This is a genomic window from Priestia sp. TRM10, assembly GCF_057808375.1.
The window spans coordinates 1-57,671 of record NZ_JBJZOT010000018.1; the positions used below are offsets into that span (position 1 = coordinate 1).

Consider the following 57,671-nt stretch of genomic DNA (forward strand, 5'->3'; position numbering starts at 1 on the left):
AGCTACGTGCGGACGGGATAAGTGCTGAAAGCATCTAAGCATGAAGCCCCCCTCAAGATGAGACTTCCCATTCTTCGGAAGTAAGATCCCTGAGAGACGATCAGGTAGATAGGTTAGAGGTGGAAGCGTGGCGACATGTGGAGCTGACTAATACTAATCGATCGAGGACTTAACCTAAGAATTGATCATAATCGGATATGTTTTTCCTTGCCTTGTTATTTAGTTTTGAGTGAGCAATTTCTTTTAAAAAAACACTTGATTTGTTCTAAAGAATCATTTATAATACAAGATGTTGCGTTACTTAATGATACTTGTCTGGTAACCATAGCCAAGAGGTCACACCTGTTCCCATGCCGAACACAGAAGTTAAGCTCTTGAGCGCCGATGGTAGTTGGGACTTTGTTCCTGTGAGAGTAGGACGTTGCCAGGCTAACCATATTCCACAGTAGCTCAGTGGTAGAGCTATCGGCTGTTAACCGATCGGTCGTAGGTTCGAATCCTACCTGTGGAGCCATTTGCTTCCATAGCTCAGTCGGTAGAGCGCTTCCATGGTAAGGAAGAGGTCATCGGTTCAATCCCGGTTGGAAGCTTGCCGAGCACACATTCAGCAGTTATGGCCCGTTGGTCAAGCGGTTAAGACACCGCCCTTTCACGGCGGTAACACGGGTTCGAATCCCGTACGGGTCACTTTTATTACATAGCAACACTTTGAGCGGAGGATTAGCTCAGCTGGGAGAGCATCTGCCTTACAAGCAGAGGGTCGGCGGTTCGAGCCCGTCATCCTCCACCATTTAAAATAATATATTAACCTATGCCGGTGTAGCTCAATTGGTAGAGCAACTGACTTGTAATCAGTAGGTTGGGGGTTCAAGTCCTCTTGCCGGCATCCTTATTTCTTGGAGGGGTAGCGAAGTGGCTAAACGCGGCAGACTGTAAATCTGCTCCCTCTGGGTTCGGCGGTTCGAATCCGTCCCCCTCCACCATTTTTGTTTAAAACAAAAGAAATTGGGTACACTACATATAGAATAATATTGGGCTATAGCCAAGCGGTAAGGCAACGGACTTTGACTCCGTCATGCGTTGGTTCGAATCCAGCTAGCCCAGCCAATGAGCCATTAGCTCAGTTGGTAGAGCATCTGACTTTTAATCAGAGGGTCGAAGGTTCGAGTCCTTCATGGCTCATCTTGATTCATTGGAACTTAAAACCGTGAAGATTTTCATATTTTGTGAAAATCTTCACGGTTTTTTACATATTAAAAACAAAAGCTTTCTATATTAACTAATCATATCTTCTTGATTCTATTTTCCCTCTTATTTAAAGGTGAATTTTATACAGATAAAAGTAGAAATGGAAAAAATTAAATTTTGTCTCTTTTGTAATATAAAAAATGTTAAAATGTATCATTGGAATGAAAAATATTTGCGGAGAAATGAAACCTTTTAGAAAAAGAATCGTACTACAATTATCCCGCAATGGGCGGAGGTACTCAGGAGATGGATTTGTTTATAAAAAGCAAGATAAAGAAAGTAAAAAAAGGGGATCAGAACGCTTTTGCTGAGGTTGTAGAGTATTATAAAGATAAAATCTATCAGCTTTGCTATAGGATGTTAGGAAATGCTCATGAAGCAGAAGATATGGCACAGGAAGCCTTCTTACGCGCATATGTTAATATTGATAGCTATGATATTAAGCGTAAGTTCTCAACATGGCTTTATCGAATTGCTACAAACCTTTGCATTGACCGCATTCGAAAAAAGAAACCTGATTACTTTCTTGATGCTGAGGTTGCTGGGACTGAAGGATTGAACATGTACTCTCAAATTGCTGCAGATGGAGAGCTCCCAGAAGAAAGTGTAGAAAAACTTGAGCTTCATGAATATGTGCAGCAACAAATTGCCCAGTTGCCTGAAAAATATCGAACAGTTATTATTTTAAAGTATGTAGATGAACTTCCTTTAAAAGAGATTAGCGATATTATGGAATTACCAATTGGGACAGTGAAAACAAGGATTCATCGTGGACGAGAGGCTTTAAGAAAGAAGCTCCGTCATATGTAAGGGGTGATTGCTATGGAATGTAAAAATGTTTCACTATTTATGCATGAATATCTTGATGGAGATATAGAGGCAGCTGATGAACAGAAGCTAAGAAAACATCTCCAAGAGTGTGAGGAGTGTAGTGAGCATTTTCGTGAGCTGAAACGAACAATTGCTTTTATTCAAAGTACTTCACATGTTAGTGCTCCAGCAAACTTCACAGAAGGAGTCATGAAACGTTTACCTGTAGAACGTAAACGAGCAAAAGCAAGAAGATGGTTACAAGGCCATCCACTTCTAACCGCAGCAGCTGTTTTTTTTGTTCTAATGCTTGGAGGAGCACTTTCTAGCTGGTCGAATAACAGTGAGTTCTCTGTGTCAAAACAGGACAACGTTGAAGTGAAAGGACATACGGCAATTGTCCCAGAAGGAAAGACTGTCCAAGGAGATCTTGTTGTGAGAAACGGTAATACTCGTATAGAAGGTAAAGTAAATGGAAGTGTGACCGTCATTAACGGCTCTAATTATCTTGCATCAGCAGGGGAAGTAACCGGCGAGATTAGAGAGTTAGATCAAATGTTTGAATGGTTATGGTACAAAATGAAGTCGACAACAGATAATATTGTGCATGCTTTTTAGAAATTAGGGAAGATGATATAAAAAGGCAGTTATTTTACTACTTTGCCTTTTTTATATCATCTTTTTTTCAACTTGTTAACAACGCTCATATTAATACGTTTTATGATATAATAAAAAAGTTATGAAGCTTTTGAAATCACTATGATAAAGCATATTAAAGTATTCACAAAACTAAATAAACGAATAATAATTAGACGGTATAAAAAATAGGGTGATGATTATATAAAGAGGAAGTGAGATCATGCTCTTTGGAGAGCTACCGGTTTTGAATTATGTAGGAAATGTTATCGATGTTCTCCTAGTCTGGTTCGTTATTTATAAAATCATTATGGTAATTCGAGGTACAAAAGCCGTTCAACTTTTGAAAGGGATTACGGTAATTATTGTCGTCCAGTTCTTAAGTAAATTTTTAGGATTGAGAACGCTCGAATGGATTATGGACCAGGCACTTACATGGGGATTTTTAGCAATTATTATCATCTTCCAACCAGAGCTAAGACGTGCTTTAGAACAATTAGGACGCGGAAAGCTCTTTTCTCGAGGATCCGTTCCTGAAGAAGATGAACAAACAAAAGTAATTGAAGCAGTTGTAAAAGCAACAAGTTATATGGCAAAAAGACGTATTGGTGCTCTTATTTCTATTGAACGTGAAACAGGAATGGGAGATTATATTGAAACAGGAATAGATCTAAAAGCGAAGGTATCATCTGAATTATTAATTAACTTATTCATTCCGAATACCCCGCTTCACGATGGTGCGGTTATTTTACAGCGCAATGAAGTAGCAGCAGCAGCTTGTTATCTTCCACTTTCAGAAAGTCCTTTTATTTCTAAAGAACTAGGAACACGACATCGTGCAGCTGTTGGAATAAGTGAAGTGACAGATAGTATTACGGTAATTGTTTCTGAGGAAACAGGTGGTATTTCTGTGACTAAAAACGGTGAGCTTCATCGTGAATTAACTCTAGATTCTCTTGGCGAAATTCTGACAAGCACACTTATTGGCCAAACGAGATCATCCTCTGGAGCTCGCTGGCAGTGGAGGGGGAAAAGAGATGGATAAACTTATGAATAATCATTGGTTTATGAAAATCATCGCTTTACTATTAGCTTTTATGCTGTATCTATCCGTCACATTAGAAGAAACAGGAAGCAGCAGCTCTCCTTTTAACTCTTCAAGTAGCAGTGGAAGTACAAGCAATGAAGAAACCCAAACCATTCAAGATGTTCCTGTTACAGCTTATTTTGATGATGAGAAATATATTGTATCAGGACTGCCTGAAACAGTAGATATTACCTTGAAAGGATCAAAGAGTGAGATTAAACTTCAGCGAGATGTAAAAGTATATGCTAACTTAGAAAACTTAAAACCAGGTAATCATCAAGTTAAACTTCATGATAATATTGATGATGGTTTAAGTGTTGAAATTGATCCGAAAACTGTGCAAGTTACAATAGAGCAAAAAGTGTCAAAAAAGTTTCCACTTGAGGTTAGCTTAGCCTCAGACCAGATTAAATCTGGATATGTTGCAGGCACTCCTTCTGTTTCACCTAAAAGCGTTGTTGTAACAGGTGGAAAGTCACAGATTGAATCTATTTCTTCTGTGAAAGCATTAGTTGAAGAAGATGATGCAGATAGTACAATAAAGCAACAAGCAAAAGTTGTAGCTTTTGATCGTAACTTAAATAAACTTAACGTTGATACAAATCCAGAGTTTGTACAAGTTAATATACCAATCAAAAGGGAAAGCAAAAGTGTCCCATTGAAGTTTGAAGCATCTGGAACTCCCAGTGAGGGAGTGAAGGTAACAAGCATCGAACCACAGACAAAAGAAGCTGTTATTTATGGAGATGAAGATGCTTTAAAGAGTGTGAATGAAATTTCAGAAATCCCTGTTGATGTTAGCGATATTAGAGGTACGGAGACTGTAGAGGTGAACGTCCCTTTACCAGAAGGCATCAAGCGAGTAAGTCCTGAAAATGTAAAAGTCAAAGTCAACACTTCTGAAGATAGTACAAAGGAAGAAGAAGTTAAAGAAGACGAAAAAGAAACAGTAGAAAAAGAAACAACGGAACCAGAAGAGACGACTACAGAAGAGGAAGAGAAAGAACAGGAGAAGGAAGATGAAGAAGAGACGAATTCAACGAGAACTATTAGTGGTGTCAGTCTCTCAATTGGAGGTCAATCGGACTCTTTCCTTTATCAAATGTTAACTCCATCAAATGGGACAATTAGCATAAGTGCAACAGGACCTAAAAATACTGTTCAATCTCTAAGTGCAGGAGATATTAGTGCAAGTGTGAGTGCAAGCGGGTACGAAGCAGGTACATATACATTGCCTATTAGCGTAAGTGGGCCAAGTGGAGTGCAAATCACCCCGAACACGAGCACTGCCAAAGTAGAGATAACAGCTAAAGAACAAGAAGAAGAACCACCACCAGAAGAGGAAGAAGAAGAGCAGCAAGGTGAACAAACAACAAATTACGAACAGCAACAAGAACAAAATCCAGCAAACAGTGAATAAAGGAGAGAATATGAAATGGGTAAATATTTTGGTACAGATGGAGTTCGTGGGGTAGCGAACAGTGAATTAACACCTGAATTAGCCTTTCGGGTAGGACGCTTTGGGGGATATGTCCTAACAAAAGATATGGAGCGACCGAAAGTCCTAATTGGCCGTGATACACGTGTTTCTGGCCATATGTTAGAAGGGGCCCTTGTAGCAGGTCTTCTTTCAATTGGAGCTGAGGTTATGCGTTTAGGCGTTATCTCAACACCAGGAGTAGCATATTTAACAAAAGCAACAGGTGCACAAGCAGGAGTGATGATTTCTGCTTCACATAACCCTGTTCAGGATAATGGAATCAAGTTCTTTGGTTCTGATGGTTTTAAACTTTCAGATGAACAGGAAGAGGAAATTGAAGCTCTTTTAAATAGTACTGAAGACACATTACCACGTCCAACAGGAGCGGATCTTGGTCAAGTAAATGATTACTTTGAAGGTGGTCAAAAATATCTTCAATACTTGAAGCAGAGTGTTGATGAGGACTTCTCTGATATTCATGTTGCACTTGACTGTGCACATGGAGCAACGTCTTCTCTAGCTGCTCATCTTTTCGCAGACCTAGAAGCAGAAATTTCAACAATGGGAGCTTCTCCGAACGGTACAAATATTAATGACGGAGTTGGATCTACACATCCTGAAGTGCTTGCTGAATTCGTAAAAGAAAAAGGTGCTGACGTTGGACTTGCTTTTGATGGAGACGGAGATCGTTTGATTGCTGTTGACGAAAAAGGGCAGATTGTTGATGGAGACCAAATCATGTATATCTGCGCAAAATATTTAAATGAGCAAGGCATGCTGAACGAAGGTACTGTTGTGTCAACAGTAATGAGTAACCTTGGCTTCTATAAAGCACTTGAAGAGCACGGCGTAAAAAGTGTAAAAACTGCGGTAGGAGATCGCTATGTTGTCGAAGAGATGAAGAAGAACGGATACAACTTAGGAGGAGAGCAGTCAGGACATATTATTTTCCTTGACTACATTTCAACAGGGGATGGAATGCTTTCTGCTATCCAACTTGTGAATATTATGAAGGTAACGAAAAAGTCGCTTTCAGAGCTTGCTAGCGAAATGAAGAAATTCCCGCAAATTCTACAAAATGTTCGTGTAACAGATAAGCATAATGTAACATCTAATGAGAAAGTAAAAAATATTATTGAAGAAGTAGAGAAAGAAATGGGAGACAATGGCCGTGTACTTGTAAGACCATCTGGTACAGAACCATTAGTGCGCGTGATGGTAGAAGCTCCTACAGATAAAGAATGTAAAGAATACGTAGATCGCATTGTAAAAGTCGTTGTAGACGAAATGGGTCTAGACGCTTAATCCTTTATGCATAGGAAGTGGAACATTTTCACTTCTTATGCATATTTTTATTAATGTCTGATACTTTATGGTAGATGACAAGCCTGTTATACAGTTGTAAATATCGTCATAAAATGCTTAACAGGAGGGATGGATAAAGGATTTTAAGCTGTAAAAAAACAATTTTGTAAAAGAGTTCACAAAATTTTAATTGACGGTTTTTTTGGACTATTGTAATATAAAGCTGTTCGTCTCTTAAATATGGAAAAAGAGGCAACGCTACATTTAACGTATTTATAAAAGCGCCTGAACTAAGCAAAGAGACGGAACTGTTGCTTAGTTGACGAGGAGGAGGTTTATCGATATTTCGGCGGATGCCTCCCGGCTGAATGTGACCACAGCCGTAATTTTCTTGTCTAAATCAGCGAGGTGACTCGTTGGACAACGACAGAAAAGTGGTTTCTTTTGTATTTAAACTTGTTCGGTTTAACTTAAGGAGGAAAAAGTTTATGTGTGGAATTGTCGGCTATATTGGAACTCAAGATTCAAAAGAAATTTTATTACGTGGATTAGAAAAACTTGAATATCGTGGCTATGATTCAGCAGGTATTGCTGTAATCGGAGACAACGGTGTTCAACTTTTTAAAGAAAAAGGACGTATTGCGAAATTACGTGACGCAGTTGATTATGACGTAGTAGCACCAGCTGGAATTGGTCATACACGTTGGGCAACACACGGAGAGCCAAGTAAATTAAATGCTCATCCTCATAAAAGTACTTCAGGTCGTTTTACATTAGTGCATAACGGCGTTATCGAGAACTATTCACTATTAAAAAATGAATACTTACAAGATGTAACATTTGTAAGTGATACAGATACAGAAGTTATTGTGCAACTTGTTGAAAAATTTGCAAACGAAGGATTGGATGTTGATGCAGCTTTCCGTAAGACAGTAGGTCTTTTACATGGTTCATACGGTTTAGCTCTTATCGATGAAAAAGATCCTGATACTATTTTTGTAGCAAAAAACAAAAGCCCACTTCTTGTTGGTCTTGGTGATGGATTTAATGTTGTAGCAAGTGATGCAATGGCAATGCTACAAGTAACAGATCAATATCTAGAGCTTATGGATAAGGAAGTTGTTATTGTTCGTCGTGATAATGTAACAATTGAAACGTTAGAAGGCGAAATCATGGCACGTGAGCCTTACACAGCTCTAATTGACGCAAGTGACATTGAAAAAGGAACATATCCTCACTATATGCTAAAAGAAGTTGATGAGCAGCCTGGTGTTATTCGTAAAATTATTAGCGAATACCAAGATGCTAACAACGAGCTTAAAATTGATGAAGATATCTTAAAAGCAATGAACGATGCTGATCGTCTTTACATCGTTGCATGCGGAACAAGCTACCATGCAGGTCTTGTTGGTAAGCAGTTCATTGAGCAATGGGCAAAAGTTCCTGTAGAAGTTCACGTGGCAAGTGAATTCTCATACAACATGCCGCTTCTTTCTGAAAAGCCGCTATTTGTCTTTATCTCTCAAAGCGGAGAAACAGCAGATAGCCGTTCAGTACTTGTTCAAGTAAAAGAAATGGGTCATAAAGCTCTTACAATTACAAACGTACAAGGTTCAACACTTTCTCGTGAGGCAGATTACACACTTCTTCTACATGCAGGTCCTGAGATTGCTGTAGCTTCTACAAAAGCATACACAGCACAACTAGCTGTTCTATCTATTCTTTCAGCTGTTACAGCTAAATCAAAAGGAATTGAGCTTGGTTTTGATTTCTTACAAGAACTTGCTATTGCAGCAAACGCAATCGAAACACTTTGCGATGATAAAGAAGAAATGGAAAAAATCGCACGTGAATTCCTATCAACAACTCGTAATGCTTTCTTTATCGGCCGTGCAGTTGACTACTATGTAGGTCTTGAAGGATCACTAAAACTTAAGGAAATTTCTTATATTCAAGCAGAAGGTTTTGCTGGTGGAGAACTTAAACATGGTACAATCGCTCTTATTGAGAACGGTACACCTGTTATTGCTCTAGCAACGCAAGCACATGTAAATTTAAGTATCCGTGGTAACGTGCAAGAAGTAGCAGCTCGTGGTGCTAATCCTTGTATCATTTCTATGGAAGGCTTGCAAACAGAAGAAGACCGTTATGTTCTTCCTGCTGTACATGAAACACTTGCACCTCTTGTAGCAGTTATTCCTCTTCAGCTTATTGCGTACTATGCAGCATTACACCGCGATTGTGATGTTGATAAGCCACGTAACTTAGCAAAATCTGTTACAGTTGAGTAAGACAGTTTTATAAATAAAAACATAAAAGCCGAGGCTGAATTCAGTCTCGGCTTTTTTTTATGGTCGAAGATATTTAAAATTATACTATTATCAACTAAGCTCACTATATCTGCGGTCTCTGACCTCATAATTCAGTTTTTTACGAATTGAGATAAAGGAGATAGAACAAAATAAAAACTACCATAGACAAAACACTTGCCAAAAAAAAAAGTAAGGTGTATATTATTGACGTATCAATAATTGATGCATCAATTAATTCATTTGGAAGAAAGAAGGGATAATTTTTGACAACAAGGTGTTCACAAGAAGGGGAAATTTTATATCAACTACACTACTTGAGCAAAGTGATTGGCTTGAAATTTGAAGAATGTACTGGTGTTAGCCAATCTCGATTAGAATTGCTCACATTGCTTTATCAAGTGGATGAAATCAGTCAAAGTGACCTTCAAAAAAAGGTGAATATTGATGGGGCTGCTATTACAAGACACGTCAAACAGCTTGAGATCAAAGGGATGGTATCAAGAAGAAGGAAACCTGAGGATAACCGAATAACGCTTGTTAAGTTATCTAACCAAGGACGAGAACGAATCGAGTCTTACAAAAAAGAGAAAGAGCGTTTCATGGAGGAAATGCTTGTTAATATTAGCACAGAAGAACGTAATGTGCTTCTTCATTTACTATCACAAATGAAAAAAAATATAGAAAATATTAAAGCATAGAGGAGTTTTACAGATGGCAACTACAGTAAAAACAAATGATTTTATGAAAATCATGAAAGAACGTAGATCTATACGTAACTATGATCCCACAGTTAAAATCAGCAAAGAAGAAATGACTGAAATATTAGAAGAAGCAACTACAGCACCATCCTCAGTCAATGCGCAGCCATGGCGTTTTCTTGTTATTGAAAGTGAAGAAGGAAAAGAAAAGCTTGCGAAGTTAGCCAAATTTAATCAATCACAAGTTACTACTTCTTCTGCAGTTATCGCAGTATTTGCAGACATGCAAAATGACGACTATATCGAAGAGATTTACTCAAAAGCCGTTGAGCTTGGATATATGCCACAAGAAGTTAAAGAAAGACAAGTACAAGCTTTAACTGCGCATTTTGCGAAGCTGCCAGCACAAGACAACCGTGAAACGATTCTAATTGATGCAGGACTTGTTTCAATGCAGTTAATGCTAACAGCTCGTGCTCATGGGTATGATACAAATCCAATTGGAGGATATGAAAAAGAAAATATGGCCGAAGTTTTTGGAATAGAAAAAGAGCGTTATGTACCTGTTATGCTTTTATCAATTGGAAAGTCAGTTGATGAAGGATATGCTTCATATCGTTTTCCTATTGATAAAATTACACAGTGGAAATAATACAATTTTACATTAGAAAATAGTAATGAGAAAAAGCAAGTCACTCATCGTTCAGACAAAATCGGGTGATATTACTGTTGATTATAAGAGGTCTCCCTCTTCATTAGCACTTAAAACTACGAGTCTTTCTTCAGATATAACAATTGCATTGAATGGATTTCGGGAAAAAAAGCACACTCAAACAGTAAGAACAGGGATCATTGGTGAAGTTGCTCATAAGGCCGATATCAAGAGTAAAGAAGGTACTATTCATATCCATCATTAAAAAACCTTGCTTCTTATAAAGCAAGGTTTTTCTATATTAAAATTCCTCATATACAGCAGGATCTTGATCGTTAATTCTTCCATCTGGACGAGAAAGGGAAGCAATTTCTTTCATATCTTTCTCATCAAGAGAAAAGTCAAAGATAGAAATATTCTCAAGCTGGCGTTCGGGGGAGGCTGACTTCGGAATAGGAATTGCTCCTAGCTGATAGTGCCAGCGCAAAATGACTTGAGAGATCGTTTTGTTGTGTTTTTCGGCAATGTGAGCAAGTTGATCGTTATGAAGTACATCGCTAGCACGAGATAAAGGACTCCATGATTCTGTTTTTATATTCTGTTCTACATGCCATTTATGTTGGTATTCCTGATTAAAAGCAGGATGAAGTTCAATTTGATTTATACTTGGCTTCACACCTGTTTCACGTTCAAGTCGTTCAATATGTTCAGGTAAGAAATTGCAAACACCGATTGAGCGGATAAGGCCCCATTTTTTAGCTTCAATTAGTGCTTGCCATGCTTCTACATAGTGATCTTGTTTTGGGTTTGGCCAGTGAATAAGATATAAATCATAGTAATCCAAGTTAGCTCTGTATAGAGACTCTTGAATTGTTGTAACAGCTTTATCATATTCATGATAACGACCAGGAAGTTTGGATGTAATTCTTAACTGTTCTCTTGGAATGGAGCTACGGCGAATTGCTTCCCCAACAGTTCCTTCATTCTCATAGTTATAAGCAGTATCAATTAGGCGGTATCCAATGTCAATAGCACTCTTAATCGCATTAGATCCCACATTTCCATTAAGAGCGTATGTACCAAAACCGATAGCGGGGATTGTTGTACCATCATTAAGCGTAACTTCTGGAATTGATCTACTCATTATGAATCACTCCTTTTACATTTACTTTACCACTTTTTGGACAATTGAAACAATTTTAAAGGCTTATTATGGTAATGTTATGAACTTAATAGGAATTTGTCATCTTCATAATAGATAAAAATTGGTAAGATAAGTGTGGAATTAATTTTAGTGAGGTGGAGTGGAGATGAAGAAACTAATTAGTTATGTCACTGTTTTCTTGCTTGTTTGTAGTACTGTGACCGTTTTTCTTGGACAACCTTCTCAAAGGGTGTATGCGGCGAAAAATTCAAATGTAAAAGAGCTTAATGTAGAGGAGTTTTTTAATGATAAAAATGGTACATTTGTACTCCGAGATATGAAGACTGGAAAAACACTCTTTTATAACAAGGAGAGAGCTCAAACAAGATTTGCCCCGCAATCTACATTCAAAATTCCAAATTCACTTATCGGCCTGCAAGTTGGAGCTGTAAGGGATGAATATGATATTAAATATTGGGATGGAGAAAAGCGTGAGATTGAAGAGTGGAATCGAGACCATACGCTTGGATCTGCTTTGCGTTATTCAGTTGTTTGGTACTATCAAGAGATGGCTCGTGATATTGGAAACGACCGAATGAAAGAGTGGATAGAGAAAATATCTTATGGGAATAAGGATATTAGCGGTGGAATTGATCAGTTTTGGTTAAGTAGCTCTCTTAAAATCTCACCACTAGAGCAAGTGAATTTTATAGAAAAACTATACAAAGAAGAGCTTCCATTTGATTTAGACGTAATGAGAACTGTAAAACGAATGATGGTTCAAAAAGAAGGAAGAACTTACACCATCCATGCGAAAACGGGTCAAGGAAACGAACAAGGGTGGTATGTTGGATACGTTGAAAGAGAAGGACATGATTATGCATTTGCCGTTAACCTTGATGGTACATCTGCAGAAGCTAAGCAGATTACAGAAGAAGTATTGAAGAAATATAATATAATCAAAAAATAAGAAAAAGGGTAAGAAGCTAGATGCTTCTTACCCTTTTATATGAATTAAAGCCCTGTTGAAATATATTTCACTTCAAGATAGTCTTCAATGCCGTAATGACTTCCTTCACGTCCAAGTCCACTTTCTTTAAAGCCTCCAAATGGAGCTTGTGCAGTAGATGGTGAACCATCATTTACACCAACAATTCCATATTCAAGTTCTTCAGATATATATGTTGCTTCTTTTAAATCTTGAGTAAACACATAGCCTGCTAATCCATATGGACTGTTATTTGCACGTTCAACAGCTTCTTCTGCTGTTTTAAACGTTACGATTGGTGCAAGTGGCCCAAATGTTTCTTCAAACATACATTTCATATCTTCTGTTACGTTTGTGATCACAGTTGGTTCCATAAAGGAGCCGCCTTTGTCTGTAATAGCATTTCCACCTACAAGCACCTTAGCTCCTTTTTCAGTTGCGTCTTTAATTTGAGCAACTACTTTATCAACAGCTTTTTGATTAATAAGTGGCCCAACATTTGTATCTTCTTCAAGGCCGTTTCCAACTTTAATTTCTTTCACTTTTGCAACAAATTTCTTTGTGAATTCTTCGGCAATATTTTCGTGAACAAAAATACGGTTTGGACAAATACAAATTTGCCCGGCATTAGAGAATTTAGCAGCAGCTAATCCTTGTACAGCGGCATCAATATCAGCATTCTCCGTTACGATAAATGGAGCATGTCCACCAAGTTCAAGAGAAAGTTTTTTCACTGTATCAGCAGCACCACGCATTAAATGCTTACCAACAGCTGTTGAACCTGTAAATGTTAACTTACGAATACGGCTATCTTTTTGCCACGTATCACCGATTGCAGCTGCATCACCTGTTACAACGTTAATAACGCCGTTTGGAACACCAGCTTCTTCTGCAAGCTCTGCAAGACGGAACGCTGTGAATGGTGTTTCTTCAGACGGTTTTACAACAATTGTGCATCCTGCTGCAAGAGCTGGAGCAATTTTGCGTGTGATCATAGCAGCTGGGAAGTTCCAAGGAGTAATTGCTGCAACAACACCAACAGGTTGTCTTTTTACCGTAATACGTTTGTTAGGGTGACTTGCTGGAATTGTTTCACCGTAAAGACGCTGACCTTCAGCAGCAAACCAAGCGATATAATCATTTCCATAGGCAATTTCACCTTTTGCTTGAGCTAGTGGTTTCCCTTGTTCTGTTGTCATAATTTTAGCAAGGTTGTCCGTATCTTTCTCAATTAATTCATGCCATTTCATTAAAATTGCACTACGTTCTTTTGCTGTTTTCTTAGACCATGTTTTAAAAGCTTTATGAGCGGCATCAGCAGCAGCTTTTGCCTCTTGTGCTCCTGCATTTGGAATATTTCCAATAACTTCATTTGTGGCAGGGTTAATAACATCTAATGTTTTTTCTACTGTTGACCATTTTCCATCAATATATAATTTATTTGGATACATTGTACATCCTCCTAAGTGTGAATAAGTCTTGTTGTTATTTACATTATCTACACTAGCACCATTTTTGCTTTGGGGGAACTTCCCTTATATACTAAGGGTATAACCAAATGTTATAGGTGATAAAAATGAGAACAGAATGGCTTCAATCTTTTATAGAAACAGCTAAAAAAAGAAGCTTAAGCAAAGCAAGCGAGGCTCTGCATATGACACAGCCTGCACTTAGTAAGCAAATGAAAAAACTAGAAAATGATTTAGGTGCAACCTTATTTATTCGCTCAGCTTCAGGAGTTGAGCTCACGAAAGCAGGAGAAATATTGTTTCGAGAAAGTGAGGACATCTTGTCTAAAGTACATGCTGTTGAAAGAAGCATTAGAGCTTCTGAAGAGCAAGGGAACATTACTATTGGAACATGGCAAAGCATGGCGGCCTTTTATCTACCATACAAGCTAGCACTAGCCAACGATGAAAAGTCTCACATTGATATTAAGATTGGGCATCACTATAAAGATTTGCTAACGCAGCTAGACAATAATGAAATTGATGCTGCTCTTTTTGATGACCGAGCAATTCAACATTCGCATTGGAGTAAAGGATTACTAAAGGAGCCCTTTTATCTTTTTGTAAATGAACAACATCCGCTTGCTGGGAAAAAGAGCGTGTCTTTTTCAGAGTTTCAGCAAGAGAAGATTGTTGTTCTCCCTTCAGGATGTGATGTAAGAACGCTTGTGGAGAAAGAATATGAGCATCATGGTATCAATCTTAGAGTTAGCAGTGAAATCGAGTTTGCTCAGAGCATTATCGGTTTTATTTCTGCAAACTTAGGCATTTCTATCCTCCCGGAAATTTTCACGAAAGATATTGGACGTTCAAATATTAAGGCTCTTCCAATTGAGGATTTTCATCTTCAAAGAGAAACGTCTTTGATAACAAAAAACCCAGACATAGGGAAAAAACTTTATAAGTTATTCTTTAGTCCAGACATTTGACCCTGTTATTCCTCCTAGAAATAAGGAAGATTTCTTTAGTGTGAAATGCTATCAAAACAGTAATATTCATGTATAATGATAGGGCTATGATTTTCTATTAGATGGAAGAGGAGAAATGGAAATAATGTTGGACGAAGATATCATAAAAGAGCCTGTGTCATTTGAAGAGCAGCATCAAGTTGTTCGTAGAAACACAGGATTCTACGACTTGAAATGGGCCAAGAAGTTTGACCCAGCAAGCGGTTTTTCATGGAACTGGGCGGCTTTTTTTCTAAATACATTATGGTTTGCATATCGAAAAATGTACAAACAATTCTACATCTTTTGTGGCCTTGAACTTATTTGGTTTTCTTTATCGTTTTTAGTTGAAATCCCACTGTGGTCAGATGTTGTGTTTTATCTGATTTGCTCACTTGTTATTGGCATGTGTGCTAATGGTTGGTATTACAAACAAGTGATGAACATTTTATCAAAAGCAGAAGATCTTCCTGAAATAAGAAGAGAAGCTTATTTTCAAACAAAAGGTGGTACACATATTGGCGTTGCACTTGGACTAACAGCTCTTGCTCTGGCTGCGTTTCTAGGGGCAGGTACTTGTCTGTCTTATATACCAACAAAGGCTAATGTAAAATCAATTGTCAGCTCTAGTGACGAAGGGATAACGCTTGAAGCTTACAATGATGATGCAAAATGGACATATGTAGAAAAAAGAGGGCGTCATTATGTTGTTGAATTCTCAGGCTATGATTATGCTGAAAAAGAAAATGTCCTTATTACATTCAACATTTACTTAGATAAACAGCTCTATGAATGGAAGGATATTTATATTGATGGGAAGAAATTAAATCAAGATGATGCATATGATTATGAAACATGGATTGAAGAAGATTCATCTTGGTAAACATTAAATATAAAAAAAGTCAGTGCTTGTTGCGCTGGCTTTTTTTATATTTAATTTTCTAATAATTCAAACTATAATCTAGATATTTGGGGATGAAAGCGCTATAATTATATTATGAAACGACGTATCACAATGCGGAACAAAATAAGTTTTTTGATGTTATTCCTTGAAATCGCTTTATAAAATTTATTTTGCAATTCACTTCTATATTCAAGAAACCATTAGAAACAAGGAGAGGAGAAAAATGATAGAGCCTTAATAGATGTTTGGCTAGTAGAAAAGAGTGATGTCCCGACATTTGTTGCGAGCAATCATAATCCTATGTTGTTGTAACAAGGAAATTAAAGATTCGTTCATCTGAAGTTGTAGAAACTGTCATTTATCTAAAAGAAATCTTATACGAACATGCCCCCTAGAAAAGCATCATGTCTAAAATCTTAATTTCCTAATGTTTACCCCTATTAAAAAGAAGAGTGAGGTAAATGATGATGAAAATTATGAAGACGATTGAAAAGATTCCTGGTGGTCTTATGCTTGTGCCGCTTTTTCTTGGAGCTGTTATCCACACATTTGCCCCGAAATCTGGTGAATATTTTGGATCCTTTACAAATGGATTAATGACAGGTACTGTTCCAATCTTAGCTGTTTGGTTCTTCTGCATGGGAGCCGGAATCAATATAAAGGCTACAGGAATAGTTCTTAGAAAATCTGGTACACTCGTTGTTACAAAAATTGCTGTTGCTTGGGTTGTAGCAGTGATTGCTGCTTTACTTATTCCAGATGGAGGAGTTCAATCAGGCTTCTTTGCAGGGCTTTCTGTGCTTGCTTTAGTTTCAATGATGGATATGACAAACGGGGGACTTTATGCATCAATTATGCAACAATACGGGACGAAAGAAGAGGCAGGTGCATTTGTGCTAATGTCGCTTGAGTCTGGTCCTCTTGTTACAATGCTGATCCTTGGTACAACAGGACTGGCTGCATTTGAACCACAGACGTTTGTTGGAGCTGTTTTACCTTTCTTAATTGGTTTTGTGCTTGGAAATATAGATAATGATTTCCGAACCTTTTTTAGTAAAGCAACACATACAATGATTCCATTCTTCGGTTTTGCTCTAGGAAATACAATAGATCTTGGCGTAATTGTAGAAACAGGACTTCTTGGGGTTGTGATGGGACTGCTTGTTATTGTTGTGACAGGGGTTCCACTCATGCTAGCAGATAAGTTTATCGGAGGAGGAAACGGTACAGCAGGAATTGCGGCATCAAGTACGGCAGGAGCAGCTGTTGCAAATCCGATGATTATCGCAAGTATTAAGCCAGAATTTATGCCCGTAGCTCAATCTGCTACAGCTCTTGTTGCTGCTTCTGTTATTGTTACATCCATTCTGGTTCCTATTCTCACCGCATATTGGGCGAAATATATGAATAAGAAAAAGGGAGCATTTGTTGGAGAGCAAACAAACAATACAAGCGCACTATAAGCAATTTAGCTAAAGGGAGGGTTTAAGGAGGATGAGTAGAATCTTAACAGTAGGAGAGCCAATGGCTTTATTTGTTGCAGAGCAAGAAGGACCACTAGAAGATGTTGAGTATTTCAGTCGCCACGTAGCAGGTGCTGAAGTAAACTTCTCAATTGGGATGGCTCGTTTAGATCATAGTGTGACATATATTACGAAGCTAGGGAAAGATCCATTTGGAACATATATCGAGAAGTTTCTTAAACATAATGGAATTAATACATCACTTATTCAATATGAACAACAATATTCAACAGGCATGCAGTGGAAACAGAAAGTAAAAAGTGGCGATCCTGATGTTTTCTCAGCTCGAAAAAATTCTGCTGCTTCTCATATGGATACTGATACTCTTAAAAATTTAGATTTAGCAAGTTTTGACCACCTTCATTTAACAGGGATTCCTCCTGCTTTATCTTTAGGATGCCGAGAGATGGTTTTGGAGCTTATTAAATCAGCTAAAGCAAAAGGAGTTCAAATTTCGTATGACACAAATTTGCGTTATGGTCTTTGGGACAGTAAGGATGAAATGATTAAAATCATTAACGAGCTTGCTTTTCAGGCTGATATCATCTTTCCGGGAATTGAGGAAGGAAGATTTTTAACAGGAAAAGAAAATGAACAAGATATTGCTAACTTCTATCATCAGGAAGGAGTACAAACCGTTATTATTAAGCTTGGACCGAAGGGAGCTTTTACAAGTTTTCAAGGTAAATCTTTTTATACAGATGGTTTTCCTGTTAAAGAAGTTGTGGATACAGTAGGAGCAGGAGATGCTTTTGCTGTAGGAGTTGTAAGTGCTTTGTTAGAAGGGCAACCTTTAGATGAAGCTGTAAAGCGAGGAACCGTAACAGGAGCGCTTGCTGTTATGTCACCGGGAGATAATGAAGGGCTTCCCCATAGGCAAGAGCTTGATAAAATTATGAAAAATTCGCTAGCTCAGTCATAGATTCCTAGATAAAAAGGCATTCTCGCCTTTTGAGAATGCCTTTTTATTTATAAGTGCCTTGATAACCTAAACTTTTTGAGATTTCCTTTGTATATTGTTTCACTTTATAAATAAGGTTGGTTTGGATAGCTTCCTTCGTCACTCTATTGCTTGGACCTGAGATGCTGAAGCTTGCAACAACATGTCCTGTATGATCATAAATAGGAGCTGCAATACACCTTATAACAGCTTCATTTTCAGCATTATCTAACGCATAACCTTGCTTGTTCACTTGTTTAATTTCAGCTAGCAAAGCTTCTTTTGAAGTGATAGTTGTAGGCGTTTTGGGGATGAATTCAGTATGAGCAAGAATCTCATTTACCCGCTCTTCATTCATGTCAGATAGAAGTACTTTTCCAACACCTGTGCAGTAAACAGGCGCTCTACTACCAATACGGGAATACATTTGTACAGCTTGGTTGCTTTCAATTTTATCAATATAAAGAACTTCTCCATTATCTTCAATACATAAATGAATAGTCTCATTTACTTCTTGACCTAGTTTTCTTAGATAAGGTCTTGCAACGCTCACAATGCTTGAATCATTGAGTAAATTTCGGGAAAGAAAGACCACTTGAAGCCCAAGCTTATATTTGTCTGTTTCTTCATCTTTCACAACGTAGTTCAAGTTAGATAAGGTTGCTAGAAGGCGATGAAGCGTACTTTTAGTTAATCCAACTTGCTCAGCTAGGCGCGTGATTTGAATTCCTTCTGGATACTCTGAAAGTTTATTTAAAATAGTCAGAGCTCGTTCAACGGATTGAACATTTGGCATTGTATTCTACCTCTTTTATAGTTGGTATAGTACTTGCTAGTTATAGTCTTATGATGTTTCAAATTATTCTTTCCTTTATGATAAAGTATGGAAATAACTTTGTAAATTTTATTATAGGAGGTGAGGAGACTCAGAAGTGTTGAATATGTTAACTTGTAATAATTTGGGGTAAAGAAAAATATCAAAATCTAGGAGGAATAAGAGATGCCAAATAGCTTAAAAGACACAACAACGCTACATAACGGTGTGAAAATGCCGTGGATGGGACTTGGAGTTTTTAAAGTAGAAGAAGGAGAAGAAGTTGTAGAATCTGTAAAAGCAGCACTACGGAATGGATATATTAGCATTGATACAGCAGCTATCTATGGAAACGAAGAAGGAGTTGGAAAAGCCATTAAGGAATCTGGAATTCCTCGTGAAGATCTTTTTATAACAACAAAGCTCTGGAACAGTGAGCAAGGGTATGAGAAGACATTAAAAGCTTTTGAGACAAGTATGGAAAAACTCGGTCTTGATTATCTTGATCTTTATTTGATTCACTGGCCTGGAAAAGATAAATATAAAGACACATGGAAAGCTTTTGAGAAACTTTATAAAGATGGAAAAATTCGCGCTATTGGTGTAAGTAACTTTCAAGTTCACCATTTAGAAGATTTAATGAGTGAGGCAGAAGTGAAACCAATGGTTAACCAAGTTGAATTCCATCCACATTTGACTCAAAAAGAGCTTCTAGCTTTTTGTAAAGAGCAAGGAATTGCCCTTGAAGCATGGTCACCTTTAAAACAGGGACAGCTTCTTGATGAGCCTTTATTAAAAGAAATTGCAGAGAAATACAACAAGTCTGTTGCACAAGTTATTTTGCGCTGGGATCTTCAACATGGAGTGATTACTATTCCTAAATCCACAAAAGAGCACCGAATTATTGAAAACGCTGATGTCTTCGATTTTGAGCTTTCCCAAGAGGAAGTCGAGAAGATTGATAGCTTAAACCAAGATAGCCGTGCTGGATCACATCCAGACACATTAACAAAGGGGTTTGAATAAGGGAAAAAAACAGACTAGACAAAAGCGTCTAGTCTGTTTTTTGCAAGTTTTTTCTCAAAATAATCCACATTAAAATCCAGTCTCAATGTTAAATACACCTATTCCGGCTTATTTGCCTAACTATAATTAAACCCTCCTTTTTCTAAAGGGAGGGTTATTATAGTTTTCAAAACTTTCATCTTCTGTTCTAATAAAAGAGTGCACAATAAACAAACTGGAGATGGGAACATGAAGGCATATAAAACACTTTTATTTGATGTAGATGAAACATTATTAGACTTTAAAGCAGCTGAGAAACAGGCATTATCTCTTCTGTTCAACGAACATGGCTTTCCTTTAACAGAAGCCGTAAAAGTTCGCTATAAGGAGATTAATGACCGTCTTTGGCAAGCGTATGAAAACGGAGAATTAGCGCGTGATGAAGTTGTTAATACAAGGTTCTCACTTTTGTTAAAGGAGTACGGAAAAGAAGCAGATGGAGCACATCTACAAGAGAGTTACAAAAGTTATTTAGAACAGGGACATGACCTGATTGATGGAGCCTTTTCTTTAATTGAAAAACTCTCCAAATACTACGACTTATACGTTGTTACGAATGGTATTTCTTCAACTCAATACAAACGCCTCAAGGACTCGAAGCTTTATCCATTTTTTAAAGGTATTTTTGTTTCTGAAGATACAGGATTTCAGAAGCCAATGAAAGAATACTTTAACTATGTATTTAAAAGAATACAAGGACATAATTTAGCACAGACGTTAATTATTGGTGATTCACTGAGTGCAGATATTAAGGGCGGGCTTGCTGCCGGGATTGATACATGTTGGTTTAATCAGGAAGGAAAAAGCAATAAAGGAATTGTTCCAACATACGAAATCGCAAAACTTGATGAGTTATATGATCTACTTTTAACGAGTACTTCTGTGCGGTAAGGAGTGAGGAATTGGATATCAAGAAAGATGATTTAGAAGATGTTAGGGTCAAAGAGCTTATTTCAGAACATCTGAATAATATGACAGAGCATTCTCCACCAGAAAGTATCCATGCTTTAGATGTCGCGAAGTTAAAAACAAACGATATTACATTCTGGAGCATTTGGGAAAATGGAGAGTTGCTTGGGTGTGGAGCATTAAAAGAGCTTGATGAAAATCACGGAGAGATTAAATCAATGAGAACAGGATCTGTTCATCGAAGAAAAGGTGCAGGAAAGAGAATGCTTCAACATATTCTAGAGGAAGCAAGCAAAAGAGGCTATAGTAGAGTCAGTTTGGAAACAGGAGCAATGGAGGCATTTATCCCAGCAAGAAAGCTTTATGAAAACTTTGGATTTCGTTACTGTGCCCCTTTTGCACAGTATACAGAAGATCCCTATAGTATGTTTATGACGAAAGAAATAATGAACAAGGCTAGAGTTGGGCAGTATGAGGAAAAACTAAGAGTAGCTATGGTTGAAGGGGATGTAGAAAGTCTTGAGTCTCTTCTTGCTGACGAATTAGTATTTGTAAATCATTTTGGACAATTTTTAACAAAACAAGATGACCTTGCTGCTTACCGTTCTGAAATCCTAAAATTCTCAAAGATTGAGATTGGAGAGCAAGTGATAAAGCTTTTAGGAGATGTTGCTGTTACCTCTACCAAAGCATTCCTTCAAGGAACAGTCGGAGAGCAAGAAATAAATCACGAGATGAGTTATTCAAGAGTATGGAAAGAACAAAATGGAACACTTCAAGTTGTTGCAGGTCATTGTAGTGCTGTCATAAGTTAAGCTGTCTTTTTGTAAAAAGACAGCTTTTTTTCTATCTTCTTTTAAAAATTCAACTTATTTACAGTTGTTTGGATAAAAAGGATATTTATTGAAACAACTTTACCTTTCATTCGTAAGTAATAGTAAGAAGAAAAATAAGTCGATATTTAAAATTAATAATAGAAAAGGAGTAGCTTTTAATGATCGAAAAGTCCTCAAAAAATGGAGTTATTATTACAACAATCCTTTCTGCCGTTTTGTATTGTCTCCTCATCGTCTTTACTTCACTCTCACCTTTATCTGATACTGGAGAGCATGCTAATGAATTTGGAACAGCAGGAATGTGGTCAGCTATTGGCATGATTCTTGCTTTCTATCTTGTGCCCCTTTTGTTATATATTATAAATGTTAAAGGAATGACCATTGTTATGGCTATTCTCTGTAGCATGGGAATCCTTACTCATATTGTCTTTATTGCATCTGTACTCTTGATGAGTTTAGGGACTTCTCCTTTTCCATATTTAATTGAAATTATTGCAACATGTATCTTATCTTTTATGGTTAACTTTATGTGGTTTTTCATTGCTTTTCGTACTCCAAAAGAAGCAGCGGAAGTGTCTTTTGATTCACAAATAGAACGTTAACTTAGAAGGGAAAGATTTGTTGATGTTTGTAAAATTAATTATGTGCCTTTTACTGCTTGCTTTAAGTTACCCAGCTTTTTCAGATGCTCTTTCAAAACAATTTGATGATAAGTTTTTCAATACTCTATTATGGGAAGGTGGCACATTAACTCTTGTAACTTTACCATCCGTTGCTCTCCTCTGGTGTTGTAAAAAAATCGTTAAACCAAGAAGCTACCAAATGGTGTTTAGGTCGGTGGCCTTTCTATTTGGTCTGCTCCTTGTATCAGGAGCAGGGGGAGTATGGTTTATTGGGTAAAATAAAAAGGCAGCTTGATAGCTGCCTTTTTATGAGGAAATTACATAAATATATTTAGCAGGAGCACACACCCTAATCCAACGAGTGAAATGATCGTAACCATAACAGACCATGTTTTAATCGTTTGTCCAATGGATAAATTAAAGTACTCTTTATAAATCCAAAATCCTGCATCATTTACATGTGAAAATGTAATACTACCAGCCCCAGCAGCTAATGCCATAAGCTCAGGGCTAACTCCTGAAACATTTACAAGCGGGGCCGCAATTCCTGCTGCAGTTAGGCCTGCTACTGTCGCAGAACCAAGAGAAACACGAAGAATGGCTGCAATTAACCATGTGAGCAGGAGGGGAGAAAGATTCGTTCCTTCCATAAGATGAGCAATGTATTGATCAACTTTACTATCAATTAAAATTTGTTTAAATGCTCCGCCTCCACCGATAATAAGCAGAATCATCGCAATGGATGTGATAGATTCTGTTACCGTTTTCATGACAGAGTCCATTGTTTTCCCTTTATGAAGTCCAAAGGTAAATATTCCAAGAAGAACGGCAATTAATAAAGCAATTGCTGGGTCGCCGATAAAACCGACATAGTGTAATAAAGGAGATTTTGGGAAAAAGATCTCAACAAATGCATGGATAAACATTAAAATAACAGGAATTAGAGAAGTGAAAACGCTAACTCCAAATCCAGGCATTTCTTTATCAGTAAGCTTTTTTGGATTGAAAAGCTCTTTTGGAATATTACAGTGTAGATTTTCCTTTTTGAACATTTTTGTATATAAAACGCCACCGATTAACACAGCAGGAATAGCTGTCAGGATGCCAACGAGCAACATTTTGCCAATGTTTGCATGGAAAATGACTGCAATAGCTGTCGGTCCTGGGTGCGGAGGAACGAATCCGTGCACCGTAATGAGAGCGGCTACAACGGGCATTCCGATATATAAAACAGGTAATCCAGCGCTAATAGCAACTGTAAAAACAAGTGGAATGAGTACGATGAATCCGGTTTCATAAAACAAAGCAATCCCAACAACAAAAGCAGTAATAACGGTCGCAAGCTGAACTCTATTTTCTCCAAACTTAGCGATTAACGTATCTGCAATACGCTGAGCTCCACCAGAATCAGCCATTAACTTCCCAAGCATTGTTCCAAAGCCAAGAACAAGAGCTAAATCCCCAAGCGTTGCCCCTAATCCATTTTTTACAGATTCTAGTGCTTCAAGAGGAGCCATTCCCTCCATAATTCCAACTAGAATGGAAACAATGATAAGAGAGATAAACGCATTTAATCTGAAAACTGTGATAAGAAGTAGAAGTAAGGCTACTCCAATACAGATGATAACAATAGGCATGTTGTACCTCCTAAGTTGTAAGATATAGCATCTATTAAACTAGCAGCCTAATAGATGCCTTTTATCATTATGAAAGCATTTCGACAACTTCTCTTAATGTAGAAACTTCTCCAACATTTCCAGGGAAGATAATATAAGCCATGTGCGGGAATTTACTTTCTTCACCTGTTAACCAAACGGGGATACCTGGTTTAATTTGACCTGCAACAGTAGCACACTGTACAGAAAGACCATTAACTCCAATGTCACTAGATGTTATTCCACCTTTAGCAATGATAAATCGAGGCTTCACTTTTAAGAGTTTGACAATGCTTGTAACAGCTTCTGAAATCTTAACAGAAAGCTCAAGCTCCTCTTCTTTTTTGTTTTCTCCAAGATCAAGTCGTTCTCTTCGTGTATAAACAGCTACTGTCTTTCCATCAGCAATGAGCTGTTCACATTGATGTAAAACACGGTCTCGTTCTTTTTCAAATTCTTCAGCATGTAAGACAAGATGTGTATCAAATTGGATGAAGTTGATGAACTCACATTGTTTTAACTGCTCAAGTTGCTGAGTTGTTTTTTGTACATGAGAACCGATTAAAATAAGGCCACCATGTTCAGATGATTCAACAAGTTCACTTTTCGTTAGTAAACCACGGTCAGCTACTCCACCAATAATTTTTGTAATGGCAGCAGCAGTGCGGAACATATAATTTTTGCCGTTTTTCATAGCTCTAATAAGGGCAATTGTTACGACCATTACATCAACATACTCTACAGCATTTACAATAACTTTATTGAAGTCTTTTACTTTGAGGAGCTGTTCTGTAAGATAGTCAATGTCCCATGCTCGAATATGTTCTAATGTTAAATATGTTGCGTTTTCTGCTGTAAACCTGCCCTCCGTTTTTTCTTCAATCCACTCTCCTAGATGAGAGCTTTTATAACCGAATGTGCGGTCTTTAGCAAATTCAGTTTCACCAGCAGGTACAAGAGTTTCTCCATCTTGAACATAGTGAATATTATCGATAGTGTAGCGGCCGCCTTCTTTAAAGAAAGGGAAAATAACTTCACCATCAAACGTCAGGTTTGTTTTGTTTTCCACTGTTTCTTTTAATACTTCAGTTTCAAGTGGATAATGACCTCGAAGGGTTGAATCACCACGGCTTATAATGATGAACTCCTTATTTAACTCCTTCGCAACTATTGCGATATGTTCAGCAATCTTTTGGTGTTCTTCTTCTGTTTTAGAAGCGGAAAAAGCTCGTGAATTTGTAAGGATAAAAAACATGCTGTTTTTTTCTAAAAACCCTTTTTTAATGCTTTCTACTGACCAATCTGTGTAAACAGAAATATTGTTTACTGTTTGAACACCTGTTGGATCATCATCAAGGACAATGATTTTCTTGTTTAATGTTGAAAGCTCGCCTTGAAGCTGTTTTTGCACTTTGGATGTTTCAAGAGATGGGATATTGTTTAAAGTAGATTTTACTTCTCTTAATTGTTTAGAGTTTTGTACTTTCAACGTTCTTCCCTCCAACTTCTACATTTGCTAGCTTTTCATAATATTGAACAATGCCTCCATGATCATCCCTTGATTTTCCATCTACTGTTAAGGCGTGGAAAATCTCAAGAAGCTGACTTGTAAGCGGGAGGGGGACACCAATACTATGAGCAGTATCCATTACATTTGTAATGTCTTTCATGTTAATATCAATTCGTCCACCTGGTACGAAATTTCGTTCTAAAATGAGCGGAACTTTAGCGTCCAGAACAGCGCTTCCTGCAAGCCCTCCACGGATGGCTTCATACATTTTTTTTACGTCAATTCCTGCTTTTGTAGCTAGCACAAGTGCTTCAGACATAGCAGCAATGTTCAAGTTTACGATAACCTGATTTGCAAGCTTTGCTGTAGCACCGCTTCCATTGTCTCCAACCAGGATCGTATTTTCACCTAGCGTATCAAAAATAGGTTTAACGCTTTCAAAATGCTCTGGCTTTCCACCGACCATAATAGAAAGTGTTCCATCAATTGCTTTTGGTTCTCCACCACTAACAGGGGCATCAAGCATAGCCATCTCTTTTTGCTCAAGAGCTGTCGCAATTTTAAGACTGTCTACGGGAGATAGAGAGCTCATATCAATTATAATTGTTCCTGCTTTTGCGTAATGAATAAGTCCAGCTTCCCCAAGCACGACTTCTTTAACATGTTTGGCACTTGGAAGCATTGTAATAATGACATCACTTTGCTTTGCTACTTCCTCAAGAGATGTAGCGTCTACTCCGCCTAAGCTAACAACCTCTTGTACTGCTTCTTTATTTATATCGTAGGCAATAACTGTTTGCCCTGCTTTTAATAAGTTAAGTGCCATCGGTTTTCCCATAATCCCTAAACCGATAAATCCAATTTGCTTTTTCATTTTAACAACCTCCGAACTTAGTTCATTTTGTTGTATCCGTTTTCAATAATTATTTAAACATAAATATTCATTTTTGTATACAATTTTATTAAAAATGTATACATTTATTTTTAATTTGTATTCTTTTTTGGCGCTAAAGAGAGGGATATGATTGTCTTTTACTTTATTTTTGGTATGATTAAGGAAACTAGCCATTCCATGAGTGAAGGGAATTTTTTATAAACAAAAGGTGGATTAACATTGATGAATGAAAAGAAGAAAGCAAATCATCAATCATATGAACTTATTCGAGATAAGATATTGAGTGGTGAATTAGCGAGTGGTACAAAGATCACCGAAGAAAAATTGGCTAATGATTTAGGATTTAGCCGTACCCCCATTCGAGAATCCATTAGAAGATTAGAATATGAAGGGCTTATTGTGAAGAAGAAAGTTCTAAAACCAACGGAAAAGAACTTACGCGATATTTTTCAGGTACGCATGCTCCTAGAGGGTCATGCAGCTAAAAGTGCAGCAACATATGCTTCACAAGAAGATCTAGATGCTTTGCTTCAATGCGTAGAAACAGGAAAAAACGGTTCATATGAAGAAATTATGGAAGCAAATGAACGTTTTCATCAAATTATCGTTCAAAAAAGTGGAAATGAGGTACTAATTGATACAATTGATCGGATGCAGTCTATCATCTATCTTTTCCGCCGAACGGTTGTTTCTTATAACAGACCGTTCCTTATTGAGGAACATGAAGAGATTTATCAAGCAATTAGGAGTCGAGAAATGGATAAAGCAGCAGAACTGATGAGAAGTCACTTGCAAAAAGACTTAGATTTTTGTCTGCATTTGCTTCATAACTAGAGAGAAAAGACGTCTACTTTTAAAGTGGATGTCTTTTCTTTTATTTGAATTTATACCAATAAAAGGTTAAAAATAGCTTGACTGTCGATATATTGTTTACTATATTATGAGTAACGATATATCGACAGTCATTATATGGTGGTGAACAATGAATCCTTTATCAGAATCTACTTACTTAGTGCTCCTTGCTCTTTATCAAGGACCATTGCACGGATACGGTATTATTAAAAAAATAGAAGAAGTAAGTGAAGGGGCATTTATTATTGCTCCAGGTACTCTTTATGGGGTAGTAAATAACTTACAAAAACAAAAGCTTATTGAAACAGTAAAAGAAGAAAAAGAAAGCCGCAAAAAGAAAACATATGCAATAACCGAAAAAGGCAGGGAAGCTTTTGAGCTAGAGTTTAGAAGATTTCAAAACATGCTTAGTTTTACCAATAAAATTGTAAATGAGGAGAACGAAGATGTTTAAGAAGAGAACAGATATTAAGAAAATCAGTAAAAGGTTTACGAACTTTGAAAAAGAAGAGAAATGGCTAGGGGAAATGCTTGCTGAAGGATGGATATTAAAAGAGTACGGCTCAGAAGATGTAGAAGAGTGCCAATACATATTTCGTTTAGCGAGTGAGGAAGAGAAGAAAAACGTTGTCTATAAAATTGATTATCGTTTGTTTATAAAAAAAAGAGATTTCGAAGATTATCAAAGTCTTTTTGAAGAGGCTGAGTGGCAGCCATTAGCCAAGGACACCTCCTACATGAAGCATATCTTTTATACAAACTCTAGTGAAGCAGATCGGGATATTTTTTCAGATAAGGAGTCTTATCAAGGAAGAGAAAAAAGAAGAATGAAGGCAAGTTTATTATATAGTGGATTGTGTATATTAGGAATGGGGATTTTATTCACCTTGTGGAGGGCTTTTGAGACATCCTCCTTTGGTGGAGCAGGTATGTTTGTACTGTTTGCAGCCGTTAAAAACATTGCTGATTACTTTAAACATCGAAAAGTCTATAAATCATTAATATAACTATAAGTTATATTTCTTACCAAAGAGCCAAGTCCTAAATAAGGAGTTGGTTTTTTATATTAAAATTGACTTCATTAAAGTTAACCAGTAAACTAAAAATATTAACCAGTTAATAATTTTAGGGGGAGAGCAATGAATTCTACACAAAAACAGGAAGCATTAAAAGCCATTGAACAGTTTATTACCCAGAAAGAGAAAGTAGCGAAGTCTTCAACTGGAATAGATGAATTAAAAGGGAAATGGACGCTCACTCAGTTGCATATTTTAGCGCTTATTTCAGATTATCCCACAGAAGCAAACAACACCTTTCTCTCTAGAAATCTACATATTACAAAGCCTGCAGTTACAAAAGCGGTAAAACTTTTATTAGAGAAAGAGATGATTGTTCGAAAGTATAAAGAAGACGACCGGAAATCTATTTATTATTGTTTAACAGATGAAGGAAAAAAGCTAGCTCTTTTACATAAAGAGCTACATATGAAAGCAGAACAAAGATATTATGATTTGTTTGAGGAATTCAATAAAGAAGAGCTTACTGTGATTACAAAGTTCTTAAAAAGATGGACAGAAACAATTAGTGAGGAGAATAGAAAATGAATAAAAATGAAGTATATACGTTTTTGTCGAACATGTATAAAGATGTCTTATTAGATTTAAATGTTAATAAAGTTTCTCAGTATTTCTCACCAGATTATATCCAAGTAACAGACGGAGTACAATCCAACTTAAACGAGTTTTTAAACCACTTACTTACGTTAAAAAGAATCGTAAAATCTCTTTCACAATCACCTTTTTATCACTTTTTATATGATGAGGAAGAAGGCGCTGTCACATTAAGATACGATGTTAACATAGAGAAGAAAACAGGTGAAAAGGGAAAAGTAGAAGTTATTGCTATCTTTATACTAATTAATGGAAAGATTGTAAAGTGTCATGAATTAACATGTCCATTAAAAAATAAAGAAGAATTTGGTGACATTGGAAGGGTAAACGAGTTGTAAATAGGTAAACCAGTATTATTAAATATGCTGGTTTTTTTAATTTATTAAAAGATCGCCAGATGACTTGACAAAATATTCATAATATTATTATATATAATATAACAGATTATATATAATATGGTTAATTATATATAAACATTTATACTACTCTATTTAAGGAGTGCTCAAATGGAAATGATAAATAAGAGAACAATATTAGCTCCTTCTTTAAAAGATAAAGTGAGACAAGAGTTAAGAAATGAAATTATTTTAAATAGATTAAAGCCTGGAGAGAGAATTATTGAGACAGAGATTGCTAAAAAGTTCGGGACTAGTCAAGTACCTGTACGAGAGGCCCTTAGAGGACTTGAAGAGGAAGGGCTTGTAGAATCGATTAAATATAAAGGAGCATTTGTAACAGAGATTGATATGTCAGAGATCCACCATATTTACACACTTCGAGCTCAGATTGAAACAACCGTTATTAAACTTATTCTTCCTACACTTTCGCGTAGGCACTTTGGTGAGCTTTATGACATTATTGAGGAAATGAAAAATCAACAATCGGATTATGGAGCTCTTTCTGCACTAGATGCTAAATTTCACTGGAAACTTATCGAGTGGGGAGGGAGCGAAATCTATATAAGAATATGGAATATGTTAAGTGGGCATATTCGTCGTTTTATTGCCGTAGTACATCCTACAATTGAAGATAAACATATTGAAACATATGAGAATCATAAAAAATTGATTGAAATTCTAGAATCTAAAGATATAGAAAAGGCTCAAACGGCATTTAGAGATCACATTATGAAATTCTTCGATGAAAACAGAATGTGAAAAATTCATTTTGAAGGGGGTGAACTAAAACAGTTTTTTTGAAAGCGTTAACATACATGTTCATTATTAGGGAGGGATTTAAGTTGATGAAAGTTTCTATTACGACAAACCGTACGGATTTATCAGATAGGGATTTGAAGCAACTCAGTCAAATCGGTGTAGATTGCCTTGACTTTGGAAAAGGATCTTCTTTTGTTGGTGTTAGTGAACAAGGTTACCCTGATCTAGATGAGTTATTAAAGTTGAAAAAGAGAGTACGTTCCTTTGGGCTTGAAATTAATCGTGTCACTTTACCAAATCTAACAGAAAAATTTATGAATAATCGCCCCGGAAGTGAACGAGAGTTAGAAAATGCATGTACTGCGTTAAAGGTATTTGGGGAAGCAGGGATTTCTATTACTAGACAAAGGTTAGAAGGCGATACTTTTCCGTATTTAACAACGCCATATACAGCGGTTCATAGGGGAGGTGCTATTACTAGAGGGGAGAGCCTTGGTTTTACAAAAGAAGAACATCCTACGCCTACACTAGAAGAACACGAAAAATGGTGGAGTCAGTTCTGCGCTGCATATGGGGAATTAGTTCCTGCTGCAGAGGAGTCAAATGTTCTTTTGGGAATGCATCCTTCAGATTCTCCACACCCTGATACACCCTTTGGTGGCCTTGGTTACCATCGGGTTATAGATGCTTTTCCAAGTAAGAATGTAGGGTATGTCTATTGTGTTGGAACACGAGCTGAGGAAGGAGGGAGTTCGCTCGTTCTAGATGAAATCAATCATTACGGACGAAAGGGGAAAATATTTTTAGTTCATTTCAGAAATGTAAGAGGAAGTCTTCCTACAGCTGGAGCCTTTGAAGAAGCTTTACTAGATGATGGGGATTTAAATATGTTCAAAATTCTACTAGAGTTACGCAAGGTAGGGTTTAATGGTTGTCTAAATCCAGATCACGTTCCAATTTTAGAGGGAGTAGAACCAGATATTGATGGACATTGGCCAAATACTTGTATTGAATGGAACTATTCTAATCTTGGATATGTTTATTCAGTTGGCTACATTAAAGCATTGCTTGCAGCCCTTGTTGAGTTTGAAGGATAAAATAAATAAAAGTGGGGGCTTTTAACAATGAATAACTCATACGCCCGTAAGACGAATGTAAGATATATGATTTTATCTATGTTGTTTGCAGCAACGGCTATCAACTATATTGATCGTGCAGCGCTTGGAGTTGCAGCCCCGGTTATGAAGGATGATCTTTATTTAGATGCTGTGTCGCTAGGTCTTGTCTTATCCGCATTTAGCTGGGCTTACACTTTTATGCAAATCCCTGGTGGATGGTTACTCGATCGATTTGGAGCTCGCAAAGTTTACGGAATTGGCATCCTACTATGGTCAGTGTTTACTGTTTTGCATGGTTTCGTTGGAAGTTTTATTCTGCTGTTTTTGTTACGTCTTGCTGTGGGATTTACTGAATCACCGGCATTTCCTGCTAATAGTCGAATGGCTACTATGTGGTTCCCACAAAAAGAGCGCGGGTCCGCAACAGCTATTTATAATTCTGCTCAATATTTTGGTTTAGCTTTATTTACTCCAGTGCTTACATGGATTTTACATTCATTTGGTTGGCATCACGTTTTTATATGGGCTGGATTAGCTGGGGTAATTCTTGCAGTATTTTGGTTTGGGGTTGTACGTAATCCAAAAGACCATCCTCGTGTGAACAAGGCAGAGTTGGAATATATCCAAGACGGCGGCGGATTAGCTAATATAGAAGATAAACAAAAAATAAAGTGGGCGCATGTAAAGGTTTTGCTAACAAACAGACAGCTTATTGGAATATATATTGGACAGTTTGCGCTAAACACAATTGTTTGGTTCTTTCTAACATGGTTTCCAACTTACCTTGTTGAAGCGAAAGGTTTGTCCATTATTAAAGCAGGGTTCTTTGCTTCAATTCCATATTTGTCAGCATTCGTTGGTGGATTAGTTGGAGGATACTTATCAGATTTTCTATTACGTAAAGGTAAATCATTATCTGTTGCTAGAAAAACTCCTATTATTATTGGTTTTATTCTCGCAAGCAGTATTGTATTAGCGAACTATACAGATTCAATTACTCTAATCATTGGGATTATGTCTATTTCTTTCTTTGCAAAAGGAATGGCAGGATTGACATGGTCACTTGTAGGAGAGATTGCACCAAAACAGATGCTTGGCTTAAGCGGAGGGATCTTTAATTGTATTGGAAATATGGCAGGCATTATCACTCCTATTGCGATAGGATACATTTTACAAAAGACTCAATCGTTTAATGGAGCGCTCATTTTCATCTGTATCATTGTTTTGATTGGTGCCTTATCTTACATCTTTATCGTTGGAAATATTCGTAGAATCGAAATAGATCTTGAAGAAGAACTACCATTAAGCATAAAAGATGAAAAAGATACAAAAAGAGAGATGTGAATGAACATCTTCATTGGCCGTGAAATCTTCATTACACATCCCTCATACAAAACTTATCAATAAAAATATATCATTACAATTCCTTGTTTAGCAATTTATTCATATGCTAAATAAAAAACTTTTTTAGATATATGAGAAATATAAGAAAAGAAGGCAGAAGGCTTTGTCCTACTGTCTTTTTTGTTTATTTGACTATTATACTTATAATTTTGACTATTATAGTTGTCAAAAGGAAAAATAAGTTATATATTGGGTTTGAGGAGGAAGATACAAGTGAAAAGTCGTTTAAAGGAACTTCGGGCACGAGAAGGATGGAATCAAACGGAGCTTGCAAAGAGAGCTAAAATTTCACGCCAAACTGTAAGTCTTATTGAACGTGAAGAATATATGCCGTCCTTGCTTATTGCCGTTCGATTATCTCGTCTTTTTAGAGAGCCGATTGAAAATATTTTTATATTTGAGGAGGATGAGTTGTGAAAGGAATCAGTATGATTGTATCTAGTATTTTTCCTGTTGGGCTTGTTGCTTTTTTCGTTCTATACTTTACGGATAATGAACATATTGTAGAAAGGCTCTGGAGCTCTGAGGAAAATGTAATGTATGCTCTTTTAGCACTAAATGTCGTTTTTATTGTTGTAGTTATTTTTCAATTTATAAAGATGAAGAACTTGCCTGTAGTCTCATTAGATGAGGAACAAGAGGATGAAATAGAAGTGAAGAAATATCGCCTTTTTGCTGATATGACGGTATGTTCAAATGTCTCAATTACTTTATCTATTCTTGCTCTTGGATTAGGATTTATATGGTTTAGAGATTCAAATCCTTGGTTAGCTTTGAACGCTTTTTTCTTAATTATTGGTAGTGTCATTGCGGCTGGCTTGGCCTTTTCAAGCGGAAAGAAAGTATATCCTGGACGAGAGTTCCCAAGCAATTCTGAAGATATGTTGGATGTGCTGGATGATGGAGAAAAATTTGTTGTGTTGGAAGGGTTACATAAGGCATATCAACTGCTTATTCCTTTTCTGTATATGTGCATTATGGCTTCTGTATTTTATACAGCTGTCTCAGGTCATTCACAAATTTTTTCTATTGTTTTAATGACAATTATTCTTATTGCTGTTCAAATGACGTATGGCATAGTAGTAAGAAACCGTTAACTTCCTACTTCACCTGTAGAAAAGAGGCATGCTTTATGGTTATTCAAGCGCAATTAAGGCGTAAAGTTTTACTTAGTTTATTACTGCTTGTTATCACATCAAATCTTTTGTTATATCAGTCCCAATTCGGTTTGTCCGTATTACAGCACAATATTAATGGAGCAGTTCTTGGCTCTTTAATTGATCTCACTATTATCACTCCATTGCTAGTTTTCTTCTTAATCGAGAAAAGGCATATTAAACATCTTTTAATTGTTATTCCATTAGGATTAATTGTAGCTCGTCTCCTGGTTCCAGTTCAGTACTTAGGTTCTTTCAGGAGAGTAACTGAAATAGGTTTAGGGATAGAAATTCTTTTGATTCTTTTTGAACTCTTTTTGATTGCCAAACTTTTAAAAAACACCCCTAGAATTTTCTCATCAGCGATTAAAAGTGAACTTCCACTTCTTGCTTCCTTTGATTATGAAATAAAGAGAAGTGGGGGAAGAAACCCAATTGTTCACATTCTTTTCTCTGAATTGCTTATGTTTTATTATGCATTCTTCTTTTGGCGAAAAACCCCCACATATACAGAAAATCAATTTACGATCTATAGAAAGTCCAGTTTGCTTCCTTTTCGAATTATGATGATTCATGCAATTGTAATTGAGACCCTTGGTATTCATTGGTGGCTTCATGAAAAGTCCGTTATGCTATCTGTTATTCTTCTGCTTTTAAATATTTACTCTCTATTCTTTTTTATAGGTGATTTGCAAGCCGTAAGATTTAACCCTGCACATATTGGAAAAGATAACATCTACCTTTCACTTGGTCTTATAAGAAGAATGAAGGTTCCTCTTCACACTATTGTTCGTGTAATAGAAGAAAAAGAACAGTTAGAGAAGAAAGTGACGAAAGAAACCATTGAATTTATTGCTCATGATTTTGAAAAAGTTTATCCGAACCTTGTGCTAGAGTTAGCTGTGCCAGTTCAAGCAACATTATTTTTAGGAATAAAGAAAAACTATAAAAGAGTAGCTATTAAAGTAGACAATATTATTGAATTCAAAGAAATGTTAAAGGAGAATATAAGTGAAAAGAATAGCTAAGCTAAGCATTTTAGCAACGACATTACTTATCATCCTTACCCCCCGTGTTTACTCTTCTAGTTTGGTTCAACTGGAATGAGCTTTTTGGCAATAAAAGGCCATTTGAAGCTCTGCATTCCCTGTATGAATTAAAGTTAAAGGGGGATGAAATTAGTGCTATGAAGAATATTAATAACGATACAGAATTTCTTGTAGAAGGAAATAATCTTATTCCTTCCTTTACTCTCTTAGAAGAGCATGGCTATTCTATCGTCAAAGGAGAAGAACTTCTTGTTCTAAAAGGAAATTCATCATATTCAGTAAAGATAAATAAGTTTCAATCCCATTACTCGGTCATTAATGTTGGTGAAGAAGTTGCATTAGACATAATAGGAAAGTAAAAAGCGTGGAGGACAGGAATGTTTTCCACGCTTTTTATATTTACATAGTGTTTGGTCGTAAATCTTTAGGAGGAGTGTTATGAATATAAGAAGGAGCCGGTTTAAGTTTTGGTTTACCACCATATGCTTGAGGATTTTGTACATATTGAAAAGTTCCTTCCCCATCCATACTCGGTCCGCTAGCCCATCTTCCTGTTGCACTTTTATCTCCTTCAGAGAAGTTAAATAGAACATGAGATACTTCACGTTTTTCGAGTTGACGAGGGAACGTACTTGGAACAACAACGTTTTCTTTTGCTTCAAGCTCTTTAATTGCTGCAATCCATTGGTTTTGATGCATTGTGTCACGAGCGATGAGCCATGAAAGCATATCTTTTACACCGCGATCATTTGTTGCTTCATAAAGCCTTACAACTTGAAGACGTCCTTGTGACTCTGCATTTAAGTTAGCGCGAAAATCTGCAAGTAAGTTGCCGCTTGCGATAATATAGCCAGCATGCCATTTGTTTCCAAGGCTATCAGCAGGCATCGCACCTAATCCTGAAACAATTGCATGTTGGGGATTCATTCCACCAAGGATAGCACCAATTACAGGATCTTTAGCAGCGTCCTCTAGATCTCCAACAGGTGCACCATCAAGTAGGCGAGCAATCATTGTTGCGAGCATTTCAATGTGTGCAAGCTCTTCTGCTCCTGTATCCATAAGTAAGTCTTTATATTTTCCGTCTCCCCGTACACTCCAGCCTTGAAATAAATACTGAAGGGCAACGGAGATCTCACCAAATTGTCCTCCTAAAACTTCTTGAAGCTGTTTTGCAAAAAGTGGGTCTGGGCGCTCTGGTTTTGCACGATATTGAAGTTCCTTTGTATGAAAAAACAAGTAAGCTCCTCCTTATCTTCCTAGGAATAGTCACTTATGTAACCTATTCCTAGGAAGATAAAGAAATGCTTACTTGTTAGAAAACAGATATATAATGTAGAAAGATGTATTAGACAAACATCCCAATTAATGAGTAAACAATAACTGTTGAGAACAACAATGTCATGTGAACAAGAGAGAAAATAAACATTGATGTTGCCCATTTTTCTCCGTTCATTTTCTTATAACCAAACAAGCTTAGTCCCAGCCATAAAAGTCCTAAAATGAGAGAGACAATTGTAAGCCCTAAGCTTAATGGCAGGAAGAGAAAGCTTGTTGCTATAAGGACAACAAGATATACGTTTGTTTGCACATATGTTCTTTTAAATCCTTTTACAACTGGAAGCATTGGAACATTTGCTGCTTTATAGTCATCATGTTTACGTATCGCAATTGCATAGAAGTGAGGCATTTGCCAAATAAGTGTAATCACAAAAAGCCCAATAATAGCTGGATTTGTTACGTCCTGACTAATTGCAGCCCAACCAATTAATGGAGGAGTTGCACCTGAAATACTACCGATCTCTGTGTTGTAAATTGTTCTGCGCTTGCTCCACATTGTATAAGGCACAAGATAGAAAAACAGTCCAAGAAAGCCAAAAAGAGCGGCCATTGGTGTTGCTAAAGCTAAAGCTATTAAGCCAAGTACAGCTAAAGAAATGCCTAGCCATAATACTGTGCCTGTCTTAATTTCACCCGTTACAGTTGGTCTATCTTGAGTACGTTTCATTAAAGAGTCAATATCGCGGTCATAGAGATTATTTAAAGCTCCTGCCGCACCCATAACAAAGATGGATCCTACCAAAGCAAACAAAAGCTCTGGTAACTTATCAATTAGCGTGAGATTGTACGTAGAGAGAGCTAATGTAAGGCCAGCAAGCATTGTAATTAAATTTGATTTAATAATTCCAGTTTTCACTGTCTGCTTTAGGATCGTCCAAGAAGTTCGTTGTTCTGTTGTAACGAGATTTTCTTCCCTTGCTATCATATTTCCTCGCTCCTTTTTAAAATAGTAAGTAACCTAAAAATAGTGCTTTTATTGTTCTAATAGCTAAAAAAACAGCCCTGTTTTTTGCTGAAAAAATTTTATAGACTACTCGGGTATATTAATGTTATATTCAAGTATTGTCAAGAAAAGGAGTTGGAAAAAAGGGCAAAAAAAGCGCTTATATAGCTTATAAAAGCGCTTTCTATGAAATTGTGCTAATTTGTCCACTTTCTCAATACATTCTCAATTATTCCCGTAAAAAAATTCCTTATTCATAGTATGCTGGAAGTAATGTAAAACATGAGAAAATATTAAAAGAAAAAACAGACAATATAAGGTATAAGTTGGACGGAAATTCATATATTTTTCTTTATAATATGAATTTATATATATAAAATTAATGGGGAGTAAACATATAATTATCTTTGATTTTCTAATGGGCTTGGTATCAGGAACTGTTGTTGGAGCTGTAGGATGCCGTCTTTACGAGCAAAATGGCGGGCAATTACAGCATCTTGTTCAGCCAAAGAATTCATTTGGCGGAAGTCAGCAGCTCTCTTATCAGCCATCGGTAGAAGAGCTTCAAGCTCAGAAAGAGCGGTTGGAAGATATGATAGCTGAGCTTCAAGTAAAATAAAAAAGAAGGAGAATCAGTTCCCGGCTGCTTCTCCTTTTTTTATTATGGGGGAATAGATCATAAATTTTCTATTTTTAAAGAGAAGGAAAAAATCCTTTAATTCCTTCTGCAATCATTTGAATAGCCATCACAGCCAGAATAAGCCCCATGAGTCTTGAAATCACATTGACGCCATTTTGTCCAAGTTTCTTGATGATAGATGAAGAATAATAAAAAGTGAAACTTTAAGTAGAATGAATATAAATAAAAATACCTATTTTAAGTATTTTTTTGAAGACTTCCCTATAATTAATAGAGTAAATAGTAGACTGAATTTTCATTTAAATTTATAGAAAAGATATAGGGTATGTTGTGGAAAAAGGAAATTTAAGATATTTTTAAGTAAGAACGATTTTAAGCAGAAGGGAAAGATTAGAGTGGCAGATTTATCAAAACGAATTGTGGCAAATCTAGAAAACTCCTCATGGATTCGTAAGCTTTTTGATGAGGGAAACCGTTTAAAGAAAGAGTTTGGAGAAGATCAAGTTTTTGATTTCTCATTAGGTAATCCAGTTGTTGAACCACCAAAATTATTCACAGAAGCGCTGCGTGAAGAAGTGAAAAAAGGAGGCCACGGATACATACCAAACCAAGGACTTGTAGAAGCAAGGGAAAAAGTATCTGAGTTTATCAGTTCACGTTTCTCTGGTAACTTCTCCTCAAAGCACGTTGTGATGACCGTGGGAGCAGGGGGAGCTTTAAATGTGGCCTTACGAAGTATTTTAAATGAAGGTGAAGAAGTCATTGTTCTTGCTCCTTATTTTGCTGAGTACAAAGCATATATTGAAAACAACGGTGGAAAGGTAGTTAGCTGTCCACTAACAGAGAAATTTGAGATTGATATTGAAGCTGTAAAAAAAGCCATTACTCCAAAAACAAAAGGGCTTATTTTAAATACCCCGCATAATCCAACAGGAACGGCTCTTACACAAGAAAATGTTAATGAGCTAGGCGAGCTTCTAAAGGCGTGTGAAAAAGAAAACAGTCAAAGCATTTACGTTTTATTTGACGAGCCTTATAGCCAGCTTATTTATGATGAAGAGCTTGCAGATCCATTTAAAGCATATCATAATATCATTTTAGCCAGCTCTTTCAGCAAAGATTTAGGAATTGCTGGTGAACGTTTAGGTTATCTTGTTCTAGATAACGATACACCTGGTGTGGACCTTCTTACTGCTGCATTTGTATACTGCAATCGTACACTCGGGTTTGTAAACGCGCCGGTCTTAATGCAACGGGCAATTGCAAGCATGGATAACTTAAAAGTAGATGCAAGCGAATATAAAAAACGTCGTGATTTAATTGTAGATATTCTGCAAGAAGCAGGTTTTAACTTTATGATGCCAAAAGGTGGTTTCTTTGTTTTCCCAAAATCACCAATTGAAGATGAAGTAGCATTTTGTCAGCATGCAGCTGAAAAATATAAAATCTTAGTTGTCCCAAGTAGCGGATTCGGAGTAAAAGGGTATTTCCGATTATCTTTTAGTGTATCTCTTGACCAGATTGAACGTTCAAGAGAGGCCTTTATTGCTCTTTATAAAGACTTTGCTTAACAAAAGCAGCCTTATATAAGGCTGCTTTTATTTTTTACAAATACGTCTTTAAAAAGTCACAAGCTTCAGCACGCATTCCAGCTGTCTCGATATGACCACAGGGATAACAACTCATTTTCCAATGATGAGCTAGCCCCATCTCTTTATAAATTCTTTTTAATTCTTCGTCAATAATTGAAAGTCCATCATAAGGAGTTAACAGGTCATGTTCTCCTACAAGACTTAGGTGTGGTCGAGGCGCAATGAAAGATTGAATCTCGGCTGTTTCAAAATGTTTAAGGAGGCTAGGAACATAGGAGTAGAAGCCATGGGAATCAAGCCGTCTCTGTTTTACCAGTGTTCTAGCCTCTACTTGTGCTGTAATATCTATACAAACTGAAATACGCTCATCTAAGGCAGCAACCCACCATGCCATTAATCCGCCCATTGACATGCCCATTGTTGCAATGCGGGTAGAATCAACATCCTCTCGTTCGAATAAGTAGTCAATTCCTCTTATGCTGTCATAGATCATCATTCCCCATAAAACTTCACCATTCCAAAGCAGCTCCTTAAAAATCTCTGTTTGAGCTTTCCCTGCTCTTTCTCCAAAGCCCCACATATCAAGGCAAAGCACATTGTAGTCTAAGTCTGTTAATGTTTTGGCAAATGCTTCTTCATATAAATATGGACTACTTTTCAGGAGTTCTTTCTTTCCCATGTCGTACAGGCCGCCATGTGAATGATTAAAAAGCACAGCTGGTCTTTTCTTGGCTTTGTTTTTTGGTTTAACGAAATAAGCAGGAACATTTTCTCTACCATTTAGAGATAGTAAAAGTTCTTCTACAATGTAGGTTTCCATCTCTCGCTCAAAAAGGGTTGTGACAGAGATTTTATTTTTCTCAGGCAAATCACCAAGAAGCTCCCAAAGTTTTTGTTTCTCTTTTGTGATTTTCATGTTTTCCCTCCTTTTAAAGAAAGTGTAGTGTATAAGACAAATTATAGATTTAAAAAGATAAATTTTCCATATTAAAACTGACGGTGAGGAACATTTGTTCTATAATAGTAGATGGAGAGGAGGGATAGCATGGAAAGGCTGCCCTTAACAAAAGGTTTACCAGAACATAAATTTAGAGATTTTTATTGGCTTAAAAAAGAACTGCAGTCATTTTGCCGTGATAATGGATTAAGTGCATCAGGATCGAAAGACGAGATAACAGAGCGTATAGGCATATTTCTGAGGGAAGGGGGAATTGTAAAGCCAGTAAAGAGAAGAACAGTACATTCATTAGATGAAGAGTTAAGTCTTGAAACGGTCATTACGGAACATCACAGGTGTAGTCAGAAAGTGAGGGCATTTTTTAAGCTTCACCTTTCGAACTTCCATTTTTCTACTTACATACAAAATTACTTTAAAAATAATGTAGGAAAGACATATCAAGATGTAATAGAAGCTTGGTTGGAAGAGGAGAGGCGTAAAAAAGATCCAACTTATCAATCAAAGATTGGATCTCAGTTTCAATACAATCAGTTTATTCGAGATTATTTTTCCGACCCAAAAAATAAGGGTAGGGGAAGAGAAGACGCTATTGTAGCTTGGAAGCATATTAAAAATCTTCCTGGTGATAACAAATATAGAGGAGAAGAATAGTCTTAACCTAATAAAAAACCTTCTTTTCTCTCTTAGAGAAAAGAAGGTAAGAAGAAAATGAATCTCCTGAAAGTTCAATAGTATAATAATCAATAAGATGAACTATCTGTTTATTTTTTATGTGCACGCTCTTCTTGAGCTGCACGTAAGGCGTCATTCACTTTGCGCCCTTCATCTAAAGATTCACTTTCAATGCCGCTCTTAAGTGCCCAAGTGTAGAAGAAAAGAGAAAGTACAGTAATTAGAAGCATGTCCCATCCGTACTTAATAATATTTAGTCCTCCAAACTTCTCGCTTCCCAGCCAAGAGATGACTACCATTGAGAGAAGATAAACAACCATCCAAGCTCCAGCTTTGAAATTCCTCTTAAAATCTTTCCAGTTATTTTTGGCTTGATAATAAAAATAAATTGGAAATCCGATTAAGATAATAAACAAAACTTGTCCTGTTAACGGCCAACGTGCCCAATAAAGAGTTAAGGAAGCAAAAATGAAACCAAGTGGTGCAATGATGCTTAATCCTTTTAAATGAAGTGGTCGGTATAAATCTTTACCAATTTTTCGTAACGTCATAACAGTAATTGGACCTGTCAAATATGAAATAAGGGTTGCAACTGAGATAATTTCAGCTAACACTCCCCATCCTCTGAATAAGAATAAGAAAATTAAAGATACGCCTAAGTTTACAAACATTGCTTGACGAGGAATCCCATAAAGGGGATGTAGCCTACCGATGAAGCTTGGCAAGTACTTGTTCTTTTCCATTCCATAAAGCATACGAGCTGTTGTTGCTGTATACGTAATTCCTGTACCTGAAGGAGACACAAAAGCATCGGCATACAGTACAATAACAAGCCAGTTAATTCCCAACGCAATTGCCAAATCGGCAAACGGTGAATTGAAGTTCAAGTGACTCCATCCGTTTACAATTGCTGCAGGATCAACAGCGCCGATAAAGGCTACTTGAAGAAGTACATAAATTACAGTAGCAATTAAGATAGAGCTAATAACAGCAATTGGAATAGATCTACCTGGATTTTTAGCTTCACCAGCCATATTAACAGGGCTTTGGAAACCATTAAAAGCAAATACAATTCCAGATGTTGCAACAGCCGTTAGAACACTAGCCCATCCACTAGGTGCAATGCTGTCTCCTGCTGTAAAATTTCCACTATTAAAGCCAACAAACAACAGAGCGCCAATTGTTAATCCTGGGATTATAATTTTGAAAACGGTAATAAGCGAGTTCGCTTTCGAGAACAAACTCACTGTCCAATAGTTTAGGAAGAAGTAAACAAGTAAAAGGGCTGTTGCAACAAGTAATCCTTTACCTGTAAGTTTTCCCTCCTTTACTAGAGCGCTTGTCCACTGCGCCCATTCCCAAGGCCATGAACTCATATATTGAACTGAAGCAACTGCTTCAACAGGAATAACAGAAACAATAGCAATCCAATTTGCCCAAGCAGCGATAAATCCTAGGAAAGAGCCATGTGAGTATTGCGTATATTTGACCATCCCTCCAGCTTCTGGAAACATTGCACCAAGTTCACTATAAGAAAGAGCAATCATACCAATAACAATCATACCAATAATCCATGAGAAAATAGCGGCTGGACCAGCTATTTGAGCAGCTCTCCAAGCTCCGAAAAGCCATCCTGAACCAATGATTGAGCCAATTCCAACCATGATAAGCGAAAAAGTACCCATATTGCGATTTAAATTGTTCATAAAATTAGCACCCTTCAATATCGTTTGAAAATTAAATGCAAAAAAGCTAAATCTTGGTGAGTAGAAAATCATAGATGTGGGATATCACGACCTTTTCGCTAGGTTTTCACTATTATATCATCTTTTTTTATTTTCTGTATTTGTTGATGGGTTTTCACATTGGCTAGGATATCAGGTGTAAAAGAGAGGGGGAATTTGAGATTTTAAATGAGAGGATGAGATAATTTAGTGTTAAAAATAGAAGAGTGAAAAAAGCCTGGTGATAAATAATCACCAGGCTTTTCTTATTTTGTCATATCTTTTACAACGTTATCAACGATTTGCTTATTTGCAATTGTCCCTGTATAAAGCCAACTAGCATCTTGTCCATATTCGTGAACATTGCCATTTTTAACAGCAGGGATGTTTTGCCATAGAGGATCTTCTAATGCTTTTGATCCTGATTCTTTATCACTGTTAATGAGGAAAATGTGATCTGCGTCAAGCTGTGCTAGTTTTTCAAGAGAAACAGGAAGCCAGTTTGCATCTCCTTTACTTGACACTTCCTTAACAACGTTTGGTTCCTTAATACCTAAGTCTCCATACATAACAGCACCACTTGATAAATTGTCACTTACCATAAAGAACTTGCCGCCAACAAGCCAAAGAGCAGCTGATGATTCACCTGAAGCCTTTTCTTCAAGTTCACTCTTGGCTTCTTTTACTTTTTGATCATATTCTTTTAAAGCTTTCTTAGCTTCATCACTCTTATTTAGTAGTTCGCCAACTTTTGTAAGTTCTTTACGCCAATCATTATTTTGTTCTGTTCCAATTACATAAGTTGGAGCGATCTTAGCATACTGCTCGTATTTGCCGCCTTCAGCTAAGTCTGGGGAATCTAAAATAATTAAATCAGGCTTGTAGCTTGCTACTGCTTCAAGAGGCAGTTCACTTGGGATAGTTGGAACATCTTTTAAACTACTTGATAAGTATTCTTGCGTACTTTTTCCATCTTTTACAGACCATTGGGCAACAGGTGTAACTCCAAGGGCCACAAGGTTATCTTCTAAATAAGAAGCAAGGACGCGTTTTGGATTTTCTGGAATCGTTACTTCATGCCCCATTGCATCTGTAACAGTACGTTCCTTTGCGGAGTCTTCTGATTTAGATGAGGATTTCTCCTCATTGTTCCCACAGGCAGCAAGGGCAAGTGAAAAAACAACAAGACCAGTAAGTAATGCAAAGAGTTTCATTTTCTTAATCACGGTTCTTCCTCCTAGTATATATCTCTCATATTCGATATAAATGATAACAATTATCATTGTCAATTACAAGAGAAACTATTATTCTTTTCTCTAAAAAGGGTGAAATTAGACTTAAAATAAGAGAGTTTAGAGGGAGAGGAAAGATTGAGAAATGAGAGCGTTTCACTTATAATGAAAAAGATTATCAATATCACTTAAGGGTAAAAGGAAGGATTATAGATGTTACAGAGGAATCAGACAAAGGACAAGCAGAGAGCTGAAGAAGAGAAAGAGATTAAAGGTAAGCCTCTAATTGCTTCTGTAATTATATTTCTGGGTCTTGGAATACTCGTTTTAGCTATTGGTGCTTCTGTTTCAATCGGAGTAGCAGATATCAAACTTTCAACTGTTTGGCAAAGCCTCTTTCAATTTGATGCCGCTTCAACTTCTCATCAGATTATTCAAAGACTGCGACTGCCAAGAGCAATCGGAGCTGCTTTGATTGGTGCATCTTTAGCTGTTTCAGGCGCTATTATGCAAGGTATGACAAGGAACCCACTTGCTTCTCCATCTATCATGGGAATTAGTGCAGGCTCTTTATTTATGATGGCTATTGCTCTTGCATTTTTCCCTCATTCATCTTCATTTTCACTAACCATTTTTGCGATGGTAGGGGCAGGACTTGGTGCTTGTTTAGTGTTTGGGATAGGTTCTTTTTCAAGAGGAGGATTAACACCTGTTAAGCTTGCTTTAGCAGGAACAGCTATTTCTCTTCTTCTTGATTCAATCTCAACGGCAATTGGTATTCATTTTGATGTTGGGAAAGATTTAAGTTTTTGGTATGCAGGAGGCCTTGCAGGAGTTCAAAAGGAAAGCATTAGTCTACTTTTCCCTTTTACAGCTATTGGTCTTATTTTAGCCCTCCTTATTGCACGATCTGTTACTGTATTAAGTTTAGGTCAAGAAGTTGCAAAAGGACTTGGTCAAAATACAACAGCTGTAAGAGTAATTGGGACTATTACTGTTTTGCTTTTAACAGGAGCAGCTGTTTCAGTAGCAGGTCTTATTGGGTTTATTGGTCTGGTTATTCCTCATGTTACTAGATTCCTAGTTGGATTGGATTATAGATTTATTATCCCTTGTTCAGCTGTTTTAGGAGCTTTATTGCTCGTTATAGCAGATATTGCTGCGAGAATGATTAACCAACCTTTTGAAACACCTGTTGGTGCTGTTACGGCTCTTATTGGCGTGCCATTCTTCCTTTATCTAGCACGAAATGAAGGGAGAGGGCTCTAATGCAAGAATATAAAAAACAAGACCGAAAAATGTGGACAACTATAATTTTGCTTTTTATCGCTATTATTGTTGCTTTCTTTCTGAGTCTTAATATTGGCTATATCAAATTAGCTCCTCTTGAAGTTCTACAAACAATCGTTGGTAAAGGAGAAAGCGGAAATGAAGTTATCTTATTTGATTTTCGTTTACCACGAATGGTGATTGCTATCTTAATTGGAGCAGGTGTAGGGATATCTGGAGCTATCATGCAAGGAGTATCAAAAAATGATCTCGCAGACCCAGGTATTCTAGGGATTAATGCCGGCGCCGGTTTTGCGGTTGTTTTATATATCTTTTTCTCTGGGGGCACTACTGGAAGCCTTGGTGCATTCTCTATTTTTGCTTTGCCGTTTACAGCTTTACTAGGAGCGCTTACTGCAGCGGTTTTAATTTATATTATCTCCTGGAAAAATGGTATAACTCCAACTCGTCTTATTCTTGTAGGGATTGGAATTAATTCAGCTTTCGCTGCTTTACTTATTATTTTTCAGCTTAAATTGAGTCCAAATGATTTTAAACAAGCTTCCATTTGGCTATCCGGAAGTATTTGGGGAACAAGTTGGACATTTGTATTGGCTATTTTGCCATGGATTGTGCTTCTTATACCTTTCACTTTGTACAAATCACGCTATTTAAATGTGTTGAATTTAGGGGATCAAGTAGCTACAGGACTTGGTACAAAAGTTGAAAAAGAGCGTAGGATTTTGCTTATTGTGGCGGTTGCCTTAGCAGGAAGTTCCGTTTCGGTTGGGGGAGGAATTGCTTTTCTTGGGCTTGTAGCTCCTCATTTAGGAAGAAGATTAGTAGGTCCACGTCATGAGCGTTTTTTGCCAGTTACAGCCTTAATAGGAGCATTACTTCTTCTTGTTTCAGATACATTAGCAAGAAATATTTTAGCACCTTCGGAAATCCCTGTTGGCCTCGTTGTAGCGGTAATTGGGGCACCATACTTTCTTTATTTATTAATAAAGAAAGCTTAAAAGACCAGTCTTTTAAGACTGGTCTTTTTGATGTTTTGTCAAAGACTTTAAAAACCTCAGCTCCTTTTCAGTAAAAGGGTTGAAAATTTCATTAGAAATGACAAGAGAAGTTGAAGAGAATTTATCTCCTATAATTGTTCTCTTTACAAGGTCTTGCATATTAGAATACAGATGTCTGGCTTGTGAGGAAGAAGGAGAAATATCTTCTTCTGCTAGATATTTTAGTTCTGTATAAAGAGTAAAGTACTGCTGATCAAGCTTTGTTCTTTCTTCTTCTGTGAAGTTTTGGATGGAAAGCTCACTCTTACTATGTTTCTCTCTCTCATCCCAAAGTAAAGAATACAGAACAAAACAAAATAAGCGAAGGTCAATATTCTGATGATTGGATGTTACTGTTTTAATATGATATAAGGCAGAAATTGTTTTCTCAATTGAATCTCGTTCCTCTTTAAGGTGAGCTAGTTTAGAATCAATTGCTATATGCAAGGTTTCTTGTTCAACAGAGCTCTTATCTAATAGGTTTTTTATTTCTTTTAAGGAAAAGCCTATTAACTTTAAAGATTGAATCTGCTGTAAACGCATGACGTCTTCTTCTTGATAGAGCCGATGTCCGCCTTCCTTATAATGACGTGGACTAAGAAGGCCAATCTTATCGTAGTAGCGTAACGTTCGAATAGTTACCTCTGTTTTAGTTGCAAGTTCCCCAATTGTTAACATATTTCGTTCCATCTTTATCACCTTCGTTACTTTAAATATGGAAGAGCCCAATACTTGTAAGGTTTATGAATTAATATGGAAATCATGGCATTTAAAATAAAAAATGATTCAATTATGAGAATGATATATGAAAATGACTTAAATGAAGAGGGCAGAATATAGCTAACTAAAAATAATGGAAAAATGGTTAGGTGGAAGTTTAAAGCTTTACGACTTGTTTCTCTATAAAAAATCTTCTTTTTTCTAGAAGCAAGAAACATAATAAGCGGTGGAATAAACCCCAAAATAAGGGAGGTTCCAAGCATTAATTGTACCATGACTTTTTCTTTTCTTCTTACGTGCATTGTTTTTCATCCTTTCTTCTCTTTTATTATTGAGTGTAAAGGGTGACGTAAGGGGAGGTTCAAGATACTATTTTGTTGAATCCCTTTTAAAGGGCACTGTATAGTAAAAGAAGAAACAATAATGGGAATAGAGGAGGAAAAAGTATGGGGGAGTATAAAATTGTTGTTACACGAAAAATTCCTGATGAATCGTTAGACATTATGAAAAAGTCTGGAGAATTATATATATGGCCTGAAGAAGAAATAGCAATGCCTTATGAACGATTAAAAGAAGAAGTCCATAATGCTCATGCTCTTTATACAAATGTAGGAGATAAGATTGATCGTGAACTTATAGATAGTGCGCCGCATTTGAAAGTGATAAGCACAATGGCTGTTGGTTTTGATAACATTGACATGGAGTATGCTAGAGAACGAGGGATTGCTGTTGGTCATACGCCTTCTGTTTTGAATGAAACAACCGCAGACTTAGCCTTTACATTACTTATGGCAGCAGGTCGGCGCATTGTTGAGGGAGCATATTATATAAAGGAAGAAAAGTGGAAAAGCTGGGGGCCTATGCTGTTAACCGGACAAGACATTTACGGAGCGAGACTTGGCATCATTGGTATGGGAAGAATTGGTGAAGGAGTTGCCCGGCGAGCTCTTGGGTTTAATATGGATGTTGTATATTATAACCGAAATCAAAAGCCTCATATTGAAGAGGAAATAGGCGTTGCATATTGTGAGCTTACAGAGCTTCTTCAAACGTCCGACTTCATTGTATTGCTAGCTCCAGGCTCTGAAGAAACAAGACATATGATAGGAACAGAACAGTTTCAATTAATGAAAGAAAGCGCTGTGTTTATTAATGTTTCTCGGGGAACAAACGTAGATGAACAAGCATTGTACAAGGCATTAAAAGAAGGAGAAATCTGGGCTGCTGGCCTCGACGTATTTGAGGAAGAGCCTATTTCTGCTTCTCATCCACTTCTTTCTCTTCCTAACGTAACAGCAGTGCCTCACATTGGCAGTGCAAGTATTGCAACTCGCAAGAAAATGGCTATGATGGCTGCAGAAAATTTAGTTGCTGGAATAAAGGGGGAGAAACTACCGTTTGAAGTTCAAGCATAAAAATAGAAACATGCTCAAATGTTTGAGCATGTTTTTATTTTCTCGCAAAAACAGTATAAGTTTTCGGTGTGTGAAATCCAAGCTTTTGAGCGAGGTGTTTAGAGCTTTCATTGTTAAAATCACAATCCCAACGAGGCGTGAGTTTCTGCTTTAAACAGTGCTTAATGAAGACATGGGCCACTTTAGTTGCTAGCCCTTTTCCTTGATGTTGCGGAGATGTTGAAATATCTATTTCAGCAAACTTCCCTCCACGAAAGATAGTCGTACAAGTGCTTAAAATATTTTGATGATGATCAACGATACAATATCCAAAACCGTTATGCAAGAAGTTATGAACAGATCCCCAATACTCCTTATAGTAAGCTTCATGGAACTCCTTGTGCTCTCTGATGTAGTAATAATTCATTTCTTTGATGGAAGAAGAGGAAGGGGAAGAAGAGAAATCTGAACTATACGTACAAGGGTCAAAATCAAAAGAGCATCGCTGCATTTCTTTACAATGACCTCCGATTATATCGCGTATTTTTTGATCTAGAATTTTGTTAGGAGAAAAGAAAGTTAGCCGATTTGCTTTATTCTTAGCTTTTTGAGAGAGATAATCTTTAAACCAAGAATAGAAGAATGAATGATTTAAATCTCCATCCGCAAAATAAAGCCCTGAACGAGTTCTGAGTAAGAACGTATCCATTGTGGAACAACTACTAACAAAAATATCTCCTTCTATGAGACCGTGTGCAACAGCATAAGCAAATGTTGGTGAGAGAGGATTATTATTTAAAAAAGGAATTATTTTTACAAAATCTGACTTCGATAAGTTAAACATGCTTTTCCTCCTAAAGATATAATTGGAAGACTGTGAAGAAGATTATGTAGTTGGGAGCCATTACAAAAGCTTTGTCTTCTTCTCTGCGACAAAGTTAGTTTTCTTCTTTGTTGAATGAAAGCAATTCATATCCTAACATTATAGCTGTAGTTATTATAAGTCTTAATACACATAGAAAGGAAGAGAGCATATGGCTCAATCAAATATAAAAGTTGCTGTACAGAAGTTCGGTAACTTTCTAAGCTCAATGGTAATGCCGAATATTGGCGCATTTATTGCTTGGGGGCTTATTACAGCACTATTTATTGAAAAGGGTTTCTTTCCGAATGAAAGCCTTGCCAAGCTAGTTGATCCGATGGTCACGTATTTACTTCCTTTGTTAATTGGATACACAGGAGGTAAGCTCGTTCACGAGCAGCGTGGAGGAGTTGTGGGAGCTATTGCAACAATGGGGGTTATTGTTGGTTCTGATATCCCGATGTTTCTCGGTGCTATGATTATGGGACCGCTTGGCGGTTATGTTATTAAAAAGTTTGACCGTGCAATTGAAGGGAAAGTTAAAACTGGTTTTGAAATGCTTGTTAATAACTTTTCGGCGGGGATTCTTGGTGGTATCTTAGCTATCTTAGCATTTCTAGGAGTCGGACCTGCTGTTGATACTTTTACAGGCTGGTTAATGGCTGGTGTAGACTGGATGGTTGCTCATGGTCTTTTACCATTAACAAGTATTCTTATTGAACCTGCAAAAGTATTGTTCTTAAATAATGCAATTAACCACGGAATTCTCTCTCCAATTGGAGCTGAGCAAATTCGTACAGATGGCCAGTCTATTCTACTGCTTCTCGAAGCAAATCCAGGGCCTGGTTTAGGAATTCTCCTTGCTTATGCATTCTTTAGCAGAGGATCAGCAAAACAATCTGCACCAGGGGCAGCTATTATTCATTTCTTTGGTGGGATTCATGAAATCTATTTTCCTTACATCTTAATGCGTCCATTATTAATCGTTGCAGCTGTTTTAGGAGGTATGAGTGGAGTATTCACCTTTGTATTACTTGGTGGAGGGTTACAAGCTATTGCATCTCCGGGAAGCATTTTAGCAATTCTTGCAGCAACACCAGGTGGCGCCTATATGGCAAACATTGCGGGTGTCCTTGTTGCTACTATTGTTTCATTTGCAGTTGCATCACTAATTTTAAAAACTGGAAAAGAGAAAGCAGAAGACATTGAAGAAGCCTCTAAAAAAATGCAGGAGATGAAAGGGAAAAAGAGCTCTGTAGCAAGTACACTTACAACTAACCAAGGAGCTTTGCCAAATAACGTTCAGAAAATTGTTTTCGCATGTGATGCTGGGATGGGTTCTAGTGCAATGGGTGCTTCACTACTTCGCAAGAAAGTAAAAGAAGCAGGATTGTCTATTTCAGTTACAAACACAGCTATTAGCAATCTGCCGAGTGATGCTCAAATTGTTATTACACAAGAGGAGCTAACACCGCGGGCTCAAAGTAAACTACCAGATGCTTATCACATCTCTGTTGATAATTTCTTATCAAGTCCAGAATATGATAAGCTCATTGATAAGTTGCAAAATGATCATGATACACCAACTGAAGAGTTAGTGGAAGAAGTGGAAGAAGAAGCTGCTCCAGTTGAGCAGGATGATAGCTTATTAAGAAAAGAAAATGTGTTCTTGAATCAGGAATTTGCTAATAAGGAAGAGGCTATTCGATTTGCAGGACGTGTTTTAGTTGATAGCGGATATGTTGAAGAAAGTTACATTGAAGCTATGATTGAGCGTGACAATATGACATCTACTTTTATGGGGAATGATGTTGCTATTCCACACGGTACAGAGGAAGCGAAGAAAGCAGTATTAAAATCTGGTTTCACCGTTCTTCAAGTTCCACAAGGAGTGGACTTTGATGGCGAAAAGGTTCGCTTAATCTTTGGTATTGCTGGGAAAGATGGAACTCATCTTGAAATTTTATCAGGGATAGCAGTTACTTGCTCTGATATGGCAAACATCGAAAAAATGGTAAAAGCTGAAACAGCTGAAGAACTAATGGAGCTTTTAAACGGTGAAGGGACTTCAAGCTAATGTATAAAATAGAAAGGCATCTAGGTGCCTTTCTATTTATGCATTTCTGTACTACATTTCACGTTATAAGAAATGAGCTGATATTTTGTTTATAACCTCAAGAGAAAAGGAAATTATTGAGCTGATTATTAAAACATCAGGTAAACATACGCCATTTTCAATTGCAACGTTTCTAAATGTTAGTGTAAGAACCGTTCATAGAGATTTGAGAGCTATTGAGAGAGTTCTGAAAAGCTTTGACTTAACACTTGAACGAACAAGCGATAATGGGCTAGTGATTATTGGGAAGAATGAACGTGTTTTTAAATTAGTTCAAGCGTTAATGCACATTGAACCTGTTGATCAATCACCACAACAGCGCAAGTTAATTTTACTTTTATCTTTAATAAGAGGTGAAGAATCTTTTAAGCTTCAAGTGCTTTCGCGAGAGCTAGGGGTAAGTACGACAACTTTATCTTCCTATCTAGATGAATTAGCAGATTGGCTTAAAGACTTTAAAGTTACATTGTTAAGAAAACGAGGTGTAGGAGTTAGTCTCCATGGAAGTGAAGAAAGTAAGCGTAAAATGTTAGCTGCTTATTTGCTTATACACTTTGCTGAAGAATTGATTCAAGATTTATTTCATACTGAGAACCTTGGAAATGATAAAAAAGAAGTATTGCACTACCTTAAGGTTCCACATCTGATTAAAATAAAAGAAGCTGTGAATAGAACAATGCAGCTTAGTATTTCAAAACTTGCAGATAGTGATTATATTGGATTAATCGTTCATATTTGTATTGCGATACAAAGGACAAGTGACGGTTTTTTATTAGAAGAGGAATATGACAATTCAATCCGGTTTTCACATGAATATAAACTGATTGAGGAGATTTGCTCAGATTTCATTCATAATGATCAAGAAGCATTAACTGAAAAGGATCTTTGCTTTTTAACGATTATTTTTAAAGGCTCCAAACTTCAAGAAGGCTATTATATTTATAATGACAGTATTATCCTTAGCAGCTTAATTAAAAAAATGATTGAAGAGGTTTCGGCTCAGCTTCATGTAAATCTTGAAGATGATTTTTCACTTTTTCAAGGTTTGCTTGCTCATATGGAACCATCACTCTTCAGAATTCAACAAAAAATGGCTTTGTTTAATCCTCTTACAGAAGATATTCGCAGGAAATATCCTGTTTTATTTATGGCTGTAAGGAATAGCCTTGAGAAACATTTTAAGGAAGTATCATTCCCTGATGACGAAGTAGCGTACTTAGTTCTCCATTTTGGATCAGCACTTGTTCTGCGTGAAGAAGCAATAGCGTTGAAAGCTTTAATTGTTTGCCCAACAGGGATAGGCACATCTAAAATGCTTGCAAGTCGAGTGAAGAAAGAAGTCATTGAAATTCAGTCTGTTGAAATCTCATCTTTAATGGAGATTCAGAATCGAGATTTATCTCAATATGATGTAATTATTTCAACTGTACGACTTCCGTTCACACATCTTGATTATATTTTAGTGACCCCTCTTCTAAATGATGATGATGTTTCATCAATTCATCAATTTCTGCAAAATCATATCGGGGACTTAACCAAAAATAAAAGCTATGCCACTATTCATTATGATGAAGCAACCTTTTCATCTCGTTTGAAAAAACCTTTTCGTAACGTATTAAAAGAGTTAGAAGATGTTTATAGGAGTATGGAAGCTATTCTTAATCATTTTAAAGTACTCCATTTTAAATCACCCCTCTCTAATCATAAGGAAATCATAAAAAAGGTTGTTCAACAGCAAGAAGATAAAGGTCTGTTATCTCAGAAGAATGAAGTTGTAAAAAAGCTAGAAGAGAGAGAAAAAAAAGGTGGGCTTGGTATTCCTGAAACAGGAATGGCTCTTTTCCATACTAAACATTCTTCTATTGCTACTCTAAGTTTTCAAATTGCTCATCTTGAAGAGGCATGTACTGTTAAAGGGATGGATGGTAAATACATGAAGGTATGGAACATGTTATTCATGTTAGCTCCAGAGAATTTAAGTACGCGTCAGCAAGAAATCTTAAGTCTTATTAGTACAACACTTATTGAGGATAAAGAAGCAATGATGATTTTTTCTTCCTCGAATGAAAACATTATTCGTCAAAAGTTAGAAGAAACATTTTATGAATATCTCCAAAATAATTTAATAAAGGAATGATAAAGATGAAAAAGGCAGTTCACTTTGGTGCAGGAAATATTGGAAGAGGGTTTATAGGTGCTTTATTTGCCCAATCAGGATACCATGTTACGTTTGTTGATATTGCTGAGCAAATTATTGAACAACTTAATAGGAATAAAAGTTATCAAGTGAAAACGGCGGCACAACCGCAGGAAGTTATCACAGTAGAGAATGTTTCAGGTTTAAATAATCTTCAGCAAGAACAGGAAGTTATAGAAGAAATTAAAGAAGCAACATATATTACAACAGCGATAGGGCCAAATATCTTGCCACGAATTGCTCCACTTATTGCAAAAGCTCTTGCTGAGCGAGTAAAGTCTAATGATGAAAAAGTGTATGTTATTGCATGTGAAAATCAAATTTCAGCAACAGATATTCTAAAGGGGCATATTTTAAATGCACTAGAAAATGAAGAAAAAGAAGCTGTTATTCAAAAAGTAAGTTTCTTTAATTCAGCTGTTGATCGTATTGTACCTATCCAAACAGAGCAAGGTTCTTTAGATGTTTTAGTTGAACCGTACTATGAGTGGGTTGTAGAAACAAGCGAAGAAATCCCTCCTGTAGAAGGAATGAAAATTGTCCCAGAGCTTGCTCCTTTCATTGAAAGAAAGCTGTTTACTGTTAATACAGGACATGCTGTCATTGCCTATCTAGGATATCTAAAAGGAAAAGAAACGATTCACGAGACATTACAAGATAGCGCTATACATGAAGAAGTAAAAGCAACGTTACAAGAAACAGGGGCTTATCTAGTGAAAGCCTATGGATTAGATGAAGAAGATCATAGTGCATACATCGAGAAGATTATTGGCCGATTTGAAAATCCATATCTTAATGATAGTGTAACAAGAGTAGGGCGTTCTCCAATTCGTAAATTAGGTCCTCAAGATCGATTAGTGCGTCCTGCAGTTGAAGCGAAGAAAGCAGGTCTTTCTTATACCCATCTTGCTAAGGCTATTGCAGCTGCATTACTCTTTGCTCCAAAAGAAGATGAAGAAGCAATGAAGTTGCAAAATCTGCTTAAGGAACAAGGGATTGTAGCAGTACTAGAACAGATTAGTGAACTTGATGAAGATGGTCCTATTATAAAAGAAATTGTACAGCATTATGAAAATTTGAAGGGTGAATAAAAGAAGCTGGGGAATTAAATCCCCGGCTTCTTTTATGTAAGTTTTCTTCCTTGCATAGGGAAGATTCTAACCACATATGATAAGAAAGATTTTAGAAATGAAATACATAGGTCTAAGCGTATTATGATAAAATCCATAGCGATATATGTTATGATAAAAGACGGAATATATTAGTGCACCATACATTTATCTATTACAAATAGAAAGTTCTTCCCTAGCATAATTAAGTTAAGGAACGGGAAGAGGATAAGTGTACGCCTACGTACATAATTTCACTTTATGAAATTTTAGTAAATAGAAAAGTTTATAAATGGTAAAGAGCTTTGCAAAACTAATATGTTAACAATTTAAAAAGAAAGGGAGACATTCATGGAGCAAACTTCAACACAAAAACATCACGAGTATAGTGTAAAAGTGATTATGACAGTATTGCTTGCGGGCGCCTTTGTCGCTATTTTGAATCAAACGCTATTGGCAACAGCATTGCCGCATATTATGGCTGATTTGAAAATTGATGCAACAAAAGCGCAATGGCTAACAACAGTTTTTATGTTAGTTAACGGGATTATGATTCCTGTTACAGCATTTTTAATCGGGAAATTTTCAACAAGAGGATTATTCTTAACAGCAATGGGCCTATTTGCTATAGGTACAGGAGTTGCGGCTATTTCACCGACATTTTCTTTATTGCTTGTAGGTCGTATATTACAAGCTGCAGGAGCTGGTATTATGATGCCACTTATGCAAACCATTTTACTTTTAATGTTTCCAATTGAAAAACGCGGAAGTGCAATGGGAATGGTTGGACTTGTTATTGCCTTTGCGCCAGCTATTGGACCAACACTATCTGGATGGATTGTTGACAGCTACTCATGGCGCTATTTATTCTATATCATTTTCCCAATTGCAGTTATAGATATTATTTTCGCGTACTTTGCGCTTAAAAATGTAACAGAGCGCAAAAATCCAACGCTTGATATTCTATCCATTATTTTATCTACGCTTGGTTTCGGAGGCTTGTTGTTTGGCTTTAGTAATGCAGGATCAAATGGATGGGGAAGTTTATCTGTTTTAGCTCCACTTATTGTGGGAATTGTAACACTTGTTTTATTTATTGTTCGTCAGTTTAAATTAAAAGAACCAATTTTAGAATTTAGAGTGTTCAAGAATCCGATTTTCACACTTACAACAATTATTGCAATGATTGTTTTCACAGCAATGATTGGTGGTGCAACAATTTTACCGCTTTACATCCAAGGAATGCTGCACTATAGCGCTTTAAGATCAGGGCTTATCCTTCTTCCAGGTGCCATTCTAATGGGGGTTATGTCACCAATTACAGGACGAATCTTTGATAAAGTAGGAGCGAGAGGGTTGTCTCTTGTGGGAACAGCGCTTCTAACGATTGGTACAATCCCCTTTGTAATATTAGATAATCATACATCAATTACACTTATTACAATTATGTATGCAGTCAGAATGCTTGGGATGGCAATGGTTATGATGCCTTTAACAACGGCTGGTTTAAATCAACTGCCAAGGGAGCTTATCACGCATGGTACAGCTATGAATAACACAATGCGTCAAGTTGCAGGAGCAATTGGAACGGCGGTCTTAATTACAGTTATGAGTAGTGCAACTAAAAATGCGGAGACAGCTGATCAGTTGGTGGCTCAAATTCATGGAGTCAACATGGCATTCCTGGTTACCGCAGTTCTTGCTTTCGTAGCATTATTAATGTCTATCTTTGTAAAAGGCTCAAGAAAAAGTGCTTTAAGTAAATAAATTATTTATTAAAAGCTGTTCTCTTAGGAGAACAGCTTTTTTACATGAATAAAAATAGAGTTTTGATATAATGAAAAAAAAGGAAAGGGAGAGGGGAGTATAAATGATAACAATTGATTTACAGAAAGAAAATGTAAAACAAGTTTTAGAGAAAAAGAATATAAGAGGCGTCAAAGCTCGTGTAGGTCTTGTTTTAGACATTACAGGATCAATGAGAGCACTTTATAAAAATGGAACAGTGCAGAAAGTTGTAGAACGTATCTTAGCTGTAGCACACGAGTTTGATGATGATGGGGTTTTAGATGTATGGGTGTATGATAATGAATTCTCAAGGCTCAAATCCGTCACTGAACTAGACTTTGAAGATTACGTAAATCGAGTGATTTTAGAAGATGACCTCATTCATAAATTTGGCCGAAACAATGAATTACCTGTTATGGAGGATGTTATTAAAAAATACATAGAAGAGGAAAAAAGTGACTATCCAACTTTCCTTGTCTTTATTAATGATGGAGGGTGTAAGAAAAATATTAAATCTCTTATTGAAAAAAGCGCAGTAAAGCCAATTTTTTGGCAATTTGTTGGTATTGGTAATGGAAACTTTGACTTCTTAAAAAACTAGATGAGCTAGAGGATCGCATTGTAGATAATGCAGATTTCATACACATTGAAGATATTGAAAGCACCTCAGACCGTGAACTTTATGATCAATTATTAAATGAGTTTCCTTTGTGGCTAAAAGCAGCCAAAAAAAAGAGTATAATAAAAAACGTGCAAGAAGATAACCGAAAAGAAGGATTTTTCAAGAGAATTTTTGGAATGCAAAGGAAATAAAGCATGAAAAAGAGAATATGATATTCATATTCTCTTTTTCTATTATTCTATTAGTTTAAAACTTTAACTTGAACAGTTCTTGAACCCCAGTTTTTAGCTTGATGTTGATCAGCCATAAAGAGATCAATACGGTTACCTTTAATAGCGCCACCTGTATCTCCAGCGATTGCTTCACCATAGCCTTGAACCCATACTCTAGAACCTAATGGAATAACGCTTGGATCAACAGCAATTACTTTTTGATTAGGATTGCTGTTTAGATCAATACCTGTTGCTGTTACACCTGAACATCCAGAACAGTCAGCTGTATAAGCTGTAGCTGTAGCTGTAATTGTTTTAGATGCAGT

At 36.7% G+C, this 57,671-nt stretch carries 55 protein-coding genes, 8 tRNA genes, 2 rRNA genes and 4 pseudogenes (1 of these 69 running past the window's edge); 53 read left to right on the top strand and 16 right to left on the bottom strand.

The genetic code is table 11. The annotated features are described in order from the left end of the window. From ACK3CR_RS25460 to ACK3CR_RS25550, 19 genes are all read left to right on the top strand, one after another. Positions 1–177: ribosomal RNA gene (locus ACK3CR_RS25460) — 23S ribosomal RNA — on the top strand; the annotation flags it as partial. 137 nt (positions 178–314) lie between these two features. Then, positions 315–430 (top strand): 5S ribosomal RNA (gene rrf, locus ACK3CR_RS25465). 9 nt (positions 431–439) lie between these two features. Further along, positions 440–514: transfer RNA gene (locus ACK3CR_RS25470), tRNA-Asn, on the top strand. Between the two features lie 3 nt (positions 515–517). Then, a tRNA-Thr gene (locus ACK3CR_RS25475) sits at positions 518–590 on the top strand. 25 nt (positions 591–615) lie between these two features. Next, positions 616–687 (top strand) — tRNA-Glu (locus ACK3CR_RS25480). A 27-nt stretch (positions 688–714) separates the two neighbouring features. Continuing rightward, a tRNA-Val gene (locus tag ACK3CR_RS25485) sits at positions 715–790 on the top strand. Between the two features lie 23 nt (positions 791–813). After that, positions 814–886 (top strand) — tRNA-Thr (locus ACK3CR_RS25490). A gap of 12 nt (positions 887–898) precedes the next feature. After that, positions 899–983 (top strand) — tRNA-Tyr (locus ACK3CR_RS25495). Positions 984–1,032: 49 nt separating this feature from the next. After that, positions 1,033–1,107, top strand: a tRNA-Gln gene (locus tag ACK3CR_RS25500). Positions 1,108–1,109: 2 nt separating this feature from the next. Beyond that, positions 1,110–1,182 (top strand) — tRNA-Lys (locus ACK3CR_RS25505). Positions 1,183–1,494: 312 nt separating this feature from the next. Continuing rightward, complete coding sequence (gene sigW, locus ACK3CR_RS25510) at positions 1,495–2,058, top strand: RNA polymerase sigma factor SigW (protein WP_019395607.1); 564 nt, start codon at positions 1,495–1,497, stop codon at positions 2,056–2,058. A 12-nt stretch (positions 2,059–2,070) separates the two neighbouring features. Then, positions 2,071–2,676 (top strand): anti-sigma factor family protein, encoded by a 606-nt coding sequence (locus ACK3CR_RS25515; protein WP_113765255.1) that lies wholly within the window; start codon positions 2,071–2,073, stop codon positions 2,674–2,676. 241 nt (positions 2,677–2,917) lie between these two features. Continuing rightward, positions 2,918–3,739 (top strand): diadenylate cyclase CdaA, encoded by an 822-nt coding sequence (gene cdaA, locus ACK3CR_RS25520; RefSeq protein ID WP_488976296.1) that lies wholly within the window; start codon positions 2,918–2,920, stop codon positions 3,737–3,739. After that, positions 3,732–5,201: a CdaR family protein gene (locus ACK3CR_RS25525; protein WP_410914517.1), complete on the top strand. Its 1,470-nt coding sequence runs from the start codon at positions 3,732–3,734 to the stop codon at positions 5,199–5,201. Before cdaA ends, ACK3CR_RS25525 begins: the two co-directional genes overlap by 8 nt. A gap of 15 nt (positions 5,202–5,216) precedes the next feature. After that, positions 5,217–6,566 (top strand): phosphoglucosamine mutase, encoded by a 1,350-nt coding sequence (glmM, locus tag ACK3CR_RS25530; RefSeq protein WP_243515835.1) that lies wholly within the window; start codon positions 5,217–5,219, stop codon positions 6,564–6,566. A gap of 488 nt (positions 6,567–7,054) precedes the next feature. Further along, a complete protein-coding gene (gene glmS, locus ACK3CR_RS25535) occupies positions 7,055–8,857 on the top strand; it encodes a glutamine--fructose-6-phosphate transaminase (isomerizing) (RefSeq protein WP_019395602.1) in 1,803 nt (600 codons plus the stop codon). Positions 8,858–9,141: 284 nt separating this feature from the next. Continuing rightward, positions 9,142–9,576: a MarR family winged helix-turn-helix transcriptional regulator gene (locus ACK3CR_RS25540; RefSeq protein WP_488976297.1), complete on the top strand. Its 435-nt coding sequence runs from the start codon at positions 9,142–9,144 to the stop codon at positions 9,574–9,576. A gap of 13 nt (positions 9,577–9,589) precedes the next feature. Then, the gene (locus ACK3CR_RS25545) at positions 9,590–10,228 is read left to right on the top strand and encodes a nitroreductase family protein (RefSeq protein ID WP_243515833.1); all 639 of its coding nucleotides are present in this window, start codon (positions 9,590–9,592) and stop codon (positions 10,226–10,228) included. A gap of 25 nt (positions 10,229–10,253) precedes the next feature. Then, the gene (locus ACK3CR_RS25550) at positions 10,254–10,493 is read left to right on the top strand and encodes a DUF4097 family beta strand repeat-containing protein (protein ID WP_410914516.1); all 240 of its coding nucleotides are present in this window, start codon (positions 10,254–10,256) and stop codon (positions 10,491–10,493) included. Positions 10,494–10,529: 36 nt separating this feature from the next. Here the strand turns inward: ACK3CR_RS25550 and ACK3CR_RS25555 are convergent, their stop codons facing one another. Further along, positions 10,530–11,372, bottom strand: coding sequence for an aldo/keto reductase (locus ACK3CR_RS25555; protein ID WP_243515825.1), 843 nt, complete (start codon positions 11,370–11,372; stop codon positions 10,530–10,532). A gap of 166 nt (positions 11,373–11,538) precedes the next feature. On the opposite strand from ACK3CR_RS25555, the gene blaOXA reads away from it, so the two are divergent. Next, positions 11,539–12,342, top strand: coding sequence for a class D beta-lactamase (blaOXA, locus tag ACK3CR_RS25560; RefSeq protein WP_243515823.1), 804 nt, complete (start codon positions 11,539–11,541; stop codon positions 12,340–12,342). Between the two features lie 44 nt (positions 12,343–12,386). On the opposite strand, the gene ACK3CR_RS25565 is transcribed toward blaOXA, so the two are convergent. Further along, on the bottom strand, positions 12,387–13,811 hold the full coding sequence (locus tag ACK3CR_RS25565; protein ID WP_243515821.1) for an NAD-dependent succinate-semialdehyde dehydrogenase: 1,425 nt from the start codon (positions 13,809–13,811) through the stop codon (positions 12,387–12,389). Between the two features lie 125 nt (positions 13,812–13,936). On the opposite strand from ACK3CR_RS25565, the gene ACK3CR_RS25570 reads away from it, so the two are divergent. From ACK3CR_RS25570 to ACK3CR_RS25585, 4 genes are all read left to right on the top strand, one after another. Further along, the gene (locus ACK3CR_RS25570; RefSeq protein ID WP_488976298.1) at positions 13,937–14,797 is read left to right on the top strand and encodes a LysR family transcriptional regulator; all 861 of its coding nucleotides are present in this window, start codon (positions 13,937–13,939) and stop codon (positions 14,795–14,797) included. 115 nt (positions 14,798–14,912) lie between these two features. Further along, positions 14,913–15,698, top strand: a complete 786-nt coding sequence (locus ACK3CR_RS25575; RefSeq protein ID WP_243515817.1) for a DUF2628 domain-containing protein — start codon at positions 14,913–14,915, stop codon at positions 15,696–15,698. 488 nt (positions 15,699–16,186) lie between these two features. Next, positions 16,187–17,182 (top strand): 2-keto-3-deoxygluconate transporter, encoded by a 996-nt coding sequence (gene kdgT, locus ACK3CR_RS25580; protein WP_243521008.1) that lies wholly within the window; start codon positions 16,187–16,189, stop codon positions 17,180–17,182. Positions 17,183–17,213: 31 nt separating this feature from the next. Then, a complete protein-coding gene (locus ACK3CR_RS25585) occupies positions 17,214–18,164 on the top strand; it encodes a sugar kinase (protein ID WP_243515815.1) in 951 nt (316 codons plus the stop codon). Between the two features lie 43 nt (positions 18,165–18,207). On the opposite strand, the gene ACK3CR_RS25590 is transcribed toward ACK3CR_RS25585, so the two are convergent. Next, positions 18,208–18,978, bottom strand: a complete 771-nt coding sequence (locus ACK3CR_RS25590) for an IclR family transcriptional regulator (protein WP_243515813.1) — start codon at positions 18,976–18,978, stop codon at positions 18,208–18,210. Between the two features lie 204 nt (positions 18,979–19,182). On the opposite strand from ACK3CR_RS25590, the gene ACK3CR_RS25595 reads away from it, so the two are divergent. The 6 genes and pseudogenes from ACK3CR_RS25595 to ACK3CR_RS25620 all read left to right on the top strand — a co-directional run bounded on the left by ACK3CR_RS25595 (position 19,183) and on the right by ACK3CR_RS25620 (position 22,706). Further along, on the top strand, positions 19,183–20,022 hold the full coding sequence (locus ACK3CR_RS25595; protein WP_243515811.1) for an aldo/keto reductase: 840 nt from the start codon (positions 19,183–19,185) through the stop codon (positions 20,020–20,022). A 228-nt stretch (positions 20,023–20,250) separates the two neighbouring features. Further along, positions 20,251–20,952, top strand: coding sequence for a YjjG family noncanonical pyrimidine nucleotidase (locus ACK3CR_RS25600; protein ID WP_328122992.1), 702 nt, complete (start codon positions 20,251–20,253; stop codon positions 20,950–20,952). Between the two features lie 11 nt (positions 20,953–20,963). Further along, a pseudogene (locus ACK3CR_RS25605) lies at positions 20,964–21,416 on the top strand (GNAT family N-acetyltransferase); the annotation flags it as partial. Positions 21,417–21,455: 39 nt separating this feature from the next. Continuing rightward, positions 21,456–21,785 (top strand): annotated as a pseudogene (locus ACK3CR_RS25610) (nuclear transport factor 2 family protein); the annotation flags it as partial. A 179-nt stretch (positions 21,786–21,964) separates the two neighbouring features. After that, entirely contained in the window at positions 21,965–22,408 is a 444-nt protein-coding gene (locus ACK3CR_RS25615; protein WP_243515807.1) for a DUF5391 domain-containing protein, read from the top strand. A gap of 19 nt (positions 22,409–22,427) precedes the next feature. Beyond that, complete coding sequence (locus ACK3CR_RS25620; protein ID WP_488976299.1) at positions 22,428–22,706, top strand: hypothetical protein; 279 nt, start codon at positions 22,428–22,430, stop codon at positions 22,704–22,706. Between the two features lie 40 nt (positions 22,707–22,746). On the opposite strand, the gene ACK3CR_RS25625 is transcribed toward ACK3CR_RS25620, so the two are convergent. The 3 genes from ACK3CR_RS25625 to garR form a co-directional block, all read right to left on the bottom strand. Continuing rightward, positions 22,747–24,066: a gluconate:H+ symporter gene (locus ACK3CR_RS25625; RefSeq protein WP_243515803.1), complete on the bottom strand. Its 1,320-nt coding sequence runs from the start codon at positions 24,064–24,066 to the stop codon at positions 22,747–22,749. A 67-nt stretch (positions 24,067–24,133) separates the two neighbouring features. Continuing rightward, the gene (locus ACK3CR_RS25630) at positions 24,134–25,573 is read right to left on the bottom strand and encodes a four-carbon acid sugar kinase family protein (protein ID WP_488976301.1); all 1,440 of its coding nucleotides are present in this window, start codon (positions 25,571–25,573) and stop codon (positions 24,134–24,136) included. After that, positions 25,554–26,468, bottom strand: a complete 915-nt coding sequence (gene garR / locus ACK3CR_RS25635) for a 2-hydroxy-3-oxopropionate reductase (protein WP_243515792.1) — start codon at positions 26,466–26,468, stop codon at positions 25,554–25,556. Before garR ends, ACK3CR_RS25630 begins: the two co-directional genes overlap by 20 nt. Before the next feature lie 243 nt (positions 26,469–26,711). Between garR and ACK3CR_RS25640 the strand changes: the two genes are divergently transcribed. From ACK3CR_RS25640 to ACK3CR_RS25695, 12 genes are all read left to right on the top strand, one after another. Continuing rightward, entirely contained in the window at positions 26,712–27,323 is a 612-nt protein-coding gene (locus ACK3CR_RS25640; protein ID WP_243521004.1) for a GntR family transcriptional regulator, read from the top strand. A gap of 148 nt (positions 27,324–27,471) precedes the next feature. Then, positions 27,472–27,795 (top strand): PadR family transcriptional regulator, encoded by a 324-nt coding sequence (locus tag ACK3CR_RS25645; protein ID WP_243515790.1) that lies wholly within the window; start codon positions 27,472–27,474, stop codon positions 27,793–27,795. After that, positions 27,788–28,348 carry a DUF2812 domain-containing protein gene (locus tag ACK3CR_RS25650; RefSeq protein ID WP_243515788.1) on the top strand — a complete coding sequence of 187 codons (561 nt, stop codon included), beginning with the start codon at positions 27,788–27,790 and terminating at the stop codon, positions 28,346–28,348. The genes ACK3CR_RS25645 and ACK3CR_RS25650 overlap by 8 nt, the downstream gene beginning before the upstream one ends. 132 nt (positions 28,349–28,480) lie before the next feature. Further along, positions 28,481–28,945 carry a MarR family transcriptional regulator gene (locus ACK3CR_RS25655; protein ID WP_488976302.1) on the top strand — a complete coding sequence of 155 codons (465 nt, stop codon included), beginning with the start codon at positions 28,481–28,483 and terminating at the stop codon, positions 28,943–28,945. Beyond that, positions 28,942–29,349 (top strand): nuclear transport factor 2 family protein, encoded by a 408-nt coding sequence (locus ACK3CR_RS25660; protein WP_488976303.1) that lies wholly within the window; start codon positions 28,942–28,944, stop codon positions 29,347–29,349. Before ACK3CR_RS25655 ends, ACK3CR_RS25660 begins: the two co-directional genes overlap by 4 nt. Before the next feature lie 168 nt (positions 29,350–29,517). After that, positions 29,518–30,168, top strand: coding sequence for a GntR family transcriptional regulator (locus ACK3CR_RS25665; protein ID WP_243515782.1), 651 nt, complete (start codon positions 29,518–29,520; stop codon positions 30,166–30,168). A gap of 86 nt (positions 30,169–30,254) precedes the next feature. Further along, a complete protein-coding gene (locus ACK3CR_RS25670) occupies positions 30,255–31,265 on the top strand; it encodes a mannonate dehydratase (protein ID WP_243521002.1) in 1,011 nt (336 codons plus the stop codon). A 27-nt stretch (positions 31,266–31,292) separates the two neighbouring features. Then, entirely contained in the window at positions 31,293–32,630 is a 1,338-nt protein-coding gene (locus ACK3CR_RS25675) for an MFS transporter (protein ID WP_243515780.1), read from the top strand. A 273-nt stretch (positions 32,631–32,903) separates the two neighbouring features. Continuing rightward, on the top strand, positions 32,904–33,107 hold the full coding sequence (locus ACK3CR_RS25680) for a helix-turn-helix transcriptional regulator (protein WP_061802704.1): 204 nt from the start codon (positions 32,904–32,906) through the stop codon (positions 33,105–33,107). Further along, positions 33,104–33,787 (top strand): DUF3169 family protein, encoded by a 684-nt coding sequence (locus ACK3CR_RS25685; protein ID WP_243515778.1) that lies wholly within the window; start codon positions 33,104–33,106, stop codon positions 33,785–33,787. The genes ACK3CR_RS25680 and ACK3CR_RS25685 overlap by 4 nt, the downstream gene beginning before the upstream one ends. Positions 33,788–33,822: 35 nt before the next feature. Further along, complete coding sequence (locus ACK3CR_RS25690) at positions 33,823–34,875, top strand: beta-carotene 15,15'-monooxygenase (RefSeq protein WP_430238789.1); 1,053 nt, start codon at positions 33,823–33,825, stop codon at positions 34,873–34,875. A 158-nt stretch (positions 34,876–35,033) separates the two neighbouring features. Next, positions 35,034–35,255 carry a hypothetical protein gene (locus tag ACK3CR_RS25695; protein ID WP_488976304.1) on the top strand — a complete coding sequence of 74 codons (222 nt, stop codon included), beginning with the start codon at positions 35,034–35,036 and terminating at the stop codon, positions 35,253–35,255. 40 nt (positions 35,256–35,295) lie between these two features. Here ACK3CR_RS25695 and ACK3CR_RS25700 read toward each other — a convergent pair whose 3' ends face one another. Next, on the bottom strand, positions 35,296–36,135 hold the full coding sequence (locus ACK3CR_RS25700) for a manganese catalase (protein WP_488976305.1): 840 nt from the start codon (positions 36,133–36,135) through the stop codon (positions 35,296–35,298). Between the two features lie 109 nt (positions 36,136–36,244). Then, the gene (gene cyoE, locus ACK3CR_RS25705) at positions 36,245–37,162 is read right to left on the bottom strand and encodes a heme o synthase (protein ID WP_268586216.1); all 918 of its coding nucleotides are present in this window, start codon (positions 37,160–37,162) and stop codon (positions 36,245–36,247) included. A 436-nt stretch (positions 37,163–37,598) separates the two neighbouring features. Between cyoE and ACK3CR_RS25710 the strand changes: the two genes are divergently transcribed. Then, the gene (locus ACK3CR_RS25710; RefSeq protein WP_243515768.1) at positions 37,599–37,799 is read left to right on the top strand and encodes a hypothetical protein; all 201 of its coding nucleotides are present in this window, start codon (positions 37,599–37,601) and stop codon (positions 37,797–37,799) included. A gap of 74 nt (positions 37,800–37,873) precedes the next feature. Here ACK3CR_RS25710 and ACK3CR_RS25715 read toward each other — a convergent pair. After that, positions 37,874–38,014 (bottom strand): annotated as a pseudogene (locus ACK3CR_RS25715) (MarC family protein); the annotation flags it as partial. Positions 38,015–38,209: 195 nt separating this feature from the next. Between ACK3CR_RS25715 and ACK3CR_RS25720 the strand changes: the two are divergent. Further along, positions 38,210–39,391, top strand: a complete 1,182-nt coding sequence (locus ACK3CR_RS25720; protein WP_488976328.1) for a pyridoxal phosphate-dependent aminotransferase — start codon at positions 38,210–38,212, stop codon at positions 39,389–39,391. Positions 39,392–39,425: 34 nt separating this feature from the next. On the opposite strand, the gene ACK3CR_RS25725 is transcribed toward ACK3CR_RS25720, so the two are convergent. Next, a complete protein-coding gene (locus ACK3CR_RS25725; RefSeq protein WP_488976306.1) occupies positions 39,426–40,328 on the bottom strand; it encodes a dienelactone hydrolase family protein in 903 nt (300 codons plus the stop codon). Positions 40,329–40,457: 129 nt separating this feature from the next. Between ACK3CR_RS25725 and ACK3CR_RS25730 the strand changes: the two genes are divergently transcribed. Continuing rightward, positions 40,458–41,021 (top strand): DUF6434 domain-containing protein, encoded by a 564-nt coding sequence (locus tag ACK3CR_RS25730; protein WP_488976307.1) that lies wholly within the window; start codon positions 40,458–40,460, stop codon positions 41,019–41,021. A 110-nt stretch (positions 41,022–41,131) separates the two neighbouring features. Here the strand turns inward: ACK3CR_RS25730 and aimA are convergent, their stop codons facing one another. Continuing rightward, positions 41,132–42,748 carry a glutamate/serine transporter AimA gene (gene aimA, locus ACK3CR_RS25735; protein WP_488976308.1) on the bottom strand — a complete coding sequence of 539 codons (1,617 nt, stop codon included), beginning with the start codon at positions 42,746–42,748 and terminating at the stop codon, positions 41,132–41,134. Between the two features lie 284 nt (positions 42,749–43,032). Further along, on the bottom strand, positions 43,033–43,980 hold the full coding sequence (locus tag ACK3CR_RS25740; RefSeq protein ID WP_488976329.1) for an iron-hydroxamate ABC transporter substrate-binding protein: 948 nt from the start codon (positions 43,978–43,980) through the stop codon (positions 43,033–43,035). Positions 43,981–44,211: 231 nt separating this feature from the next. Between ACK3CR_RS25740 and ACK3CR_RS25745 the strand changes: the two genes are divergently transcribed. Further along, positions 44,212–45,267, top strand: a complete 1,056-nt coding sequence (locus tag ACK3CR_RS25745) for a FecCD family ABC transporter permease (protein ID WP_488976309.1) — start codon at positions 44,212–44,214, stop codon at positions 45,265–45,267. Next, positions 45,267–46,286: a FecCD family ABC transporter permease gene (locus ACK3CR_RS25750; protein WP_488976310.1), complete on the top strand. Its 1,020-nt coding sequence runs from the start codon at positions 45,267–45,269 to the stop codon at positions 46,284–46,286. The genes ACK3CR_RS25745 and ACK3CR_RS25750 overlap by 1 nt, the downstream gene beginning before the upstream one ends. 12 nt (positions 46,287–46,298) lie before the next feature. Here the strand turns inward: ACK3CR_RS25750 and ACK3CR_RS25755 are convergent, their stop codons facing one another. Then, the gene (locus ACK3CR_RS25755; protein ID WP_268586211.1) at positions 46,299–47,015 is read right to left on the bottom strand and encodes a MerR family transcriptional regulator; all 717 of its coding nucleotides are present in this window, start codon (positions 47,013–47,015) and stop codon (positions 46,299–46,301) included. A gap of 14 nt (positions 47,016–47,029) precedes the next feature. Beyond that, complete coding sequence (locus ACK3CR_RS25760) at positions 47,030–47,347, bottom strand: magnetosome magnetite crystal formation protein family (protein WP_488976311.1); 318 nt, start codon at positions 47,345–47,347, stop codon at positions 47,030–47,032. Positions 47,348–47,491: 144 nt separating this feature from the next. Between ACK3CR_RS25760 and ACK3CR_RS25765 the strand changes: the two genes are divergently transcribed. After that, positions 47,492–48,460 (top strand): 2-hydroxyacid dehydrogenase, encoded by a 969-nt coding sequence (locus ACK3CR_RS25765; RefSeq protein WP_488976312.1) that lies wholly within the window; start codon positions 47,492–47,494, stop codon positions 48,458–48,460. Between the two features lie 34 nt (positions 48,461–48,494). Here ACK3CR_RS25765 and ACK3CR_RS25770 read toward each other — a convergent pair whose 3' ends face one another. Further along, positions 48,495–49,283 (bottom strand): GNAT family N-acetyltransferase, encoded by a 789-nt coding sequence (locus tag ACK3CR_RS25770; RefSeq protein ID WP_488976313.1) that lies wholly within the window; start codon positions 49,281–49,283, stop codon positions 48,495–48,497. A 190-nt stretch (positions 49,284–49,473) separates the two neighbouring features. Here ACK3CR_RS25770 and ACK3CR_RS25775 point away from each other — a divergent pair, with 190 nt between their 5' ends. From ACK3CR_RS25775 to ACK3CR_RS25795, 5 genes and pseudogenes are all read left to right on the top strand, one after another. Continuing rightward, positions 49,474–51,378 carry a PTS mannitol transporter subunit IICBA gene (locus ACK3CR_RS25775; protein ID WP_488976314.1) on the top strand — a complete coding sequence of 635 codons (1,905 nt, stop codon included), beginning with the start codon at positions 49,474–49,476 and terminating at the stop codon, positions 51,376–51,378. An 85-nt stretch (positions 51,379–51,463) separates the two neighbouring features. Next, complete coding sequence (locus ACK3CR_RS25780) at positions 51,464–53,554, top strand: BglG family transcription antiterminator (protein WP_488976315.1); 2,091 nt, start codon at positions 51,464–51,466, stop codon at positions 53,552–53,554. A 5-nt stretch (positions 53,555–53,559) separates the two neighbouring features. Then, positions 53,560–54,705, top strand: coding sequence for a mannitol-1-phosphate 5-dehydrogenase (locus ACK3CR_RS25785; protein WP_488976316.1), 1,146 nt, complete (start codon positions 53,560–53,562; stop codon positions 54,703–54,705). A gap of 369 nt (positions 54,706–55,074) precedes the next feature. Further along, entirely contained in the window at positions 55,075–56,490 is a 1,416-nt protein-coding gene (locus ACK3CR_RS25790; protein WP_243515746.1) for an MDR family MFS transporter, read from the top strand. Positions 56,491–56,593: 103 nt separating this feature from the next. After that, positions 56,594–57,324, top strand: a pseudogene (locus ACK3CR_RS25795) (vWA domain-containing protein). A 50-nt stretch (positions 57,325–57,374) separates the two neighbouring features. Here ACK3CR_RS25795 and ACK3CR_RS25800 read toward each other — a convergent pair. Next, positions 57,375–57,671: the 3' portion of a 3D domain-containing protein gene (locus ACK3CR_RS25800; protein ID WP_488976317.1), read on the bottom strand. Its footprint extends 804 nt past the window's final position; the window shows 297 of its 1,101 coding nt (coding positions 805–1,101); its start codon lies off the right edge, out of view; its stop codon occupies positions 57,375–57,377.

Coding starts and splice junctions, on each gene's coding strand:
- sigW (WP_019395607.1), top strand. CDS start 1,495: ATGGATTTGTTTATAAAAAGCAAGATAAAGAAAGTAAAAAAAGGGGAT.
- ACK3CR_RS25515 (WP_113765255.1), top strand. CDS start 2,071: ATGGAATGTAAAAATGTTTCACTATTTATGCATGAATATCTTGATGGA.
- cdaA (WP_488976296.1), top strand. CDS start 2,918: ATGCTCTTTGGAGAGCTACCGGTTTTGAATTATGTAGGAAATGTTATC.
- ACK3CR_RS25525 (WP_410914517.1), top strand. CDS start 3,732: ATGGATAAACTTATGAATAATCATTGGTTTATGAAAATCATCGCTTTA.
- glmM (WP_243515835.1), top strand. CDS start 5,217: ATGGGTAAATATTTTGGTACAGATGGAGTTCGTGGGGTAGCGAACAGT.
- glmS (WP_019395602.1), top strand. CDS start 7,055: ATGTGTGGAATTGTCGGCTATATTGGAACTCAAGATTCAAAAGAAATT.
- ACK3CR_RS25545 (WP_243515833.1), top strand. CDS start 9,590: ATGGCAACTACAGTAAAAACAAATGATTTTATGAAAATCATGAAAGAA.
- ACK3CR_RS25550 (WP_410914516.1), top strand. CDS start 10,254: ATGAGAAAAAGCAAGTCACTCATCGTTCAGACAAAATCGGGTGATATT.
- ACK3CR_RS25555 (WP_243515825.1), bottom strand. CDS start 11,372: ATGAGTAGATCAATTCCAGAAGTTACGCTTAATGATGGTACAACAATC.
- blaOXA (WP_243515823.1), top strand. CDS start 11,539: ATGAAGAAACTAATTAGTTATGTCACTGTTTTCTTGCTTGTTTGTAGT.
- ACK3CR_RS25565 (WP_243515821.1), bottom strand. CDS start 13,811: ATGTATCCAAATAAATTATATATTGATGGAAAATGGTCAACAGTAGAA.
- ACK3CR_RS25570 (WP_488976298.1), top strand. CDS start 13,937: ATGAGAACAGAATGGCTTCAATCTTTTATAGAAACAGCTAAAAAAAGA.
- ACK3CR_RS25575 (WP_243515817.1), top strand. CDS start 14,913: ATGGAAATAATGTTGGACGAAGATATCATAAAAGAGCCTGTGTCATTT.
- kdgT (WP_243521008.1), top strand. CDS start 16,187: ATGAAAATTATGAAGACGATTGAAAAGATTCCTGGTGGTCTTATGCTT.
- ACK3CR_RS25585 (WP_243515815.1), top strand. CDS start 17,214: ATGAGTAGAATCTTAACAGTAGGAGAGCCAATGGCTTTATTTGTTGCA.
- ACK3CR_RS25590 (WP_243515813.1), bottom strand. CDS start 18,978: ATGCCAAATGTTCAATCCGTTGAACGAGCTCTGACTATTTTAAATAAA.
- ACK3CR_RS25595 (WP_243515811.1), top strand. CDS start 19,183: ATGCCAAATAGCTTAAAAGACACAACAACGCTACATAACGGTGTGAAA.
- ACK3CR_RS25600 (WP_328122992.1), top strand. CDS start 20,251: ATGAAGGCATATAAAACACTTTTATTTGATGTAGATGAAACATTATTA.
- ACK3CR_RS25615 (WP_243515807.1), top strand. CDS start 21,965: ATGATCGAAAAGTCCTCAAAAAATGGAGTTATTATTACAACAATCCTT.
- ACK3CR_RS25625 (WP_243515803.1), bottom strand. CDS start 24,066: ATGCCTATTGTTATCATCTGTATTGGAGTAGCCTTACTTCTACTTCTT.
- garR (WP_243515792.1), bottom strand. CDS start 26,468: ATGAAAAAGCAAATTGGATTTATCGGTTTAGGGATTATGGGAAAACCG.
- ACK3CR_RS25640 (WP_243521004.1), top strand. CDS start 26,712: ATGAATGAAAAGAAGAAAGCAAATCATCAATCATATGAACTTATTCGA.
- ACK3CR_RS25645 (WP_243515790.1), top strand. CDS start 27,472: ATGAATCCTTTATCAGAATCTACTTACTTAGTGCTCCTTGCTCTTTAT.
- ACK3CR_RS25650 (WP_243515788.1), top strand. CDS start 27,788: ATGTTTAAGAAGAGAACAGATATTAAGAAAATCAGTAAAAGGTTTACG.
- ACK3CR_RS25655 (WP_488976302.1), top strand. CDS start 28,481: ATGAATTCTACACAAAAACAGGAAGCATTAAAAGCCATTGAACAGTTT.
- ACK3CR_RS25660 (WP_488976303.1), top strand. CDS start 28,942: ATGAATAAAAATGAAGTATATACGTTTTTGTCGAACATGTATAAAGAT.
- ACK3CR_RS25665 (WP_243515782.1), top strand. CDS start 29,518: ATGGAAATGATAAATAAGAGAACAATATTAGCTCCTTCTTTAAAAGAT.
- ACK3CR_RS25670 (WP_243521002.1), top strand. CDS start 30,255: ATGAAAGTTTCTATTACGACAAACCGTACGGATTTATCAGATAGGGAT.
- ACK3CR_RS25675 (WP_243515780.1), top strand. CDS start 31,293: ATGAATAACTCATACGCCCGTAAGACGAATGTAAGATATATGATTTTA.
- ACK3CR_RS25690 (WP_430238789.1), top strand. CDS start 33,823: ATGGTTATTCAAGCGCAATTAAGGCGTAAAGTTTTACTTAGTTTATTA.
- ACK3CR_RS25695 (WP_488976304.1), top strand. CDS start 35,034: ATGAAGAATATTAATAACGATACAGAATTTCTTGTAGAAGGAAATAAT.
- cyoE (WP_268586216.1), bottom strand. CDS start 37,162: ATGATAGCAAGGGAAGAAAATCTCGTTACAACAGAACAACGAACTTCT.
- ACK3CR_RS25710 (WP_243515768.1), top strand. CDS start 37,599: ATGGGCTTGGTATCAGGAACTGTTGTTGGAGCTGTAGGATGCCGTCTT.
- ACK3CR_RS25725 (WP_488976306.1), bottom strand. CDS start 40,328: ATGAAAATCACAAAAGAGAAACAAAAACTTTGGGAGCTTCTTGGTGAT.
- ACK3CR_RS25730 (WP_488976307.1), top strand. CDS start 40,458: ATGGAAAGGCTGCCCTTAACAAAAGGTTTACCAGAACATAAATTTAGA.
- aimA (WP_488976308.1), bottom strand. CDS start 42,748: ATGAACAATTTAAATCGCAATATGGGTACTTTTTCGCTTATCATGGTT.
- ACK3CR_RS25740 (WP_488976329.1), bottom strand. CDS start 43,980: ATGAAACTCTTTGCATTACTTACTGGTCTTGTTGTTTTTTCACTTGCC.
- ACK3CR_RS25745 (WP_488976309.1), top strand. CDS start 44,212: ATGTTACAGAGGAATCAGACAAAGGACAAGCAGAGAGCTGAAGAAGAG.
- ACK3CR_RS25750 (WP_488976310.1), top strand. CDS start 45,267: ATGCAAGAATATAAAAAACAAGACCGAAAAATGTGGACAACTATAATT.
- ACK3CR_RS25755 (WP_268586211.1), bottom strand. CDS start 47,015: ATGGAACGAAATATGTTAACAATTGGGGAACTTGCAACTAAAACAGAG.
- ACK3CR_RS25760 (WP_488976311.1), bottom strand. CDS start 47,347: ATGCACGTAAGAAGAAAAGAAAAAGTCATGGTACAATTAATGCTTGGA.
- ACK3CR_RS25765 (WP_488976312.1), top strand. CDS start 47,492: ATGGGGGAGTATAAAATTGTTGTTACACGAAAAATTCCTGATGAATCG.
- ACK3CR_RS25770 (WP_488976313.1), bottom strand. CDS start 49,283: ATGTTTAACTTATCGAAGTCAGATTTTGTAAAAATAATTCCTTTTTTA.
- ACK3CR_RS25775 (WP_488976314.1), top strand. CDS start 49,474: ATGGCTCAATCAAATATAAAAGTTGCTGTACAGAAGTTCGGTAACTTT.
- ACK3CR_RS25785 (WP_488976316.1), top strand. CDS start 53,560: ATGAAAAAGGCAGTTCACTTTGGTGCAGGAAATATTGGAAGAGGGTTT.
- ACK3CR_RS25790 (WP_243515746.1), top strand. CDS start 55,075: ATGGAGCAAACTTCAACACAAAAACATCACGAGTATAGTGTAAAAGTG.